The following is a 54,455-nucleotide window of genomic DNA, read 5'->3' as shown; positions in this document are numbered from 1 at the left end:
TCCACCTCGATGACGCGCGCGGGCAGGGGGGAGCCGAAGCCGTCGATGTGCAGCGTCGCGCGCGCTCCGGCTACGGCGTCGTTCCACCCCTCAAGCGCGGCGCCGCCGACGGACAGGTTGCGCAGGCGGCCGGAGCGGTCGCCCGACGGGGTTTCGATCCGCACGCGCAGGTCGGCCTCATAACGGGGCTGCCGGCGGCGGTCCACCTCGGTCATGGAGGTGCGGACGACCCGGATCAGGACGCTGCGCAGGTCGTCGATGCCCTGCGAGACCTCGTCGGCGACGACGCGCACCTCGTCCGCGCGGTTGCCGGTGGCGCCGGCCTCGCGCGAGACCTCGGCGATGCGGCTCGACACCTCCTGCGCGGCCGACGCCGTGTCGTTGACGTTGCGGCTGATTTCCTGCGTGGCGGCGGCCTGTTCCTCCATCGCGGCGGCGATGGCGGCGGCGACGTGGTCCACCTCGGTGATGCTGCCGGTGATGGTGCCGACGGCGGAGACCGCGCTGTCCGTGACCGCCTGGATGTCGGCGATCTGCTGGGCGATCTCCTCGGTGGCCTTGGCGGTCTGGTTCGCGAGGTTCTTCACCTCCGACGCGACGACCGCGAAGCCCTTGCCGGCCTCGCCCGCACGGGCCGCTTCGATGGTGGCGTTCAGCGCCAGCAGGTTGGTCTGGCTGGCGATGTTCTGGATCAGCAGGGCCACGTCGCCGATGCGGGTGACCGCGTTCGACAGGGATTCGATGGTGGCGCGCGCCTCCCCGCCGCTGTCCACGGCGCGGCGCGTGATCGCGCTGGCTTGGGCGACCTGGGTGCCGATCTCGCGGATGGAGGAGGCCAGCTCGTCGGTCGCCGAGGCGACGGTCTGGGCGTTGCGGAGCGCCTGCTCCGCGGCGGCGGCCACGGACTGGCTGTTCAGGCCGACCGCCCCGGCGGACTGGGCCATCGCCCCGGCGTTCGTCTCCATGCGCTGGGTGCGTTCGGCGACCCGGTCGACGGCGTTGCGGGTCTCGCGCTCGACGGTCGCGGCCATGCTCTCCAGGGCGGCGCGCTTGGCGGCTTCGGCCTGCTCGCGCTGGCGCTCCTGGTCGGCGTGCATCGTCTGGTTCTCAAGGCCATTGGCCTTGAAGACCTCCACCGCGCGGGCCATCTCGCCGATCTCGTCCCGGCTGGCGGCACGCGGCACGGACAGGGCGTAGTCGCCGCCGGACATGCGCTTCATGACGGCGGTCAGGTCCCCGATGGGCCGCACCACGCGCCCGATCACCACGACGATTCCGATCAACACCATGCCGGCCCCGATGGCGAGCAGCAGCCAGGAGGTCAGCCGCGCGGCTTCGTAGTCTTTCCGCGCCTCGGCATAGCTTTCGCCCGCCACGCGGACCTGCAGGTCGATCAGGCTGCCGATGCGGTCGGTGACGGGGTCGATGGTCTGGTACAGCTCCTTGCGGACGAAGGCGTCGAGGCCGGCGGCGTCCTTGGCGCGCAGGATGCGGGTCAGCCGGTCCACCGCCTCGTCCGCCTTGGTCATCAGGGGCTTGATCTGCTCGACCAGCTTGACTTCCTCATCCACGAGGAAGGTGGCGAGATAAGCCTTCCAGCGCGCGCGGATGTCGCCCCTGGCTTTCTCCACCGACGTCAGGCTCTCGTCCCACGAGAAATTGCCGTTGCGGGCCTTGTGGGAGGCATCGACGATGTAGACGGCGTAGGCGTCGGAAATGACCTTCAGGTCGCGCAACGGAACGACGCGATCCTCATAGACGGACCGCAGGCCGGCGTCCGCGTTGTGCAGCGCCCGCAGGCCGATCAGGTCGCTGAGCGCGAGAAGACCACCGAGAAGTGCGAGGACGGACAGAAGAACAGCCTTGATCGTGATCCGCATCGAAGAAATCCCCTTCCGCGCGACGGGGTGGCCGTCGCTCAACCGGCACACAGTCGGCGGGGAGGATAATTCGAATGCGCTCGAAAATCCCTAAAAAATGTAAGTTTTGTGACAGGGCTTGCCGCATGTCCTTCGGGCGGCCGGCGACAGGGTCGCGTGCCGGCCGCCCGTGCCTCTCAGTGGACCTTCACCTCGTTGCCGCGGTCCTTGCGGTAGACGTGCACGTGATAGGCCGCCATCGGGTTGCTCTCGACATAGTCGATCAGGCGGCGTTCCAAGTCCGGCGTGGCGTTGCGGATCAGCATCTGCCAGGCGGGCTCCATGGTCGCGCGCCGGGTCTCGTCGTGCGGCAGCATGATGAAGCCGGCCCACTCCGGGCGAAAGTCGGCCAGATAGCTTTCCGCGTAGTGCCGCATCATGGCCGCGTCGTTGACGCTCACGGTTTCCATATTTTCGAAGCAGACACGAAGCTGCATGTCCCGTCTCCCTCGCGCAGGCGATGTCCTTTGCAACGGATATGAGCGTGAAGGAGGAGCGTCGCCACTATCCGATGGATATGGGACCCAGCCAAAGGGCATGAAGAAACCCCCTTTCCCGCGCGAGGGAAAGGGGGCTCCAAGTCATTGGCGGATAGGAGAGGGACCCGGCCACCGGGCCTTTCGCGGCGATGCACCGCGTCCGGCATAGTCTGGAACAGACCCGGCGGCTGTCCTCAACCGAACTTATAACTGATGCCGTATCCGCCGCGCGGGTAGTCCCACAGAATATTTTCCTTGTCCTGGCAGATGACGCGGCAGGTGCCGCATTCCAGGCAGCCGTCGGTGACCAGCGTGACCGAGCCCGCGTCGTTCTTCGAATAGCAGGCGGCCGGGCAGCAGAAGGTGCAGGCCTGCGATTGGCAGGTCTTGCACTCCGCCTCGCTCCGGATCTGGATGTGCGGGCGGCCGTCGTCGACGATGTAGCGGTTCTGGTACAGCTTCTCTTCGATCTTGACGATGATGCTCATCGCACGGCCCTCACCAGCTTGATTGCGTCGCCGACCAGCCCGAGAACCGAGCGCTTCTTGACGAAGGACTTCATGATCTCCTTTTCCTTCGTCCGCTTGTCGACGCTGTCCACGGTGAACCAGTTGTGGGCGGCGGCGGTCAGCGTGTCGGGATAGGCGCCGAAGAACTGCTTGTTCTCGTGCATGATGCCCGGCAGGTTCCGGTACTTCTTCAGGTCCTTCATGACGAAGCTCTCATCAAGCTTCGACTTGTAGGCGGCGAGGTTGGCGGCGCTGTAGTCCTTGCCGGCCTGCTTCAGCTCGATCACCGTCTCCGCCGCCATGCGGCCGGACGCCATGGCGAGGTTGGAGCCCTCGCGGTGGGCGGCGTTGTTGAAATGGGCGGCGTCGCCGACCACCATCCAGCCGTCGCCGTAGAGCTGCGGAACCGCCTTGTAGCCGCCTTCCGGGATCATGTGGGCGGCGTATTCCTTCATCTCCGCGCCCTCGATCAGGGGCTTGATGACGGGGTGGTTCTTCAGATCCTCCAGCATCTTGTACGGCGGGCAGGAGCCGTGCTTGAAGTCCGAGATCAGGCAGCCGATGCCGATGGTCAGCGATTCCTTGTTCGTGTACAGGAACGCCGTGCCGACCATGCCCTTGGTCACCTTGCCCATGATCTCGATGACCACGCCCTCGTCGCCCTTCAGGCCGAAGCGCTGCTGGATCAGCTCGGGATCGATGAACAGGATTTCCTTGACGGCCAGCGCCACGTTCTCCGGCGCCAGTTCCTGCTGGTAGCCGGCGCGCTTGGCCAGCAGCGCGTTCACGCCGTCGGCCATGATGACCACGTCGGCGTGGATCTCCCCGCCCTCGCGGTCGGTGCGCACGCCGATCACCTTGCCCGACGCGTCGCGGATCAGCTCCGTCACCGTGGTCTCGCAGATCTGCAGGCCGCCGGCCTCGCGGATCTTCTCGGAGAACCACTTGTCGATGTTGGCGCGGATGATTGTGTAGCGGTTCGGCGTCTCGGTGTTGAAGGCGTCCGACCGGTAGTTGGTGCCGATGTAGTTGTCGTCGCCCAGCAGCCAGATGCGCTGTTCGATGATGTGGCGCTCGGTCGGGCAGTCCTCCCGGAAGTCCGGGATGATCTTCTCCAGCTCGTGGGCGTACATGATGCCGCCCTGGACGTTCTTGGCGCCGGGATACTCGCCGCGCTCGATCTGCAGCACGTTGAGGCCCTGCTTGGCCAGCGTGTAGGTCGCCGCGTTGCCGGACGGGCCGGCACCGATGACGATGGCGTCGAACTTTTCGACCATGGTCTTTGGGCTCCTTATCGTCCGGAAATCAGCCGGCCAGCCGGTTGACCGACAGGCGCTTGCCGAAGGCGTCGGTCAGGGCGGGCAGGATGGTCAGCGCGTCGCCGACCAGCCCCAGATGGGCGAAGTCGAAGATCGGCGCGTTGGCGTCGGTGTTGATCGCCAGGATCAGGTCGGACTTCTCCATGCCGACGCGATGCTGGATCGCGCCGGAGATGCCGGCGGCGATGTACAGCTTCGGGCGCACGGTCTTGCCGGTCTGCCCGACCTGCCGGTCGTTCGTGGTCCAGCCGGCCTGCACCAGCGGGCGCGTCACGCCCACCTCGGCGCCCAGCACCTTGGCGAGGTCGAAGGCCAGCTTCAGGTTTTCCGGCTTGCCCAGGCCCTTGCCCGCCGCGACGATGATGTCGGCGTAGGCGAGCTGCGCCTCGTTCTGCTCGCGGTCGGCGATGAAGCTCAGCACCTTGGTGATGACGTCGTCCTCGCGCAGGCTCGGGAACACCTCCACCACGCGGCCGGTGCGGCTGTCGTCGCGATCCGGCATGGACATGACGCGCGGGCGCACGGTCGCCATCTGCGGACGGTAGGCCAGCGTCTGGATGGTGCAGAGCAGCGTGCCGCCGAAGGTCGGGCGCGTGGCCGCCAGCGAGCGGTTGTCCATGTAGATGTCGAGTTCGGTGCAGTCGGCGGTCAGGCCGGTCGCCAGGGTGGTGGCGATGGCGCCCGCCAGGTCGCGGCCCAGCGTGGTGGCGCCCAGCAGCACGATCTCCGGCTTGTAGGTGTTGACCACGTCGGTCATCACCCGGCAGTACGGGTCGGTGCGGTAGTCGGCCAGCGCGGGGTCGGCAACCTTGTAGACCACGTCGGCGCCGTAGGTGAAGGCGTCGGCGCAGATCGCGTTCAGCGCGGGGCTGTCGGCGCCCAGCACCACGGCGCCGACCTCGACGCCCAGCTTGTCGGCGAGCTTGCGGGCTTCGCCCACCAGCTCCCACGACACGGAATGGACCGCACCGCGCTCCTGCTCCACGATCACCCAGATGCCCTTGTATTCCTTCAGGTGCTCGGGGAGCTGGAACTTGCGTCCCTGCGGCTTGCTTGGTTCGCTCATCGACGGATACTCCGGCGTGTGTTCAGGGGACGGCGCGTCACAGCCCGGCGGCAGCGCGGGCGAGCAGCTCGTCGGCGAGTTTCGGCTGGGCGCCGAAGATGGCGTCCACGGCGGCGGCGGCCTGCGCCTGCGCGCTGGTGTCGCCCGCCCCGTCCGGAAGAGTGATCATCTGGGCCTTTTCGGCGCGCGGCTTCGGCACGAAGACCTTCGACACCACGGTGGGCGAGCCCTTCAGCCCGACCTTCGTCTCGTCGGCGCCGGTGGTGTCCTTGCTCCAGGTCTTCAGGCCGTAGCGGGCGGCCCGGAACATGTCGTCCATCTTGCCGAAGCGGATGGAGTTCGTGCCCTCCAGCATCGTGATCATGCAGGGCAGTTTGGTCTTCAGCACCTGCACGCCGCCTTCCGCGCGGCGGTGCACGACGATTTCCTTCGCCGCCTCGTCGATCGCCTCGATCTTCGCGATGTAGGTCAGCTGCTGGAAGCCCAGCCGCGTCGCGATGCCGGGGCCGACCTGGGCGGTGTCGCCGTCGACCGTCTGCTTGCCGCAGAAGACCAGATCGACCGGCTGCTCCTCCGACAGTTTCCTGATCGCGGAGGTCAGCGCGTAGGACGTCGCCAGCGTGTCCGAACCCGCGAACTTGCGGTCGGTCAGCAGGACCGCGTCGTCGGCGCCCAGCGACAGCGCCTTGCGCAGGGACGTTTCGGCCATCGGCGGCCCCATGGTCAGGACGGTGACGCGCGCGCCGGTCCGGTCCTTGATCCGCAGCGCCTCCTCCAGCGAGAAGAGGTCGAAGGGGTTGATGATGGCCGGGACGCCCTGACGCATGATCGTGTTCGTCACGGGGTGGATGCGAATCTGGGCGCTGTCGGGCACCTGCTTGATACAGACAACGATGTGCATCCCGGTCTCCTAGCTGTCCGCCGCTCGTCCACCGGAGCGGCGATGGTCTTACCAGCAAGCCCCGTGCCAGCTTTGTGCAAGTGCGGTAGAGTATTGATATTGCGTGATATTTGGCGCGATGTGCGGCTTGTCGCAAAGACGACAAACGAATCCGATGTCGGCTTCGTTACAGCGGGGGCATCGCCCGCCATTGCCCAAAAAAGAAACCGCCGCCCGGAGGAACGGGCGGCGGTTCAATGTGGTGGCAGGTTTAAATCCCCTCTCCCGCCGGAGGCGGGCGAGGGGATTTGAGGCAACCTTCTGGTCAGGGCACCGGCAACAAGGCCTCCAGCGGGACGAAGCGGTCGGCCATCTTGCGCGCTTCCTCCTTGTGGACCTTGAAGGTCTTCTCGGCGATGGCGTTGGACACCACGAAGTCGTGATAGGCGCGTTCCAGGTGCGCGCGGTAGCGGGCGGCCATGCCCTCGTCGTCCAGGGACTCAAGGCCGGTGTCGGCGGCCAGATAGTCGTGAAAGCGTTGCAGGATGTGCAGGCGGTTCACGTTGACCACGCGCTGTTCGTAGGTGACGCCGAGGAAGCGCAGGAAGTCCTCCGCGGTCTCCAGATCCTCCAGATCGTCCTTGAAGCTCATGGCGGGGGTCCTTTCCCTTCAGATGACGTAATGATCGGCGAGGCTGTCGGCGGTCCCGCCGCAGCCTTCCTGGTCGCACTGGTTGCCGCAGGCGGCGCAGGCCACGCCGTCCAGGGCGATGTCGCTGAGCGGTGTGAGGCGCGCGGCCTCGGCAGCCGTGTGGGCCTCCAGCCGGGCCTCGATCCGGTTGATGTGGTCGATCAGGCAGGCGATCGCCTTGCCGACCGGGTCCGGCATCAGGTGGTGATCCAGGTCGATGCCGTGGGCGGCCAGATGGCGCTGAGTGTCGGGGCGGACGACGCGGCCGGGGATGCCGACCACCGTCATGCCGTCCGGCACGTCCTTGGTGACGACCGAGTTGGCGCCGACGCGTCCATTCTCGCCCACGGTGATCGGCCCGAGGATCTTGGCGCCGGAGCCCACCAGCACGCCGTCCTTCAGCGTCGGGTGGCGCTTGCCCTTGTTCCAGGAGGTGCCGCCCAGCGTCACCCCGTGGTAGAGCGTCACGTCGTTGCCGATCTCCGCCGTCTCGCCGATCACGACGCCGGCGCCGTGGTCGATGAAGAAGCGGCGGCCGATGGTCGCGCCGGGATGGATGTCGATGTTGGTGAAGGCGCGCGCCAGATAGGACAGGAACCGCGCCGGCCAGCGCAGGCCCCGCTTCCAGGCGGCGTTCGCCAGGCGATGGACGGCCAGCGCGTGGATGCCGGGGTAGCAGGTCAGCACGTCCAGCACGTTGCGCGCCGCCGGGTCACGGTCGAACACGCAGGCCACATCCTCGCGCAGCAAGCTCCAAAGGCCGGGATCTTTCATAGCGAGATCCGCCAAGGGAATATCCGGTTCGGTGTCGATGGCGGCCATGGCTGCATCCTCCGGTGGCTCTAGCGTCGGGCCGCGGCGTCGCGGTGGAAGGCGCGCAACTCGTCCGGCGTGGGCGCCCGTTTGGCGCGGGTGGCGAGCGCGCGGACCAGCGGCAGGACCGCCTGGGCCGTCGCGTCGTCGCAGGCCAGCCCGAGCTGCCCGCAGGCCATCTTCACCGCGGCCGTGCCGGAATGCTTGCCCAGCACGATGCGGTGCTCGCGCCCCACCTCGGCCGGGTCGAAATTCTGGTAGGTGGCGCGGTCGCGCAGCAGGCCGTCCACATGGATGCCGGCCTCGTGCGTGAAGACCGCGTCGCCGACGATGGACTTGTTGACCGCCACCGGCCGGTTCGACGCACGCTCCACAAGGTCCGAAATCGGACCGAGCATCCGCGTGTCCACGCCGGTGTCGAGCCCGTAGAGCACCTTCAGCGACACCACCACCTCCTCAAGCGGGGCGTTGCCGGCGCGCTCGCCCAGGCCGTTGACGGTGGTGTTGACGTGGGTCGCCCCGCCCAGCACGGCGGCCAGCGAGTTGGCGTTGGCAAGCCCCAGGTCGTCGTGGGAATGGATCTCGATCTCCAGGTCGGTGGCCCGGCGCAGCCTTTCGATGCAGGCGCGCGTCTGGAAGGGATCGAGCACGCCCAGCGTGTCGGCGAAGCGGAAGCGGCGGGCACCGGCGTCTTGCGCGACCGTCGCAGCGGCGATCAGGAAGTCCATGTCGGCGCGCGACGAGTCCTCGCCCCCCAGGCTGACCTCCAGCCCATGGTCGCGCGCCTGCTTGACCTTGCGCTCGATCTCGGCGAGCGCCCAGGCGCGGCTGCGCTTCAGCTTCTTGGTGATGTGGATGTCGGAGACGGGCATCGACAGGTTGACGAAGCCGACGTTGCAGCTCAGCGCCGCTTTCAGGTCGGTGTCGTGCATGCGGCACCAGACCATCAGCCGGGCCTTCAGCCCCAGCGAGGCGACGGCGCGGATGCCTTCGCGCTCCTCCTCGCCCATGGCCGGGATGCCGACTTCCAGTTCCGGAACGCCGGCCTGGTCGAGGGCGCGGGCGATGGCGATCTTCTCGTCGAGCGTGAAGGCCACGCCGGCCGTCTGTTCCCCGTCGCGCAGCGTCGTGTCGTTGATGATGGCGGAACCGCTTCGCAGCATGGTCGTGCCCTCGGTGCAAGAGCGTCGCGATGGTGCCCCCTCCCTAACCCTCCCCCGCTGGCGCAGGGGAGGGGACTGCCGCCGCTCTGCCCCTTCCACCGCAAAGCGGGGGAGGGATGGGGAGGGGTCCGGGAGGTGTGTCGCAGACCGGGCCGGGGAACCTCGTCCCGGCGGGTGTCGTCGGGCGGGTTGCCGGGGCGAAGGCCCGGCCCGGCCTGCGATCTCGGTGTTAGGAATAGACCTCGTTACGAATAGACCGGTGCGAACTGCTTCTTGCCGCCCTCCTGCGCCCAGTAGGGCGACAGGGAGCGCAGCTTGGCGATGATGCCGGGGACCACCGCGATCACACGGTCGATCTCGTCCTCGGTCGTGTCGCGCGACAGGGAGAAGCGCGTGGCGCCGTGCGCGGCGGTGTAGGGCACGCCCATGGCGCGCATCACATGGCTCGGCTCCAGCGATCCCGAGGTGCAGGCCGAACCGGAGGACGCGGCGATGCCGGCCTCGTTCAGCAGCAGCAGGATGGCCTCGCCCTCAATGTATTCGAAGGCGATGTTGCAGGTGTTGGGCAGCCGGTTGTCCGGGTTGCCGGTAACGAAGCAGGCGGGAACGGCGGCCAGGATTGCCTTTTCCAGCTTGTCGCGCAGCGCCTTCACCCGGGTGTTCTCGTCGTTCATGTGGAACAGCGCGAGCTGCGCCGCCGCCCCCAGACCGACGATGCCCGGCGCGTTCTCCGTGCCGGCCCGGCGCGAGCGCTCCTGGTGGCCGCCGCGCAGCATCGGGCGGAAGCGAAGGCCGCGCTTCACGTAGAGCGCGCCGATGCCCTTGGGCGCGTGCAGCTTGTGGCCGGACAGCGACAGCATGTCGATGGCGCTGTCGGCGAGCTTCATCGGAATCTTGCCGACCGCCTGCACCGCGTCGGTGTGGAACACCGCACCCACGGCCTTGGCAAGCTTCGCCAGCTCCTCGATCGGGAAGATCGTCCCCGTCTCGTTGTTGGCCCACATGATGGAGACGATGGCGACGTCCTCGGTCAGTGCCGCTTTGTAGGCGTCGAGGTCCAGGTTGCCCTTGCCGTCCACGCCGATGCGGTGGACGGTGTAGCCGCGCTTCTTCTCCAGATAGTCGCACAGCGCCAGGACGGCGGGGTGTTCGACCACGCTGGTGACGATGCTGCGCTTTTTCGGGTAGGCCTCCAGCGCCGACAGGATCGCGGTGTTGTCGCTTTCCGTGCCGCCGGAGGTGAAGACGATCTCGCTGTCGTGGCCAGCGCCCAGCAGGGCCTGGACCTGCTTGCGCGCCCATTCGATCTTGCCGCCGACTGCCGCGCCGAAGGCGTGCATGGAGGAGGGGTTGCCGAACTGCTCCGTGAAGAGCGGCAGCATCTCCTTCAGGATTTCCGGATCGACGCGCGTCGTGGCGTTGTTGTCGAGGTAGATGCCTTGTTGGGAAATGGGCTGCGTCATGGCGTTACGCTCCCGCCGGCATGAGGGAGGCGGGCTTGACGCGGACGAACTCGCCCAGCGCCTCGACCAGCTTGGCCTGCACGCCCATCATGGTGCCGGCCGACTGCGAGCATCCGGAGCAGGCGCCGGTCAGGCGGACGTAGATGTCCTTGCCGTCGATGTCCACCAGCTCCACGTCGCCGCCGTCGCGCTGGATCTGCGGGCGCAGTTCCTCAATGGCGACCATGATCTTCTGCATGCGCTGCACGTTGGTGAGCTTCGGCGCGGCAACCGGGGCTTCGGCCTTCGGTTGCAGCGGCTTGATCGCGTCGAGGCCGACGGTGCCCGGCGGGTGCGCCTTGGGGGCAGCCAGCGCGCCGGTTTTGGCGAGCACCGCCTCCAGCACCTCCTCGATCTTCTCGTGGCAGGTCTGGCAGGAGCCGCCGGCCTTGGTGTAGTGGGTGACCTCTTCCAGCGTGGTCAGGTTGTTCACGGTCACCGCGCGCTCGATCATCGCCGCGTCGATGCCGAAGCACTTGCAGACCAGCTCGCCTTCCTCGTGGTCGTCGACCCACTCCTCGCCCTTGTAGTTGGCGATTGCGGCGCGCAGAGCCTCGGCGCCCATGACCGAGCAGTGCATCTTCTCCGGCGGCAGGCCGCCCAGATACTCCGCGATGTCGCGGTTGGTGACGACGAGCGCCTCGTCCACCGTCTTGCCGATGATCATCTCCGTCAGCGCCGACGAGGACGCGATGGCCGAGCCGCAGCCGAAGGTCTGGAACTTCGCCTCTTCGATGATCTGCGTGTCCGGGTTGACCTTCATCATCAGCTTCAGGGCGTCGCCGCAGGTGATCGACCCGACCTCGCCCACGGCGTTCGCCTCATCCAGCGCGCCGGCGTTCTTCGGGTTGAAGAAGTGTTCCTTGACCTTGTCGGTGTAGTTCCACATGACGCCTTGCCTTTCCCGCGTGACCGGGTGGGGGAGAGTGTTCGCTTCAAAGCGGATTTCGATCCGCTTAGGACCGCGACGGCGGGCCCGGACGCCCATGCGTCCGAAGCCCGGCCGGCGCGTGAGGCCGTTTGAATCTAAAGCGAACGGAAGTTCGCTTTAGTGCGTGGTGCCGCAGCCGGACGGGGACGCGGAGGCGCAGCTTCCGCCCGGTCCGGCCGAGAAGGACTTGCCGCAGCCGCAGGTGCTGGCCGCGTTCGGGTTGTCGAACTTGAATCCGGAGCCTTCGACCCCCTCGACGAAATCGACCACGACGCCGGTCAGGAAGGGCTGGCTGCTGGCATCCACGAAAATCTTCACGGCGCCGAATTCCAGAACCGCATCGTCCTCGCCGGCCTCGGCTTCCAGGCCCATCTGGTACTTCATCCCGGCGCAGCCGCCGTCGGCCACCGCGATGCGCAGTCCCGCGGCCGCGCCGCCGGACTTCGCCAGAACACGCTCCAGGGTGTTCACCGCCGCATCCGTCAGGGTCACCATGTCTGCCCCTCCAAAAGCTCCGTCGGACGTGCCGACCGATCCTGGCTGGGAAAAATGCAAACGGCGGGCCAACTCGTAAGGCGTTGAAAAAGAACGATTGTCAGGGATCGAGTGCTGGCGCGTTCCCGACAATTGTCGGTTCGACACCTTGTCAGGTTTGCGACACCTGCGACGAAAGGACGCATAAATAAAGTAGGGGCTTTCGTGAAAGCGGGTGGAGTCCCATACAAAAGTCGTCGGTCGGGCGGACTGTGGCGAACAACAACGGAAGGGGGCGGCGATGGACCGGCCGATCGAGTTGCGGGTTTCCGACGGGCGCATGGCCTTTGGCGACGTGCCGGAGCACATCGACGAGCGGCTGAGGGCGGCGGTGCAGTCCCGCGCCGAGCCGGCGGCCTGCGAGGCGCTGCTGTGGGAAGCGCACCGGATGGGGCCGCGCGTGCTGCCGGTCTTCTACGCGCTCTACAAATTCTACTTCAACCGCAAGCGGCTGGCGGATGCGGAGCGCGTGGCGCTGATCGGCCTGGAGGCCGCCGCGCAGGAGGGCGGCTTCCCCGCCGACTGGCACCGCATGCAGCCCGACAGCACCGACTGGACGAGGGAAGGGCCGCAGCGCTTCGCCCTGTTCACCCTGAAGGCGTTGGCCTTCATCAACCTGCGCCGTGAACGGCTGGCGGAGGCGCGGGCCATTCTCGCCAAGCTGGGGGAGATCGACCCGCTGGACCAGGTCGGCTACGGCGTGATCGCGTCGCTGGCGCGGGGCGTGATGGAGGAGTGAATGGGCGGACGGAGCGCATCCCGCACAGGCATGCGCCCCGTCCGGACCATACGTGGCCGAGGAGACGGTCAGGCGGCCCGGATGCTGGAAAGGAAGCGCTCAACTTCCCGACGCAAGTTGTCGGACTGTTGGGACAGTTCCTGCGCCGCGTTCAGCACTTGGCTCGCCGCGGTCCCGGTCTGCCCGGCGGCCTGGGTGACCTGGATGATGTTCGACGAGACCTCCTCGGTCCCGCGCGCCGCTTCCTGAACGTTGCGTGCGATCTCGCTGGTGGCCGCGGTCTGCTCTTCCACGGAACTGGCGATGCTGGTCGCGACTTCGTTGATCAGCCCGATGGTGCGGCCGATGCCCTGGATGGCGTCCACCGCGTTTCCGGTGACCTGCTGCATGGCCGCGACCTGGGCGGAAATGTCCTCCGTCGCTTTCGCGGTCTGGTTCGCGAGGCTTTTCACTTCCGACGCGACCACGGCGAACCCCTTGCCGGCTTCTCCGGCGCGTGCCGCTTCGATCGTGGCGTTCAGGGCGAGGAGGTTGGTCTGGCTCGCGATGTTGTTGATCAGGCTGACGACCTCGCCGATCCGCTGCGCCGCGTCGGCGAGGCTGCTGACCGTTCCGTTGGTCTCTTCGGCTTCGTGCACGGCCTGTCCGGCGATGGTGCTCGACTTCGTGACCTGGGAGGAAATGTCGCGCAGCGTCGACGACATTTCTTCCGTCGCCGAGGCGACCGTCTGGACGTTGGCCGAGGTCTGTTCCGCCGCAACCGCCACGGCGCCGGACTGCCGGCTCGACTGATCGGCGATTGCCGCCATGTCCTGGGCGGTGCTGTTGAGAAGGTCGGCGGCCGTCTTCACCGTGTTCAGGGTATGGACGACGTTCGATTCGAACCCCTGGACGAGGCTGTTGATGGACGCGGCCCGGCGTTCCTTGGCCGCCTGTTCATTGGCCTGCTCTCCGGCGAGGCGGTCGGCTTCGATGGCGTTGCGCTTGAACACCTCCACCGTCTGGGCCATGGCGCCGATTTCGTCCTTGCGGTCCAACCCGACGACGGACGTGGTCCGGTCGCCGCTGGCCAGCTTGGTCATGACCGTCGTGATCTCCTTGATGGGGGCGGCGATCCCGCGGGTCAGCAGCCAGCACATGGCCGCGGCGATGAGGCCGGCCGCCATCGCTCCGAAACCCGTCACGGTGAAGGTCGTGGAAAAGGCCGCGTTCTGCTGCTCCGACCTTGCGGCCAGGAGGTCTGATTCGACCTTGGAAATCTCCGCGACCTTGGCGCGCAGGGCGTCCATCGATTGCTTCCCGGCAGCACCGGCTTCCATGGCGCGTGCTTGCTCCTGGGTCGCGGGCTTCCCCATGAGCGCGATTTCCTTGCCCGCGATGTCGTTCATCCACGTCTTGGCGATGCGATCCAGGTCGGCCAGACGAGTTTGCTGGGCGGCGTTGTCCGAGGTCAGGTCCTTGACGTGGGAAAGCGCCTTCTCATAGGCGCTCTGCCCGGCTCGGAAGGGAGCCAGGAACTTTTCATCTCCGGCCAGCAGATACCCGCGCACCCCCGTTTCCTGGTCCACCATGGATGCCATCAAGGCGTCCATGGTCTTCAGCACCTCATAGGTGTGGATCGTCCATCCGTTGCTTTTTTGGATGAAGGACACTTGCCACCATGTCACCGCGCTGACGCCTGCCGTCACGGCGATCACAAAGGCGAAGGCCGCAAGCAGCTTCTTGAGGATGCTCAAGTTGTAAAAAAAGTTCACCAGCGCAACTCCTGAAGACAGGTTGTTGCGCTATGCTATGCGCATGAATGTTAAACATTGCTTTCTGGTGATGGGCCGAGCGCTCCCGCCAAGCCGTGAAAGCGTCCCGTCGCTGTGATACGGTTGGAAAATGATGGCTTCCATCATTTTCCAACCGTAAAGCCCGGCAGATCAATGCGTTAGCATTGATCGAAAGGGTCATGCCGGCGGCGCCTTCAGGTGCCGACGGTATGACATCGTGGATCGTGCGCCTTCGTGGCGGACGATCACTCCGCCGCGCCGAAACACACCGCTTCGGCGCCGCAGTCGCGGCACAAGGGGGCGCCGCAGGGGATCAGGCCGTCCCGCGCGCAGAGATACCGGTAGAAGAAGGTCTTCCAGTGGGTGCCCGTCGGGTTCAGAGCGGCCAGCGGTTCGAAGTGGCGTTCCATCAGCGCGGCGAGGTGCCGGGGGCCGGCGAGGCCCAGGTCCTGCCACAGGGCGCCGTCGTCCAGCGCCGCCCGCGCGATGATCGCGGCCAGCCACTCCTCTTCCTCCACGCCCAGCGAACGGTGGGTGAGCAGGAGGGCGGCGATATCAGTGGCCTCGCTGCGCAGCAGCGCCGGCAGGGGCGCGGGGGATAAATCCGGGACCGGCATGCCGGTGTCGAGCGTGCCGGGAAAATACTTGTCGAGAAGGCGCGTCAGCGTGACGTCGGGAAGGCCGAGCGCGCCCGGTGCCACCGTCCAGCGACGGGCCAGGATGCAGGCGAACAGATGCGCGTCGAAGACGTTGCAGCGGCCTTGCCGGTCAGCCAGCCAGCGGTACAGAACGACGGTTTCGCCCGCCCCCGGCGGGGCGGCGTGCAGGATGCCCATGGCGTCCTCCGGGGGCGGATGCGAAGGATCAAGCCGCTTGCGGCAGGTTGGTGATGCAGCTCTTGGAGCAGACCTTGGCGCAGCTCTCGCAGCCGACGCAGTTGCCGCCGTTCTTGATGCTCATGACCTTCTTCTCGGCCTCGTCGTCGAAGGCGTCCACGATGTCGCCGTCTTCGGTGATGCCGATCAGCTCCAGCACGTCGCGGCCACACACCTTGAAGCAGCGGCCGCAGCCGATGCACTGCTTCTGGTCGATGTTTTCCACGAACTTCGGCGTCCAGGCGGCGCCGCCGCGGGTGGTGCCGGTCACGAACTCAGCCATAGGTCACTCCTCGGTGATGACTTTTGTTGGAAATAAACGGGGGATGTTCAGGCGGACGCCTTCTCCAGCGCCTTCAACGCGGCGCGTTTTTCCGTCAGCGTCTTGTAGGCGTCGTAAGTCTCCTGCGCGACCTGCAGGATGTTCTGCCAATTCTGGGGCAGCTCCTCGGACAGGTCGTGCAGGTCCATCTTCTTCTGGGTGGCGCGAGCGTTGAGCTTCTTGATCTCGTCCTTCAGCGCCTCGATGTCGCTCATGTCGGGAACCTCAAAGATCGGCGACTTCGGGATATTTCCGGATCAGCGCGACCGCCTCCTCGACGATCTTGGCGCCGTCGGCGGCCAGCTTCTCCAGCGAGGGGAAGCCGAAGCGGTGCACGTCGCGCAGGTGCTTCGACACCACGACCAGGCGGCCTGTGGTCAGCACCATGCGGCCGAAGCCCTCGTGGCTCATCTTCATGATGGGGGAGGCGATGTGGCCGGTCAGCTTCTCCACCGTGATGCCCACGGCCTTGTAGAAAAGCTCCAGCCGCCACAGCGTGTCGGGGTCCGGGTCGCCCATGATCGGGATGGCGGCGCGGGCCTCCTTGTCCAGGATGAAGGGGGCGAGGATCTGCTCGTCGGTCTTGCCTTCCCAGGCGCCGTAGCTGTCCTCCGCGCGGAACAGCATGACCAGGGTCTTCAGATAGGTTTGGGCGAGATCGCCATCGGCCGTTTTCTCTGCGGGGGCGACGGTGCTGTCGGCCATGGTCTCAATCCTCCTCGTCGAACGCGAACTCTTGTGGCTGGCCGGCGTTCAGCGCCTTGCGCAGCCAGGGCGGCGGGTTGCCGTTGATGGTCTCGACCAGCCGGTCGAGCAGGGCGGTGATGCTGTCGGTGGCCTCCACCTTCACGGGGTGGATCTTCTTCGCCACGACGCGGGCGGCGGCCGAGGCGCCGATGGCCGACAGGTAGACGATGGCGACGTCCGCCAGTGCATCCAGCTTCGGGACCAGCTTGTCCTCGTTGCCGTCCTCGAACATCGAGCCGCCGAACTGACAGGTCTCGACCATCGTGTAGCCGGCCTTGTCGACCTCATAGATCACGATGTTCTTGGCCCAGCCGAAATGCGCGTCGACGTGCTGCATGTCCTGGGTGCAGAAAGCGACCTTCATGGATCCTCCTCTGGGCGGTTTGTCGCCCACCAAACTCAGCCGGCGCTGCATCCGCATGACCCGCCCCCGCACTGGTGGCCGTGATCCCCGCAAGGGCCTTCGCCGTGGACCTCGCCGTGATGGTCGTGATCCATTTCGCGGGACAGGAACAGGTTGCCGATGTCGAACAGCAGGTCGCGGGTGCCGCGGTAGCCGACGTTGACCTTCAGCCCGGCGCCCAGACGGTCGAACATCGGCAGGCCCATCCGGTGCAGCGGCACGCCGATGCGCGCTGCCCCCATGCGGCCGTGCGAATTCGACACGATCAGGTCCGCGTCGCGGGCCAGCGTTTCCACGTCGGAATGGTCGCCGACCATCACGGTCGCGGCTTTCAGCTTTTCCAGGACCGCCGTCTGCGTGGGCGATACCGCGGCGATCACCTCAGCGCCCATGTCGCCGAGGAAGCTGGTGACCGCGTAGAGCAGGTCCGGCTCCAGCGCCACGGCGATGCGCTTGCGGCTGAAGAAGAAGTGCCCGTCGAGCATCGCGTCCACCAGCGTCTCGCGCTGGCGGCGCAGCTTCGCCGGCACCGGGCGGCCCGACAGCTCCGACAGCGTGCGGACGAGGCGGTCCGACGCTTCCAGACCGGTCAGCCGGTCGAAGAAGAGGGTGCGGACGTCGGTCTTCAGCTCCAGCGCCGCGGCGGCGACGCGCATGTGCTCGCCAATGCAGAGCGTCGCCTCCGACGCGCCCATGGCGGCGATCTGCTCCACCGTCACGCCGCCGATGGAGGTGGCGGTGAAGTCGCTTGGCTGGCGGCCCGACATCGACAGCGACAGGTCGGGCAGGAAGATCGGCGTCAGGCCGAAGGACACCATCAGGTCGCGCAGTTCCTCCACGTCGCCGGGCGACAGGTGGCAGCCCGCCAGGACATTGATCTGGCCCTTCACCGTCTCGGCGGAGGGCTGGACGACCTCCTCCACGATGCCGGTCACCGCGGCGGCGAAGCCGTCCTCGAACCCGCCGGAGAAGTCGGGCGTGCTGGCGAAGACCAGCTTCAGGTCGGCGAGCGCCGGGTTGCGTTGGCGGAACAGTGAATACTGGCCCTGCATGTCCTCGCCCTTGGTCTCGGTGACGCCGGTGGTGGCGACGCCGATCAGGGCGGGCGCGTTGCGCTCGTGAATGGTGCGGATCGCCTGTTCCAGGTTCTCGTAGCCGCCGAGGATGGTGGACACCTGATCCATGGCGGTGGTCTGGAGCGGGATCGCCTCGCGGAAGTGGCGGACCAGCAGGACGAGCCCGAAGGCCGTGCAGCCCTGCGACCCGTGGAACAGCGGCAGGCAGCGGTCCACGCCGAGGAAGGCGAGCGCGGCGCCCAGCGGCTGGCTCATCTTCAGCGGGTTGGTGGCGGCCGCCTTGGCGGAGTGGGGGAAGCGCTGGATGTTGCCCATGAGCGTTACGCCTCCCCCGCCTTGTTTTCCCAGGGAGCGGGCAGGCGCACCTGCCGCCAGATCGGGTTGGACAGCGTCTTGTCGATTTCCTCACACAGGTTGACGATGCCGTCGTAGCCCGCGTAGGCGGTGTGCCGTTCCTGGTTCAGGTCGAGCCACGGAACCTTGGCCTTCAGCGCGATGAACTGCGACCGGCCGCCGGACATCATGATGTCGGCCTCGCTGTCGCGCAGCATCCTGTAGATGTCCCGGGGCTTCAGGTCGTCCCACTGGTGGAACTCCTCGCCCTTCATCTTCTTGATGCGCTCCTTGTCCTCCTTGGTGGACTTCTTGGTGGAGGTGCCGACGATGGTCAGCCCGGCGCCTTCCAGTGCGCTGACCATCGACCAGCTCTTCACGCCGCCGGTGAACAGGAGGACGCGCTTGCCCTCGAAGCGCGGCTTGTAGGGCTCCAGGCGCCGCCACACGCGGCTTTCCTCGCGTGCGATGACGCCCTCGGCCCGGTCGATGATGGACTTGTCGGCGCCGCGCTCCACCAGCATGCGGGTCATGGTGCGCAGTGTGTCCGACATGTCCGACACGCCGTAGAAGGAGCCCTCGAAATAGGGGATGCCCCAGCGTTCCTGCATCTTGCGGCCGACGTTCACCAGCGCCTGCGAGCAGACCACCATGGTCAGCCGCGCGCGGTGCGCCTGCGCCACTTCGTTGTAGCGGCCGTCGCCGGAGATGCAGGAGAGCAGGCGGATGCCGATCTCCTCCAGCAGCGGCTTCACCAGCCACAGCTCGCCGGCGAGGTTGTATTCGCCGACGATGCAGATGTCGGTCGGGGTCGTGACCTCCGGCTCCACCGTGCCGATGACGTGGTCGAGCAGGGTCTCGCCGGCCAGCTTGTTGCCCAGGTTCTTCGACCCGACGAAGCCCGGCGCCATCACCGGGATCACCGGCTTGCCCAGCTTCTTCGTCGCGTATTTGCAGACCGCCTCGATGTCGTCGCCGATCATGGCGGGGACGCAGGTCTGGTAGACGAAGACGGCCGGCGGATCGTACTGCTGGACGATTTCCTTGATCGCCTTGTAGAGCTTCTTGTCGCCGCCGTGGATGATGTCGAGTTCCGACAGGTCGGTGGTGAAGCCCGTGCGGTAGAGCTGCGAGCCCGACGAGCGCGTGCCCCGGTTGTCCCACGAGTTGCCCAGGCAGGCGATCGGCCCATGCACGAGGTGGGCGGCGTCGGCGATCGGCTGCAACGCGATCATCGCGCCGTCATAGGCGCAGCCGCCGGCCGCGGCCCCCGGCTTCAGGGCCTTGCCGCAGCCCTTCTTCCGTTCCTTCTCCGACTTGGCTTGGTTGGTGGCACAACCCGGCTCGTTGAAGACGTCCTGGAGCTTTTCCTGGAGCATGTCCTTCTCCCGCCAAACGCCGACATCGGCATGCGTGGAAAGGCATATGCAGGGCGCGTGCCACCGGCTATGTGGCTGATTTTGCTTGATTGTCGCTTTGGGGCGGGCTGTGCGATAGCTGACAATGGCGCTGCATTGTCGGGTGTCGGACATGATACCCATTATTCCCTCTTCCAACTCCGCTGAGAGAGAGAAAGGGGATCGCCGGAAAGACAAGAGGATGGGGCGCATAGGCGCTAACTTAGCGGTTCGGAGCGGCCTGCCACGGACAGCTACCCTACCATCCCGTCATCCCCGCGAAGGCGGGGATCCAGCCAAATCAAGTGCTTAAACGCGAAATTTTCTGGATCCCCGCCTTCGCGGGGATGACGAAGGAAGAGGGACGGAAACCGAACTTAGTTACACATCCGCTAAAATTAGCGCCTGTGAGGATGGGGCGGGTATCCTAAAAACGCTGGTGCTTTGCGTTACGCTGAAAAATGTTCGTCAACGGCTCTTTGCAGTTCCTGCCATTGCTGGTTGTCTGATAAAGCTTTTTTGAGAATTTCGCGTAGTATGATCGTGTCTGATGATTCGACATTATCCCAATCAATGCTGTCGTATTTATGCTCATCCATGTCTGGATCTGTGGTTGCTTCAACTTCCTTAACCCACCATCGCACGATTTTGACGTAAACACCGAGAGCAAAAATCACATCAAATAAGGTAATTGGCGTTTTTCCGTCGTCTGCGACGATCCGGAATAGTTCGTGACCAATCTCATTTCTGATAGTGTAGAGGCGCTCAATTTCATGAAACTCATCGCTATCAATTGCATTTAGGCTATGAAACCAATGCATAGCAGCGCGAAATACCTCGTTTCCATGCTGTCCCGGCTGTCCGCGACCGTTTTCTTTTATTATTTTTTTGAATTCCGCGCCCCGTTTGTATTTTAGTTCGCCGCCAACGAAATCGATGTTATCCGAAAAATAGCCGTCAACTTGGTCAATTACGTATTTCTTGAATCGTTCAAATATGGTCAGGAGTAGGCCGGCGAAGACTAACTGTTCACGAATCTCCTTGCCGTCTCCGTTAAAGATTGAGTTTAGCCTCCTGAACTGATGTTCCTTTTCGCTCATTGATGCTCTCAAGGGATGCTCATGTCGGTGCGTTGAGGAAACTATGTTGTGCGCGGCTGTTTCGCTAGCATTTTTGGCGACGATAAGTCGTGGATTTCTCGCTACTGCTGGCGTGGTTGCGCTCAAATCCCTTCTCTGGCGGGGCACTCTCACGCCTGGGGCGAGAGAGTGTATTGGAACTGGAAGACAAAAAACCGGAGACCGCCTTGCGGCGGCCTCCGGCTTTCCGGGGAAGCGGTCGGGATGGGGGGATGGAAGCCCCGTCCCGACCGGGGAGAACCCAACCAGGATCAGCGGATCAGGTCGAACGAGTAGTCCGTCTGGCCGACGATGTTGGTGTTGGCGTCCATGTCCTCGAAGATCCGGTCCAGGATGCGCACCAGCACGTTCAGAGCGCCCTGGTAGCCCCAGGTCGGGTAACGGTGGTGGTGGTGGCGGTCGAAGATCGGGTAAGTCAGGCGGATGAGCGGGGTCTTGGTGTCACGCTCCAGATACTTGCCGTAGCTGTTGCCGATGATGTAGTCGACCTTGTCGGTGAACAGCAGCGACCGCAGGTGCCAGAGGTCCTTGCCGCCGTAGGCCTTGCCGGACTTGCCGAACGGCGAGGTTTCGAGCGTCTTCTGGACCTGCTTCTCCCACTTCTTCGAGCCGGAGGTGGACAGGATGTGCACCGGCTCGGCACCCAGCTCCAGCAGGAACTTGGTCATGCCCAGGCAGAAGTCCGGGTCGCCGTACACGGCGAAGCGCTTGCCGTGCAGGTGGGTGTGGCTGTCGCCGATGGCGTCGACCAGACGGCCGCGCTCCAGCTTCAGCTCGGCCGGGACCGGCTTGCCCGTCAGCTCCGACAGCTTCAGGAGGAACTCGTCGGTCGCCCCGACGCCCATCGGGTAGTTGAACTTGGCGACCTGCTGGCCCTTCTCCTTGATGAACTGCAGGGACTGCGGGGTGCAGTATTCCTGCATGGAGATGGTGGCCTTGGCGTGGACGGCCTCCTTCGTGGCCTCCAGCGTCGTGCCGCCGTCGTACATGCGGTACTCGCCGTCCATCGGGGTGTCGAAGTTGTCCGACACGTCCGACAGGATGGTGAGGTCGAGGCCGAACAGGCCGGCGATGCGCTTCAGCTCACGGTTGTTGCCGACCGCGAAACCGTCGAAGCCCGGGATCAGGTTGATCTTCTCGTTCTTCGGGGTGTCGTAGTTCTCCGACGTGCCCCAGAAGTGGGTCAGAACACCCTTGATCATGTTGTCGTAGCCGACGATGTGGCTGCCGACGAAGGCCGGGGTGTGCGCGAAGGGGACCGGGAAGTCCGCCGGGACGCTTTCCTTGTTCTTCGCGTTCTGGATGAAGCCCTGCAGGTCGTCGCCGATGACTTCGGCCATGCAGGTCGTCAGAACGGCGATCATCTTCGGCTTGTACAGCGCGTAGGCGTTCTGCAGGCCGTCGATCATGTTGTTCAGGCCGCCGAACACGGCCGCGTCTTCCGTCATCGACGAGGAAACCGCGGAGTTCGGCTCCTTGAAGTGGCGGGTCAGGTGCGTGCGGTAGTAGGCGACGCAGCCCTGCGAACCGTGGACGAAGGGCAGGGTGCCCTCGAAGCCCTGGGCCGCGAACATCGCGCCGATCGGCTGGCAGGCCTTCGTCGGGTTGATGACGACCGCCTCACGGGCGAAGTTCTTTTCCTTGTACTCCTCGGTCTTGGTCCACTCGGAAACGCGAGCGACCTCTTCGTCGGAGTGGCCGTACTCGAACTCGGTCTTCTTACGCTCGAACAGCTCCTTGTACTCGGGCTGACGGAAGAGCGTGAAGTGATCGATGACCTTGTCGGCGCTCTGGGAAACGGGGTGAGACATCTGCAAATACTCCTATTTCTCTGAACCTAGAGGCCGTGATCAGAACGGAGCCTTCATGATGCCCCACACGGGGTTGTTGATCGCGAGGTCCATGTCGCGGGCGAAGATGGCGAAGCCGTCGTAGCCGTGGTACGGACCCGAGTAATCCCAGGAGTGCATCTGGCGGAACGGCAGACCCATCTTCTGGAAGACGTACTTTTCCTTGATGCCCGACGCGACGAGATCCGGACGGATCGCCTCGACGAACTTCTCCAGTTCGAACGCGGTGACGTCGTCGTAGATCAGCGTGCCTTCCTTCACATAGTGCGGGGTGCGCTGATAGTCGTCGTTGTGGGCGAATTCGTAACCCGTGCCGACGATCTCCATGCCCAGGTCATGGTAGGCGTCGACCACGTGGCGCGGACGCAGGCCGCCGACGTAGATCATGACCTTCTTGCCTTCAAGCCGCGGCTTGTACTTGGCAATGACGGCGTCGACCATCGGCTGGTACTTGGCGATGACCTTCTCCGCGTTCTCCTTGATTTTGTCGTCGAAGAGAGCGGCGATCTTGCGCAGGGACTCGGCGATCTGAGACGGGCCGAAGAAGTTGTACTCCATCCACGGAATACCGAACTTCTCTTCCATGTGACGCGCGATGTAGTTCATCGAGCGGTAGCAGTGGATGAGGTTCACCTTTGCCTTCGGCGTGTTCTCCAGCTCGGCCAGCGTGCCGTCGCCCGACCACTGGGCGATCACGCGCAGACCGATTTCCTCAAGCAGGATGCGGCTGGCCCAGGCGTCGCCACCGATGTTGTAGTCACCGATGATGGTGACGTCATACGGGGTGGAGACGAAGCCTTCCTTCGGCTCGGTCTTCTCGAAGATCCAGTCGCGGATGACGTCGTTGGCGATGTGGTGGCCCAGCGACTGGGACACGCCGCGGAAGCCTTCGCAGCGGACCGGAACGACCGGCTTGCCGATTTCCGCCGACTTGGCGCGGGCAACCGCCTCGATGTCGTCGCCGATCAGGCCGATCGGGCATTCCGACTGGATCGAGATGCCGTTCACGAGCGGGAACAGCTCGTTGATCTCTTCGATGACCTTGTGCAGCTTCTTGTCGCCGCCGAAGACGATGTCCTTCTCCTGGAAGTCGGAGGTGAAGTGCATCGTGCCCCAGCTGTCGATGCCGGTGTCGCCGACGTAGTAGTTGCGGCGACCGGACCAGGAGTAGTAGCCGCAGCCGACCGGACCGTGGGAGATGTGGATCATGTCCTTGATCGGACCCCACACCACGCCCTTGGAACCGGCGTAGGCGCAACCACGGATGGTCATCACACCCGGGATCGACTTGATGTTCGACTTGACGCCGCAATCCTTGGCCTCGGCCTCCAGCACGTTCAGGTGCTTGGCGCGGCGCTTGCGCGACTTGTCGGGATAAGCTTCGAGGACGCTGTCGACGATGCCCTTGACGTCGACGCCTTCGTTCACGGACAGGCTCATGGTGCCAGTCTCCTGCATGCACTTATTGTCCGCGCCACTTCAGCGCGGTACCGAGCCCCCTCTCTCCCACTCCGGCGTGTTCGGCCGGAGTGGGCTGGGGAGGGGGCCAGTTCAGACCTTTGCCCCAGGCGAGCCGGGTATCAGGCCTTCGCGGCTTCCTTGGCCGCCAGCTCGGCGAGCTGCTGCTCTTCCGTCTTCATGATGCCGAAGTCCATCAGCATCTCTTCCAGCTCTTCCATGGTGATCGGGGTCGGGATGGTGCCCTTGCCCTTGTTCGCGTGCACCTTGTTGGCGAGCGCGCGGTACTCCTGGGCCTGCTGGCTGTCCGGCGCGTACTCGATCACCGTCATGCGGCGCAGCTCGGCGTGCTGCACGATGTTGTCGCGCGGCACGAAGTGGATGAGCTGCGAACCCAGGCGCTTGGCCAGAGCCTCGGCCAGGTCCAGCTCCTTGTCGGTCTGACGCTCGTTGCAGATCAGGCCGCCCAGGCGCACGCCGCCGCTGTGGGCGTACTTCAGAATGCCCTTGGCGATGTTGTTGGCGGCGTAGAGCGCCATCATCTCACCGGACATGACGATGTAGATTTCCTGGGCCTTGTTCTCGCGGATCGGCATCGCGAAGCCGCCGCACACCACGTCGCCCAGCACGTCGTAGGAGACGTAGTCGACGTCGTCGTAGGCGCCGTTCTCTTCCAGGAAGTTGATCGAGGTGATGACGCCGCGGCCGGCGCAGCCAACCCCCGGCTCCGGACCGCCGGACTCGACGCACTTGATGCCCTTGTAGCCGATCTTCAGAACGTCCTCGAGCTCCAGATCCTCGACCGAACCGGCCTCGGCGGCCAGGTGCAGCACGGTGTCCTGCGCCTTGGCGTGCAGGATGAGGCGGGTCGAGTCAGCCTTCGGGTCGCAGCCGACGATCAGGATCTTCTGATCCAGCTCGACCAGCGCGGCCAGGGTGTTCTGGGAGGTCGTGGACTTGCCGATACCGCCCTTACCGTAGAACGCAATCTGGCGCAAAGACATGGGAGGATTCTCCTTGGCTTGGGTCTACAGGGTGTCCGTAATCTCGTGGCGGCCAGCCCGAGGCCGCTTCGACCCCTTCTCTGCATCCCCCGTGCCAATTCGCGGTAAAATGCTAAGCAATTGAAAACGAACGGGAAATTTTAATCAGGACGTTTGCGGTACGCATTGTCGGGCCTGTGACATACCCGACAAAGCCCGACATTTTGTCGGGTCTCTCGCAAAGGAAAGAGGGAGGGCGTAGGAGGCTATCGTCTCTGTCGTAGCCTTTGTCGTAGGTTGGGTTGAGCGTCAGCGAAACCCAACATCTCCGCGATGCAACGGGTGTTGTGTTTCGCGTGCGCTCAACCCAACCAACCAACAACAGTTGCTACGCGGCCTCGCCAAGGGCGTCGCGGGCGACGACGAGGCGCATGGCCAGTTCCTCCAGGCCGTCGTCCTGGCCCATGTCGTAGAGGAGCTGCGCCAGCGACTGGCCGCGGGCGAGCAGGCGCCGGGCCTTGGCGTGGTCGGCCGGGCGGCCGAGCAGCGTTTCGACCAGGCGTTCCCCGGCCAGTCGGGCCAACGCGCCGGTGCGCTCGACCAGACGGCGTTCGAGCGTGTCGAGGATGGGTGGGCGGCCGGCGTGGTCCAGGTCGGTGCAGAACTGGTGCAGGGCGTCGAGCTGGCGCAGCAGCGCCTCGAACAGCAGGTCGTCCAGTTCTCCGCCGTTGGCGGCCTTTCCGACAAGGTCGAACAGGATGTCGGAAAGCCGCCACGCGGCCGACAGGTAGTCGTTCAACGCCTTGCGGTCGGCCGGCTCCACGAAGGGGCTGGACTCTTCCCGGCACTCTTCCTGGTCGTCGAGGTTGCGCAGCACGACGACCACCAGCCCATCCACCGAGTCCAGCGTGGCGAGGCTGGCGTGCAGGGTCTTGAGGCCGCGGTCGGTGACGAAGCCTTCAATGGCGGCGGTCGCCTGACGCAGCGCGAAGCGGGCGAGGCGGCGCGATTGGTAGATGACGTCCTGCAAGGCGGTGGTGGCGCCCAGCGTCTCCAGGATCAGCCGGCGCACCTCGAAGCGCAGCAGGGCGCGGGCCAGCGCGTCGATGACGCCGGGGCCGGGCGGCTCCGTGCTGCGGGTGAAGCGGTCGGCGTCGTCGCGCCCGTCGGCCTCCACCGCCGCGACCACGGCCAGCACCGTGCCGCGCCCGGCGCCGCGCAGCAGCGTGACCAGAGAGCGCATCGCCTCCGCCACGTCCACGGCGCTCGGCAGGCCTTCCTCGGGCGAGGTCCTGCCGTGCACGAGCCGGTCGATCAGGTGGTCGCTCAGGCGGGGCAGCAGCACGTCGAGGATGATCGGGGCGGTGGGGCGCAACAGCGCCTCCAGCATGCGGCCCGGCGACTGGCCGATCATCGCGGCCAGCGGGTTGACCGGCTTCAGCACCAGGCGCGGGCGGTGCGGCTCCAGCAGGGCCAGCACCTCGTCGGCGCGCATCGGAGTGATGGTGCCGCGCAGCAGGCGGGCGAGCGTCACCGCGTCGCGGGCCTCCCGCACGCCGCGCAAGGCGGGCGGTGCGGCGGGCGGGCCGGGGCGATGGGCGGCGCGGTCCGGTAATGCGGTGGCTGGAAGTGCCCGCGGCGGCGGTGCCGCGCGGTTGCGCGCCTCCTTGCCCTGCCGCTTCATCAGCCACATAGCCGGCCTCGTCTTGGCGTGGTTGCCTTTTGTCGCCTTGACTATGGTGCTTTGTGACAGTCCGTTCAAACGGATATTTTTTAGGTATTTGAAGTGCGGTGATAGTTATTGAAAATCGTCTTCGAAGTGTTTCGGAATTCGAAACATGGTCCGGTGTGGATGAGGCGCGGGCATGGCAACGCCGACGCTTGGCGGATCGCCCCGTTTCGGAGTATCCATGAAAAAAGTAAGGGCTTGAGGGCGGCATGGCGGACGGTTCGGCAGGCGGCGGCATCAGGGACGCGAACGGGCGGACGGTCGATCCGGACTCCCCGCTCGCGCTGCGGGCGCACCGCACCAACCTGCTGAACGTGCCGGCCGAGGTGCTGTGCACGGAGGGCTTCAACGACGAGCCGCGCCGCCTGCGCATCGGCGCCACCCGCAAGGAACACGCGGTCCTGTTCGAGGCGCTGGACGAAAGCCCGAACAGCCTGATCGCCGCGGACGTCTTCCAGCACTATATGGCCTTCACCTTCGGCCTGAACCCGGACTTCTCCGGAGCCGAGGGCGCGGACGGCAAGCGGCGCTACCGCGCCAGCTACCTGCGCCTGCTGAAGGGCTGGATGTTCGACAGCAACAATTCGGAAGGGGCCGTGCTGAAGGGCTGGGTGGAAAGCCGCTTCGGCCTGCTGCCGACCTATCACAAGGAACCGATCCTGCGCTTCTCGTCGGAGGCGTGGCAGATCTATGGGGAGGAGAAGGTCTCCACCCGCTTCCACAACAACAACATCCACCTGCAGCTCGACCTGATGTACGAGTATTGCCAGTGGTGGATGCGCCGCGGCTGGCCGGACGCGCCGATGCCCTCGCGGGCCAGCCACATCCGGCTGTACCGCGGCGTGAACAATTTCGAGGAACACCACATCGTCGCGCGCCCGGACAAGCGCACGGCGGTGCTGCGCCTCAACAATCTCTGCTCCTTTTCCATCGAGCGCGACATCGCCGGCCAGTTCGGCGACTACATCCTGGAAACCTGGGTGCCGCTCACCAAGGTCGTGTTCTTCCGCGACATTTTGCCTCGCTATCCTTTCAAGGGCGAGGGAGAGTATTTGGTGGTCGGCGGGGATTACAGGGTGGGGGTGTCGCTTCTTTGACAACCCATCGCGGGACACATCCGGCCCATGACCCAACATCACATCCGCTCGCGCGCGCTGGGGGCCTATCTCGGGCTTGCCTGCGGCGACGCGCTGGGCGCCACGGTCGAGTTTCTGACAAAGGGTGAAATCGCCCACCAGTATGGCGTGCACAAGCACATCAAGGGCGGCGGCTGGCTGAAGCTGCCGGCCGGGCAGGTGACCGACGACACGGAGATGTCGATCCACCTCGGCCGCGCCATCCTCTCCGGCCCGGAGTGGGACGCCAAGCGCGCGGCGGAGGAATTCGCGGTCTGGCTGAAGGGCGTTCCGGTCGATGTCGGGGACACGACACGGCGCGGCATCCGCCGCTTCATCATGCACGGCACCCTGTCGGAACCGGAGTGCGAGTATCACGGCGGCAACGGCGCGGCGATGCGCAACCTGCCGGTGGCGCTGGCGACGCTGGGCGACGACGAGGCCTTCCGCACCTGGACGCTGGATCAGGCGCACATCACCCATTGCAACGCCCTGTCCGACGCGGCCACCCTGTCGCTGGGCTTCATGGTGCGGCGGCTGGTGATGGGCGGCACCGTGCGGGACGTGCGCGACGAGATCAACGCACTGATCGCCCAACACCGTCAGTTCAAGTTCCAGCCCTACCGCGGGCTGTCCACCGCCTTCATCGTCGATACGATGCAGACGGTGATGCACTATTACTTCCAGACCGATTCCATCGAATCCTGCGTGGTCGAGACGGTGAACCAGGGCGGCGACGCCGACACCACCGGCGCCATCGCCGGCATGCTGGCCGGCGCCACCTATGGGGTGGAGAACATCCCGCCGCGCTGGCTGCGCAAGCTGGACCGCGAGGTCTATGACGAGATCTGCGCCCAGGTGGACGGGCTGCTCGCCCGTGCCCCGGCGCTCCGCAAAGGGTGATTCCCCATGGCTGAGGTGATTTTCTTCGAAAAGCCCGGCTGCGCCGGCAACGCGCGCCAGAAAAAGCTGCTGGCCGACGCCGGCCACACCGTCCGCGCCCGCGACCTTTTGTCCGAGCCCTGGACGCCGGACAGCTTGCGCCCCTTCTTCGGCGACCGCCCGGTGGCCGAGTGGTTCAACCGCGCCGCCCCCGCCATCAAGACCGGCGAGATCGACCCGGACGCGCAGGACGAGGCTTCGGCGCTCGCCCTGATGCTGAAGACCCCGCTGCTGATCCGGCGCCCGCTGATGCAGGTGGGCGACCGCCGCGACTGCGGCTTCGAGGCGGAGCGGGTGGACGCCTGGATCGGTCTTGGTGCATCGGCTCCGGAGGGGAAGCTGGAAGGCTGCGTCCGTCCGGACATGCCGCCGTGCCCGCCCCCTTCCAATTCGGTGGGCGCAAAGGGGTGACGGAACCCCTCCGCCTGTCGTAGGTTTGTCGCCACTTGTGAGGAACCTGACAGGGGCGATCCCATGTGCGAACTCCTGGGCATGAGCGCCAACGTGCCCACGGACATCTGCTTCAGCTTTCGCGGGCTGATGCGCCGTGGCGGGCAGACCGGCCCGCACCGCGACGGTTGGGGAATCGCCTTCTACGAGGGCAAGGGCTGCCGCGCCTTCCACGACCCGGCGCCGAGCTGCGAGTCGGAGATCGCGCGGCTGGTCAGCAGCTATTCCATCAAGTCCTGCGTGGTGATCTCGCACATCCGCCGCGCCAACCGGGGCAAGGTGGCGCTGGAGAACACGCACCCCTTCACGCGCGAACTGTGGGGCCGCGTGTGGACCTTCGCCCACAATGGCCAGCTGAAGGGCATCAAGGACCGCACGCTGACCTTTTACGAACCGGTCGGCTCCACCGACAGCGAGCATGCCTTCTGCTGGCTGCTTGACCAGATCCGCATGCAGTATCCGGAGCCGCCGAAGAACCCGGCCGCGCTGATGAGGCTGGTGCGCGACCTCGCCACCGACCTCGGCAAGCTCGGCGTGTTCAACATGCTGCTCAGCGACGGGCGCTATCTGTGGTGCCACTGCGCGACCAAGCTGGCGTGGCTGACGCGTAAGGCCCCCTTTGGCCCGGCGACCCTGATCGACGAGGACATGAGCATCGATTTCGCCAAGGAGACGACGCCGAAGGACATCGTCACCGTGGTTGCCACCGTCCCGCTCACGCGGGACGAGAACTGGACCATCATGAAGAGCGGCGAGATGGTTGTGTTCCGGGGCGGAATGCCGGTCCGCTGACCGCAAACTGTTTCGGTGGGAGCAACAGTCCTTGCCGGACTTGGCTCTCAATCGATTGGCGTAGCGGGACTATGTTCGTGGTCGAGACACGATGAAGCGATGTTGCCGCCGCACTGGCGGCTCCGCTTCAACCGAAAGGGACCGACCATGAAGCTTCTGCACATCGATTCCAGCCCGCTGGGCGACGCCTCCGTTTCCCGCAAGCTGACCGCCTCCATCGTCGAGGCTTACCGGAAGGCCGATCCGGGCGTCGAGGTCGTCCGCCGCGACCTGACCGTGGCGCCGCCGGACCACCTGACCGGCGAACTGATGCAGGTGGTGAAGTTCCGCAATCTGGAGGGCCTGACCGCCCGCCAGACGGAGGAGCTGGCGCTGACCGACGCGCTGGTTGACGAGTTCCTGGCCGCCGACGTCGTGGTGATCGGCGCGCCGATGTACAATTTCTCCGTCCCGACCCAGCTCAAGGCCTGGATCGACCGCATCGCCCAGGCGGGCCGCACCTTCCGCTACACCGAGAACGGGCCGGTCGGTCTGGCCGGCGGCAAGACGGTCATCATCGCCTCCTCGCGCGGCGGCGTCTATTCGACCAGCGAAGCGATGAGCGCGCTGGACCACCAGGAATCCTTCCTGCGCACGGTGCTGGGCTTCATGGGCGTCACCGACGTGACGGTGATCCGCGCCGAGGGCGTCGGCATGGGGCCGGAGGCGCGCGACAAGGCGCTGGACGCCGCGCAGCGCGCCATCGACGCGCTGCCCCTGCCGGTCGCGGCCTGAGTTGGTGAGGAGGGGTGGTGGGCGTCAGCCCACCGCCTCGCTGATCAACCGCACCGCCTCGCCCAGCGGCAGGTCGAGGCGGGTGATGTTGTGCAGTTCCAGGAAGCGGGCCTCGTTCTTGGACAGCTCGCCCTCGATCACGGCCCAGTGCTTGTCCGAAGACCGCTTGGCGATCTGCCGGCCGAAGGTGCGCTGGATTTCCTGATCGAAGCGGCAGCCGAGATACAGGAAGTGCTTGTCCTTGCGGCGTTCCTGCACGACGGCGGGGATCGGCGTCTGGATGTCGATTTCCGTCAGGATCTCGACAAAGTCGCTGTCGGAGATCAGGTAGTTGCCGGCCGGCGTGGCGCTGCCCGACGGCTTGTACAGGATCGTCTCCCAGCCGGCGGCGGCGTCGGCCGACACCTCCGCCCCGCCGGGGGCGTAGTATTTCACCCATTCGCCGGCGCCCTGCGGGTGCGACAGGCCCTGGATCTGGCCCCAGCTCCGGTCCGCCCTGGCGGTCAGCAGGGTTTCCAGCGCGTTGTCGTACCAGACGTCCACGATCATCGGCGGGGCGGGCAGGGTGGTCAGCCACGCATGGACCGGCGTGGCCGGCGCCTCCCGACGGAAGATCTCGTTCAGGATGCCGTCCAGCGTCTTGCGGTGGCGGCGCGATTCGATGAACTGCGCCACGGCGGTCAGCTGGCTGCGGATGCGGCCAGGGGCCGCGACCTTGGCGTTCAGGCGCTGGGTCAGCTCGGCCGAGTTGCGCGGGATGGGGCACTCCGCCTCCGGCAGAAGCGCGAACGCCCCCGGCCCGAGGTAGGGCACCACGTTGCGCGCCTTCAGCGCGGCGGCGATCTCGGCGATGATGGTGCCCGCGTCCGGTTGGACGGACGCGGTGTCGATGACAGAGGTGTCGGTCTCGATGACGGTGGCGTCGGTCATGCTAACCCCATTCGGATGGCTGCGGCCCCCTCCCTAACCCTCCCCCGCTCTCGCGGGAGAGGGAACTCCGCCGCTCCGCGCATCCTCCCCCCTCTCCCGCGCAGCGGGGGAGGGAGGGACCCGCGCGTCAGCGTGGGAGGGAGGGGGCAAAATGGCTCACAAATAAATCGCCGCTCCGGCTCCCGTGTTGACGGTGGCGTCCTTGAGCGTGTCGACGATGAACTGGACCTGATCCTCGGTCACCTTGTGGTGCAGCGGCAGGGCCAGCACGCGGTCCACCGTCTTCTGGCAGACCGGGCAGTCGGCCCGGCTGGCGCCGCGCTCCTGGTAATATTGCTGGGTGTAGAGCGCCTGTCCGTAATCGGACGCGTCCACGTCGTGCGTGTCCAGATCCTCCAGGATCGCCTTGCGGCCCGACGCGGTGAAGCGGGTGCCCAGGTGCACGGTGTAGACCATGGGGTGCACGTCGGTGGCGCCCGGCCCCTTGTAGGGCGGCTTGATGCCCTCGAAGGAGGCCATAGCCGTCTCGTAGAAGCCAACCACCTTGCGGCGCTTTTCCAAAATCTCCGGCAGGCGCTTCAACTGAACGAGGGCGAGCGCGGCGTTCAGGTTGCTCATGCTTGCCTGGAAGGGGACGGTGCGGGTGATGACCACCGTGTTGCGGTGCTCCACCTCGCGGCGGCGCAGGTAGCGGAGCTGGTGCGCCAGATCCTTGTCGTCGGTGACGATCATCCCGCCCTCGCCGGCCAGCAGGACGCCCGGCTCGGAAAAGTCGAAGATGGCGCAGTCGCCGAAGCCGCCGACCAGCTTGCCCTTGTAGGTGGAGCCGATGGCCTCGGTCGAATCCTCGATCAGGATCAGACCCTTGTCGGTGGCCAGCGCGCGCAGCTCGTCCCAGTGGGCGGGGTGGCCGTTGACGTTGCCGGCCAGGATCGCCTTGGTCTGCGGGGTGACCTTGGCGGCGGCCTTCTCCGGGTTGATGGTGTGCTGCCAGTAGTCGATGTCCACGAAGACCGGCGTCGCCCCGGCCAGCGCGATGGCGTGCTGCACCTGATGCCAGCCGTAGGGGCTGCACAGCACCTCGTCCCCCGGCCCGATGCCGTAGGCCTTCAGCGCCAGCAGCGTGGCGATGGTGCCGCTGGACACGGCGATGGCGTGGGCACGGCCGAGGTAGGACGCGAAGGCGTCCTCGAACGCCTGGGTCATGCGTCCGTCGCTGAGGCCCCCGGAGGTGAGGACGCGGCCCAGCACCTCCACCTCGACGTCCGAGATGTCGGGATCGACCAGCGGGATGTAGTCGCCCAGTTGGGAGTCGTCCTCGATGTCGGTCATTCAGTCGTCCTCGTCCCGTTGGGCGATCACGACGCCGGTCGCGCTGTCCGGCTTGTTCGTGATCAGCCAGCAATGGTTGCTGCCGTCGACCAGATAGAGGTTGAAGCCAGGCTCTTCCCGGTAGGGATCCTCCGCCATCACCGAGGCGTGCGCCCCGGTGACGTTGGACAGGTCCGGGTTCGCCTCCCGCACCGCCCGCACGGCGGCGTCGGTGCCCTTGCCGTCGGCGAAGACGCGGGCGGCGATGGCGGCGATGGCGTCGATCCGTTCCGGGGACAGGGTCATGGCCGTCACTCCGCGCCGCGCTTCTTGGCCTCGACGGTGATGGGCAGGCGGGTGTCCGCCGGCATCTCCGGCAGGTCGAGCGTCCAGCCGTTGGCGACCTTGATCCAGCCGCCCCACAGGCCCGGCTTTTCCATCTCGACGATGGCCTCTTCCAGGTCCTTCTTGGCGACGTAGATCGTGTACTGCTCGCCCGCCTTGCGCACCATCACCTTCATGTCAGTCTCCGATCGTCCGTTCTGTTTGGTTTGTCCGGTTATGCGGCCAGCCTCGCGTAGAGGGCCGGCAGTTCGGTGAGTACCGTTTCCACCTCCGAACCGGTGGTGAAGCGGCTGAGCGAGAAGCGCAGGCTCGCGGCGGCCTCCGCCGGCGTCAGGCCCATGGCCGTCAGCACATGGCTCGGCTCGTTCCCGCCCGACGCGCAGGCCGCCCCCATGGAGACGGCGATGCCCGCGCGGTCGAGGCGCATCAGAAGTTCCTCCGCGTCCACCGGGCGCCCCTGCGGGTCGGCGAAGCGGATGTTCGTGGTGTTGGGCAGGCGCTGGGCGCCGGCCCCGTTGACACGGCTGCCCGGCCAGGCGGCGACGATGCCGCGCTCCAGCCGGTCGCGCAGCATGGCGATCCCGTCGGCCTCCGCCGCGGCGCAGCGGGCGAGCCCGGCCGCCACGCCGAATCCGACGATGGCCGGCACATTCTCCGTCCCGCCGCGCCGGTGCCGTTCCTGGTGCCCGTGGATCAGCGGGGCGAAGGGGGTCCCCCGGCGGATGTAGAGCGCGCCGACGCCCTTCGGCCCGTGCATCTTGTGCGCGGACAGCGTCAGCAGGTCGGCGTTGACCGCGTCCACATTGACGGGCAGTCGGCCGGCGGCCTGCACCGCGTCAGTGTGGAACAGCGCCCCGCGCGCCTGGACGATGTCGGCGGCGGCGGCCACCGGCAGCACCACGCCGGTCTCGTTGTTCGCCCACATGATGGAGACGAGCGCCGTTTCCGCCGTCACCGCCGCGCGCAGTAGGCCGAGGTCGATGCGCCCCGCCTCGTCCACCGGCAGGACGGTGACGCGGTAGCCCTGGCGCTCCAAATCGCGGAGCAGCAGGAGCGTGGAGGGGTGCTCGACCGCCGTCGTCACGACGTGGCGGCGGGTTGGTGAGGTTTCGGACAACGCCCGCAACGTCCCCAGCAGGGCCGTGTGGTTGGCCTCCGTCGCGGTGGCCGTCAACAGGATCTCGGCCGGCTTCGCGCCGATCAGCCCGGCGACCTGCCCGCGCGCCTCGCCGACCGCCTGTTTGGCGGCCATGCCGGCGGCGTGCGGGCTGGACGGGTTGCCGAACTGCTCGAACAGGTGCGGCAGCATGGCTTCCCGCACTTCGGGCGCCAGGGGGGTGGTTGCGTTGTTGTCCAGGTAGATCATCATTCCATCACGATCAGTCCATGACGCCGGGCACGCCGCGTCGCTTTCCATCGGCGGGCATGATCTCCTCTTCGAGGCAGCCCACCACGACGCCGGCCGGGAATTCGACCAGATACACCGGGATTTGCGTCCCCTCGGCGTGACCAATGCGAACGATGATCCCCGGCGTGCCCTTCGGCACCAGCAGGGCGCCGTCCCCGGCGTTCGGGTGGCTGCCGTCGTTGAACAGATCCTCCACGACGACGACGTGCAGGCCCCAGTCGTAGAGCGGCTCGCGCGGCGGGATGAAGCCGGGCTTCTTGGCTTCAAAAGCGGCTTCCGTCATGGCGGTGCTCCTCATTTGGGATCGTTGCAGGTGGCGTCGACGAGTTCGAGTTCCTTGGCGCGCATACCGACGATGATGCGCTTCTCGTAAAAGTCGATGCCGTAGATGTAGTACATTTGCAGGTAGGTCCCGATCGACTTGACGTAGCCGACGTCGCCTGTCCGGATCAGGAAGTCGCCCATCGGTCGGCCGGGGTAGGTGCCGTCGTTGCGCACGTCTTTCAGGGCGCGGACCTTCTGGCCTTCCTCGAAGGCCGGGGGGCCTTCCAGCTCGATGCTGTCGTTCGGGTCACGGGCGCGCTCGCGCATTCGGTGGCTCCTCAGTCGGGAATCAGGTCGCTGGTGGCGAGGCCGGCGCGGCGCTGCTGCGCCACGGCGCGGACGTCGTCCACCGGATCCTGGGTCAGCGGGTCCAGATAGTCGGGGTCGATGCGGCTGGCGATGACGAAGCGGACGCACCAGTCGGGGTCGCGCACCAGGGCGGACAGCTTTTCCGGCGGCAGGCGTTGGGCGACGACCATGCGCACGCGGTTGCTGTCGTCCCAGGCCATGCTCATCAGCCAGTCGAGACCGATGCGCTGCGCCACCTCCAGCCGAACCTCCGGGTCGTCGTCATGCATCATGGCCGGCAGCATGCCTTCGGGCACGCGCTTGGCGACGCGCAGGCGCACGGAATAGTCGGGGTCGCGCATCAGCGGGGCGAGGTCGGCGTCCTCCAGCCGGGTGGCGACGGCGATGCGCACCTCGCGGTCCGGGTCGTCGCGCAGCTTCAGCAGCAGCCGGCGGGGCAGGCGCCGCGCGATCGAGGCGCGCACCGTCTCGTCCGGGTCCTCCATCAGGCGCGGGATCAGGAAGATCGGGGCGTAGCGCGCGGCGTTGGCGCGGACCTCGAAATAGGGATGGTCCAGATGCTCGCCCGCCAAGTCCTCGTTCCACTGGAAGAAGCGCTGGATGCGCTTGGCGTAGCGGTCGTGGACGCAGGCGCGCAGCGGTTCGCAGCGCCCGTCGGTCAGGCGATCCTGGTGCGGACAGTCGCCGCAGTTGATCGGCCGGCCGAGCCAGTCCAGCGCGTTGTCGATGTCGTCGCTCATGCGTCGTCGTCCTCCCGCCCGTGACGGTCGGCGACCTCCAGCAGGCGCGCGGCGCCGAATTTGTCCTTGGGGTCGAGGTCCCTGACCTTGCCGAGGGCTTCCCGACCTTCGGCCATGCGGCCGAGGCGCAGCAGCAGGTAGCCGACCGCGGTCAGGGAAAACAGGAACAGGCGCGGCGCCGGGTCCAGGCCGGTGAAGTCGCCGTGATCCTTTCCCACAACGCGCCAGTCGGCGTGGTTCAGGCCAATGGCCGCCATGGCGTGGCCGAGCATCCGCTCGCCGTAGACCAGCGCCTCGTCCAGGTTCGCCTTGTAGAAATGGAATTTGTAGTGGCCGAGATCGACCAGCCGGTGCCCCGGCGCCAGCGCGGCGGCTTCGGCAAGGTGGCGCTGGGCGACTTCGCCGTCGGCGTAGCTGGCGGCGGCAAGATGCAGGAGCCGCTCCGCCTCGGGCGGCAGGTCGCCGCCGTAGTAACGGCGGTTGAGCCAGCCTTCATCCACCTCGTCCAGCATGGCGGTGCTCCCGCGACGGAAACCCTCTCCCCCGGAGGGGAGAGGGGTAGAAGGCGCAGATCAGGCCGGGACGCAGCAGTCGGCCGGGCAGACCGAGGCGCACTGCGGGCTGGAGAACTGGCCCTTGCACTCGGTGCAGGTGGCCGGGTCGATGGCGTAGGCGCCCTTCTTGAAGCTGATCGCGTTGTTCGGGCACTCGGCCTCGCAGGCGCCGCAGGCGGTGCAGTCGGAAGCCTTGATCTTGTAAGCCATCGTTCTCTCCTCGGATGAAGGGCGGCTGTTGCGGTGGGCCGCCGGTTAAGGTCGTGACGTGCCGTCTCAGGCCCGGCGCGCGGTGAAGGCGCCGGTGCGGATCACCGCATCCTGGCCCGCGCGGGAGTTGACGGCACCTTGGCTCAGTCGCTCGGCATAGTCCTTGAAGTAGGTCAATGCCGACTCTTCGATGTATTCGAAGGCGAAGCGGTCCACCGGCTCGATGCCCGCCGCTTCCAGCTTCTTGGACGGGCAGCCGCCGACCTTGGCGACGAACACCGCCGCGCAGTCGTTGATCGCCGACAGCACGCTGTCCAGCGCGTCTTCGTCGCCGGAGCCGCCTTCGCAATACTGGTCCACGCGGCGGTGGCCGACGAACCGCGCGCCCTTCGGCCCGACCTCGTAGATCTGGAATTCCTTGGCGTGGCCGAAGTGCTCGTTGATGCGCTCGCCGCCCTTGGTGGCGACGGCGATCAGGATCGGCTGCACCTCCGTGCCCACCGTGTCCACCACGTCGGCCTGGGCGGCGGCCTTGGCGGCGTGGCGCCCGGCGCGCTCGGTCTCCACATGCTCGCGGTAAGTGCGGGCGGCCTCGTCGTCGTAGTCGACCTCGCCCATCGCCTTGATCCGGTCGAGCGTGAACTCGGCCCCGCGGTCCTCGCCCAGCAGGCCGACCGCGTCGGCGCGGCACTGGCGGCAGTGGCGCATCAGCTTCACGCCGCCCTCGCACTGGTCCTGCAACGCCTTCAGTTCCTGCGCGGTCGGGCCGCGCTGGCCGGTCAGGCCGAAGTGGGTGCCGTGCGCCGGGTCGGAGATCAGCGGCATGATGTTGTGCAGGAAGGCGCCGCGCGCCTTGACGGCCTTGTTGACCTCCAGCAGGTGCTCGTCGTTGATCCCAGGGATCATGACGGAGTTCACCTTCACCAGAATGCCGCGCGCCGTCAGCATCTCCAGGCCGAGCATCTGGCGCTCGTGCAGGATCTTGGCGGCGTCCAGCCCGGTCCAGCGCTTGTGGTCGTGGAAGATCCACGGGTAGATGTGCTGCCCGACCTCCGGATCGACCATGTTGATGGTGATCGTGACGTGGTCGATGTTGTAGTTCGCGATGGTGTCCACATGGTCCGGCAGGGCAAGGCCGTTGGTGGACAGGCACAGCTTCAGGTCCGGCGCCTTCTTCTGCAGCATCTCGAACGTCTTGAAGGTGTTCTTGCCGCTGGCGGCGAGGCTGTCGCCGGGGCCGGCGATGCCGATGACGGAGAGCTGCGGGATTTCCTTGGCGACCGCGAGGATCTTCTTGAGCGCCTGGTCGGGGGTCAGCTTCTCGGAGACCACGCCCGGACGGCTCTCGTTCGAGCAATCGTACTTGCGGTTGCAGTAATTGCACTGGATGTTGCAGGCCGGCGCCACGGCGACGTGCATGCGGGCGAAGTAATGGTGCGCCTCTTCGGAGTAGCAGGGGTGGTTCTTGACCTTCTCCCACACCTCCGGCGACAGGTCGGCCGGTCCGTCGGACGATCCGCAGGACGAGGATGCGCAGCCGGACGCGGCCGGCGCCGACACCGGCGCTTCAGCGGAGGCCTTCAGCTCACCCAGGCCCAGGATGCTGTCGAGCGAAATCACGTTGCCCATCGTCCACTCCTTCCCTGCCGCGCCGTTGGCGCTGTGGCCTGCCGCGCCATCGGCGCATCGGTCCCCCTGGCAATAGCAAGTTCGGGGCCAGTTTCGGGAATGATGGAAAATCAGTGGCTTGCGGCGTTTTGTCGGCTCTGTGGCCTGTGTCGGCATTGCGACAAACGGGGCGGGGTGTCGGGGAACCGACAAGCCGCCGTCCACTCGTGCCGCAGAGGCGCGACAGCGACGATCGGTGGATAATATTTCCCGTTGTCACACGACAGCATGCGGTCGGTGCCATCTTTTGCGGGTGTGACGTTTCCGTGATTGTCAAAATCAGAGTGCTTGGTCATGGTGCGGCAACTCTGTCTTGCAGGCCGCAGGTGTGCTTATGCCCGAGGCGTTTCTTCGCTGGTTTCCGCTCGTTTGTATGGTCTATTTCCAGGTTGCGACGATCTTGCGGCTGTGGTGGCTGCGCAAGCACACGGGCGTGAACGCGATGGAGTTCGAGCCGGGCGACAACGCGCACACCTTTCTCGGCCTCTACTTCAAGGGCGTGGTGGCCTTCACGTCCGTCTATGTCCTGGCGCGGGCGGTCTGGTGGCCCGGCCTGGATCTGGAACTGGGCTACATTCCCGGCATGGCGGCGTTGGGCGCGGCGGGGGGCGGCCTGCTGCACTGGCTGGGGTTCGCGGGCATGATCGTCGCCGCGGTGGCTATGACGGTCGGGCACCACACCATGGGGCGGTCCTGGCGCATCGGCGTGGACCTCGGCCGCAAGACCGACCTGGTCACCTCCGGCCCGTTCCGCATCTCCCGCAACCCGATCTTCGGCGGTGTGGCCGGCTACGCCATCGGGCTGTTCATCCTGGCTCCGACCGCCGTGTCGCTGGCCATCATGGTGTCCTACCTGCTGAGCATCAACGTGGCGGTGCGGCTGGAGGAGGAGCATCTCGCCAACCTCCACGGCGACGTCTACCGGCAATACCGCCAGCGCGTCCGCCGCTGGATCTGAGGCACGGTGGTCTCCGGCGACTCCTGTAAACCTCAGGCCAGTTCGCCGCGGAAGGCGACGACGTGGTCCTGGTCGGCGTTCAGCGGTTCGGCGCCGAAGCCGATCAGGCCGCTGCCGACCAGCTTGGTGGAATCGCGGCGCAGCACCACGGGCACCGATTCACCTGTGCGGATGAAGGTGCCGTTGGTCGAGTGGTCCGCCAGGATGAAGCTTTCGCGGCTGAAGTCGATCACCGCGTGCTGGCGCGAGGTCTGGCGCGACAGGATGCGCAGGCCGCTGCTCTCTTCCCGTCCGACCGTCACGCGCGGCAGAAGGCGGCTCATCGCCACGACCGTGCCCCGGTAGGTCAGGTTCAGGGTCAACATCCCGTGCTCTTCCTGCCGGTTCGACACGGTCAGGCCGATGGTGGTGCTCTCCACCGCGTCCTCCGCCTCCTCCGTGGAGCGGATCTGGTGGACGCGGATGGGCAGGGACTTGCCTTTCACCGATACGCTGTTCAGCAGCCGGCACTTGCGGTGGAGCGCCGGCGTCAGCCGCTGCACCAGATCGTCGGTCGCCAGGATCTCGCCGGGGCGGGCGATGGCTTCCACGCGGGCGGCGACGTTGCAGGCATCCCCGTACAGATCCTCCTTGCCCTGGACGACCGGCCCGAAATGGATGCCGGCGCGCAGGCGCAGCCGGTAGGCGTCCTGCTGTTCCATCATGGTCAGGGCGGAGCGGGCGGAGTCGTCCGCCGTCGGAAAGGCGGCGAGCAGCCCGTCGCCCAGGCTCTTGATCACCGTGCCGCCGTTGGCCTCGATGATCAGGCGCAGGTGCGCCAGCACCTTCTGCGCCAGCGCGGCGGCGTGCAGGTTGCCGACGCGCTCGTACAGCTGGGTGCTGTCGGCGATGTCCACAAACAGAAGCGCGAGGGATCGTTCCATCTCGTGCAAAAGCCGGTCCTGCCTGTCCAGCGGGTTGCGTCCTTCCGGTCCCGCGTCGCGCGGGCCGGCCCCGGCGAGTCATAGCACAACCGGCTAGGTCTGTCCCAGCATCGCGGCTCGCCGGCTCGAACCCCTCAATCCAAAATCAGAACCGTTTGATCTCGATGTTGTATTTGCGCAGCGCGTAGCTGACCTGGCGGGTGGTCATCCCCAGCAGGCGGGCGGCCTTGGCCTGCACCCAGCCGGTGCGTTCCATGGCCCACAACAGCCGGTCGCGCAGGCTGCCGGACTCCGGCTCGTCCAACGGAACCTCCGGGGCGGGTGCGGGCGTGCTCCCGGCGGGCTTGGCCGCGGGGGCGGCGCCCGCCGGCTCCGGCGGGGGCAGCGGGATGAGCGGCACCGGGGCCGCGGGCTGGGCGGCGCCGCACACCGGCGAGGGGCCGGAGGCGCAGCCCGACGCGCAGGCCGGCCAGCCGGACCCGCCACCCGCCGGTTCCGGCATCGGCATGGCGGGCTGGAGGGGGGAGGGGGCCTTGGCGGCGGCCGGCTGCGGAGCCGCCGGGGCGGCCGGGCGCGACGGATTGTTCGTCGGGGCGCCCATGGACGGGGCGAGCCCGCCGACCGACGACCCCAAGGTGCGGTACTGGAACAGGATCGAGGAGTTGCAGAGATTCTGGCTGCAGGACAGGGCGTCGGGGCGGATGACGCCGTCGCGGCACTGGGTCGCCGCGCGCTCGATGCAGTTCTCCAGCTCGCGCACGTTGCCGGGCCATGTGCAGCGGTTCAGAACCTCCAGCGCCTCGTTGTCGATGGTCAGGTTCATGCCGTTGTCCTTGCCGAACTTCGCGACGAAGTGGCGGGCCAGCGGGCCGATGTCCTGGCGCCGCTCGCGCAGGGGCGGCAGGTGGATGGTGACGACGTTGATGCGGAAATAGAGGTCGGCGCGGAACTTGCCGTGGCCGACCGCCTCCTCCAGGTTCAGGTTGGTGGCGCAGATCAGGCGGACGTCGGTCTTGATGGTCTTGGACCCGCCGACCCGCTCGAACTCCTGCTCCTGCAGCACGCGCAGCAGCTTCGCCTGGAAGTTGGGGGAGATGTCGCCGATCTCGTCCAGGAACAGGGTGCCGCCGGACGCCAGCTCGAACCGGCCCTTGTGGTCCTTCTGGGCGCCGGTGAAGGCGCCCTTCTCGTGGCCGAACAGTTCCGATTCCAGAAGTGATTCGGGCAGGGCCGCGCAGTTCACGCGGATGAAGGGCGCCTCCTTGCGGGGCGACATGTTGTGGATGGCGCGCGCGATCAGCTCCTTGCCGGTGCCACTTTCGCCGCGGATCAGCACGGTGGACTTGAAGGGCGCGACCCGGTGCACCTGGGCCATCACCTCCAGCATGTTGGGGCTGGTGCAGACCACGTCGTTGATCGGGGCGGCGATCGGGCGCAGTTCCTTCTGCATGCGGAAGGTTTCCCGCATCATGAAGCGGCGTTCCTCCGCCACGGTGCGGTGCAGGCGCACAGTCTGGCCGATCAGGTTGGCGACCATGGTCAGGAAGCGCACGTCGCTGCCGAAATGGCCCTTCGGTCCCTCGTCCGAGATGCGGTCGATGGTCAGGACGCCGATCACCGCGCCCGCCGCCTTGATCGGCACGCCGACCAGCGAGGCCACCTGCTCGTCCAGATCGTCGCGCCCGCCGGTGCGGTTCAGGAACAGCGGCTCTTCGGCCAGATTGGGCACGACCGCGGGCATGCCGGTCTTCAGGATGCGGCCGGTGATGCCCTCGCCGTCGCGGAATTCGATCTGGGAGACGGCGTCGTTGGACAGACCGTTGGCGGCGACCAGCCGCAGCACGTTGTCCTCGCCCACCAGATAGACGCGGCCCCGGTGCATCTGAAGCTGGTAGGCCAGCGCCCGCAGCACCTCGCGCAGGGTCTGCTGCAGGTCGAGGGAGGAACCGAGAATCTTGCTGACCTCATAGATCGTCAGCAGTTCCAGGTTCGACGTGGACTGGCGCATGGCACCCGGCATGATCGACACCCCCAGCTCATCCGGAATCCGGAACGTCCCGCGATGCCTCGCGCGTCGTCCATAAGGTTCCGGCACGGCGCCTCGAACCTTTCCTCCCGGGTGGGGTGCGCGCTCCTTGGGCCGGCGCTTTTGACCACCGCATTGTCCGCTCGGCGGACTGTCTAAAGTGTCTGAGACATTGGGTCGAAAGGCAAGCCCTTTTGCATAGGAATTGTTGCGACGCACAATGACCTTCGTCCGTGGCAAGCTGTCGCAAGCGCCCGGGAAGCGCCCGACTCCGCTGGACGTTTCGGGCTAACTATGATAATAACCGACCAGTCAGTTATTTGCCGGTGCGTGAGCCCGCCATGCCGGACGAGGACGCCTCACCCCCACGCTGGCGCCGCCGGAAGGACGCCCGCCCGCAGGAAATCGTCGACGCCGCGCTGGACGTGTTCGGCGAACGCGGCTTCGCCGCCGCAAGGCTGGACGACGTGGCCGCCCGCGCCGGGGTCAGCAAGGGCACGCTCTATCTCTACTTCCCGAACAAGGAAGAGCTGTTCAAGGCGGTGGTCCGCGCCGCCATCCTACCGAACCTGGAACTGGCGGAGCGCCGGCTGGCGGAGGCGCGGGGAGCGAGCTTTCCCATCCTGGAAGCGCTGCTGACCATCATGGCCGAGCGCATCCTGCGCACCAAGGCCGGGGCGATCCCCAAGCTGATCATCGCGGAGGCCGGCAACTTCCCCGACCTCGCCCGCTTCTATTACGACGAGGTGATTCGGCGCGCCTTCGCGCTGGTGTCGGCGGTGCTGGCGCGCGGCGTGGAGAGCGGCGAGTTCCGGCCCGTCGACATCGACGCCACCGTCCGCCTCGTCGTCGCGCCCATGCTGATGAGCGCGCTCTGGCGCTCCACCTTCGAAGCGCTGGAAGGCCGCCCGCTCGACCTGCCGGGGCTGTTGCGCGCCCACCTCGACCATCTGCGCCGCGCGCTGGCCCCGGAGCCGCGGGCGGAGGGAGGCCCCGCGCCATGAGCTGGATGTCGGACACGCTGGCCGCCCTGGCGGTCGCGCTGGGGCTCGGCGGATCGAACGCGGTGCCGCTCGCCCACGGCTATGCGGAGGGGGAGTATCTGCGCATCGCCGCCCCGGCCTCCGGCACGCTGGACACGCTGGCGGTCACGCGCGGCGGGCGCGTGGCGGCGGGCGCGCCGCTGTTCGCGCTGGACCTGACCTCCGCGCGGGCAGAGCGCGACCGGCTGGCCGCCGCCCTGTCCCAGGCGCGGGCGCAGCTCGCCGACTTGCGCAAGGGCAAGCGCCCGGACGAGCTGGCGGTCGTCGCCGCGCAGAAGGCGCAGGCCGAGGCGGCGCTGCGCTATTCCGCCATCGATCTGGAACGGCAGCAGACGCTGGTGGCGCGCAAGGTCAGCTCCGACGACCGGCTCGACACCGCCCGCGCCGCCTACGACCGCGACCGCGCGCGTCTGGCGGAGCTGAACGCGCAGCTTGCCGTGTCGAACCTTGCGGCCCGGCCCGACCAGCTCCGCGCCGCTGAGGAGGCGGTCGCCCAGGCCGAGGCGGCGCTGGCCCAGGCGGAAAAGCGGCTGGCCGAGCTGGCGCCTCTGGCCCCGGCCGACGCCCTGGTGGAGGACACGCTGTTCAACCCCGGCGAATGGGTCCCGGCGGGCTCTCCCGTGGTGTCGCTGCTGCCCTTCGGAAACGGCAAGCTGGTGGTCTTCGTGCCGGAGCCGCTGATGAACCGCGTCAAGCCGGGGGACGCCGTGCGCGTGCGCTGCGACGGCTGCCCGCCCGGCCTGACCGCGCGCGTCACCTACGTCTCCCCGCGCGCGGAATACACCCCGCCGGTCATCTACAGCGTCGGCAGCCGCGAAAAGCTGGTCTTCCGCATGGAGGCGAAGCCGGAGGGCGGAGCCGCGCTGAATCCCGGCCTGCCGGTGGATGTGGAGTTGCCGCGGTGACTCCGGAACCCGCCATCGACGTCCACAACCTTGTGAAGCGGTTCGGCGCCAAAACGGTCGTGGATGACTTTTCGATCCGGGTCGGGACGGGGCAGATCTTCGGCTTCCTCGGGCCGAACGGGTCGGGGAAGACGACGACCATCCGCATGCTCTGCGGGCTGCTGACGCCCGACGCGGGGGAGGGCACTTGCCTTGGCCTGAACATCCGAACCCAGAGTGCGGCGATCAAGCGGCAGGTCGGCTACATGACCCAGAGGTTCAGCTTCTGGGAGGATCTGAGCATCGCCGAAAACCTGGACTTCGTCGCCCGCATGTACGGTCTGCCCGACCGCAAGCATCGGGTTGCGGCGGCGCTCGACCGGCTGGGCCTCGCCAACCGGCGGGCGCAGTTGGCGGGGCAGCTCTCCGGGGGGTGGAAGCAGCGTCTGGCGCTGGCCGCCTGCATCCTGCACGAGCCGAAGCTGCTGCTGCTGGACGAACCGACGGCCGGCGTGGACCCCAAGGCCCGGCGGGAGTTCTGGGACGAAATCCACCACCTTGCCCAAGACGGCCTGACCGTTCTGGTCAGCACCCATTACATGGACGAGGCGGAGCGCTGCCACGAGATCGCCTATCTCGCCTACGGCAGGCTGATGACGCAGGGGACGGTGGACGCGGTGATCGCGCGGTCCGGCCTCGTCACGCGGGAGGTCGCGGCGACTTCGGGGAATGGCGGGGAACTCGGCCGGGTCGCGGCGGAGCTGAAGGAAAAACCGGGGGTGGAGATGGTGGCGGCCTTCGGCGCCCGGCTGCACGTCAGCGGCACCGACGCGGCGGCCCTGGATCGGGCGCTGGCACCCTTGGTGTCGTCAGCGGCGTCGTCAGCGGGCCTGCGCGTGGAGGCGACCAAGCCGTCGCTGGAGGATGTATTCATCCACCTGATGGGCCGCAGCACGGACAACTTCCAATGAGCGTCCGCCATGACACGGCGAAGGCGGGAAAGCCCGCCGGGAGGAGGCGGCCCCCAGCCCCGGATCGGGGTGGAGGCCGCGTCGCATCACTCGGTGACGGCGGTGGTGACGCCGGTGCTCTTGTTCCAGCGCAGCGTCAGCTTGGAGATCTGGCAGAGGTTCAGGTTCTCCCAAACCGCCGTCTCGCCGTCGTCGTAGGCGACCTTCATGTCCCAATTGCAGGTCTTCTCGCCCTTGGCGAAGGCCAGCTCGAAGGACTCGCCGTCGTTCAGGATGTCGCGGCCCAGGACGTCTTCGTCCCAGCTGTTGCTGTGGGACTCGCTGACATAGATGTGCTTCAGCGCGTAGCCGGTCTTGTTGAGGATGGTGAAGTCCTGCTGGCCGGCCTGGGCCGCACCATGGACGAGGAACAGGGCGGCGGCGGCAACCGAAACCTTGGCAAGAATGGCCTTCACGGATTTTCTCCTAACGAAAGAGGTATGCTGTTGGGAGGGTGTCGGCGATACGCTGGCTCTGTCAACGCATTTGCACAAATTAACCAAACATTTCAGCAGCCCTTTGTTTCCAGTTTTAAATATTGCACCCGAAGATTGGGTTGGAGGATGCAATGGCCTATTTCTCATTGACACGTTTCGTTGCAGTCATGGTCAAAGAATTCATCCAGATGCGCCGCGACCGGCTGACCTTCGCCATGATGGTGGGGGTGCCGATCCTGCAATTGATCCTGTTCGGCTTCGCCATCAATTCCGACCCCAAGCATTTGCCCACCGCCGTTCTGACCGCCGACGACAGCGCCTTTTCGCGCACGCTGGTCGCGGCCATGGCCAACTCCGGCTATTTCGACGTGACCCGCGCCGCGTCGGGCGAGGATGACCTGAACCGCATGCTGGCGGAGGGGGAGGTGCAGTTCGCCGTCACCATCCCCGTGGGCTTCGCCCGCGACCTGCAGCGCGGCGCCCGGCCCGTTCTGCTGGTGGAGGCCGACGCGACCGACCCGGCGGCGACCAGCAACGCCATCGCTGCGCTGATGACGATCGCGCGCCAGGCGCTCGACCCCGATCTGACCGGGCCGCTGCGCGGCCTGCGCGCCACGCCCGATCCCATCGAGCTGCGCATCCACCGCCGCTACAACCCGGAGGGCATCACCCAGTACAACGTCGTCCCCGGCCTGATGGGGGTGGTGCTGACCATGACCATGGTGATGATGACCGCGCTGGCCGTCACGCGCGAGCGGGAGCGGGGCACCATGGAAAACCTGCTGGCCATGCCGGTCCGCCCGTTCGAGGTGATGCTGGGCAAGATCGTGCCCTTCATCCTGGTCGGCTACGTGCAGGTGATCATCATCGTTCTGGCGGCGCGGGCGCTGTTCGGGGTGCCCATCGTGGGCAGTCTGACGCTGTTGTCCACGGTGCTGATCCTGTTCATCGCCGCCAACCTCGCGGTGGGCTTCACCTTTTCCACGGTGGCGAAGAACCAGCTTCAGGCCATGCAGATGTCCTTCTTCTTCTTCCTGCCGTCGATGCTGCTGTCGGGCTTCATGTTCCCGTTCCGCGGCATGCCCGGCTGGGCGCAGGCGGTTGGGGAAGTGCTGCCGCTGACCCATTTCCTGCGCATCGTCCGCGGCATCCTGCTGAAGGGCAACGGCCCGGCCGAGATCGCGGGGGAGGTGGCGTCCCTGCTGGTCTTCCTCGCCGTCGTCACCGTCCTCGCGCTCAAACGCTACCGGCAGACACTCGACTAGAGCTTGGCAGTGGTAATACAAATGGGCTGTGACACCAGCGTGAGCCTCACTTTTCGTTAATAATCCTTCGCTTTAATCTTCGCCATTGGCTGCGGTTGGGGGTTTCGATGCGGCGCTTGGCGGTGGGAATGCTGGTCGCGGGCTTGGTCGCGTCAACCCTGGCGGGAAGCGCGGAGGCCAAGCCGCACAAGAAGAAGCACACGCCGCCCGCGCCCAACTCCATCGCCTGGAGTCAGGTGAGCGGCCCGTCCTCCGGCCCGGCGCAGTCCATCGGCGGGTACGCCGCCGGCTGCATCGCCGGCGCGCAGCCCCTGGCGGGCGAAGGGGCCGGCTATCAGGTCATCCGGATGTCGCGCCAGCGTTACTACGGCCATCCGGATCTCGTCGATTACCTGAAGGACTTCGGGCGCAAGGTCGCCGCGGCGGGGCTGGGCAGCGCGCTGGTCGGCGACATGGGACAGGCGCGCGGCGGCCCGATGAGCTTCGGCCACGCCAGCCACCAGATCGGGCTGGACGCCGACATCTGGCTGCGGCTCGACTTGGCACCCATGGGGCGCAACGCGCGCGAAGGCCTGACCGAAATCAAATACGTCGATTACGACCGCATGCGCGTCACCGCCGACTGGTCGGACCGGCAGGCGAACCTGATCCGCATCGCCGCCAGCGACCCGCGCGTGGCGCGCATCTTCGTCAACCCGGCCATCAAGCTCGCCATGTGCCGGCACAACTGGCCGAATCGCGACTTTCTGCGCAAGCTGCGCCCCTGGCACGGCCACGACGGGCACATGCACATCCGCCTGAGCTGCCCGGCCAACAGCCCGCAGTGCGAGGAACAGCGCGACATCCCCGACGGCGACGGCTGCGGCGATGAACTGGAAAGCTGGCTCGAATCGGCCTCCCCGGCGGTGGAGACGCACAACGGAAAGCCCCAGCCGCGCTATGTCAACATGCCGCCGGCCTGCCAAAGCGTCCTGCGCGCAAACGGAACGCGCGTTGCCTCCGTGGACAGCAACCAACAAGAGAAGGCGGTGCGGTGACGTGTCGCCCTGTTTTGCACTTGCATGCTATTAAGGCCTGATTAACCTAAGGGATGGACGCTTTCGCGTGACGGGCGAACTGTTTTTGCAGCCGCCACCGAAAGATTGTTTCGTTCAGCCTCCGGGGCAGGCACGATGGCGATGACCGAGAAGCACGACGACAACGCGGGTGCGCCCCGTCTCAACCTCAAAACCCGCCTCCACGCGTGGTGGGAGGGCTACGACCTGTCCGGCCTGAAGGCGAAGAAGGGCGAGGAGGAACACCCCCAGCCCGCCGCCCAGCCGCAGGCCTCGGTGCCGGACCACGGGCCGGGCGTCAACCGCTGGGGCAAGCCGCTGTGGACCGCCACGCGAATCGAGGTGGCGGAGAAGCTGTGGGGCGAGGGCTTCAACACGCCGGGCGGGCACGACCACATCCCCTATCTGGTGAAGCCGCTGGGCCTGAATCCGGCCATGAGCGTGCTCGACCTCTCCGCCGGGCTCGGCGGGACCAGCCGCACCATGGCGGCCAAATACGGCTGCTGGGTCACCGGGCTGGAGGCGTCGGAAATCCTCGCCAAGGAGGGCATGGTCCGCTCCTTCAAGGAGGGGCTGGAGAAGAAGGCGGCGATCGAGACCTACGACCCGGAAAACTTCAGCTATCACAAGCGCGTGGACGCCATCGTCTACAAAGAGGGCATGTTCTCCGTCCGCAACAAGGACAGCATGTTCGACGGGATGGAGTTGGCGCTGAAGCCGCGCGGCCATCTGCTGATGACCGATTACGTCGTCGATCCGTCCGTGGCCGGCGCCCGCGCCATCCAGCTCTGGTGCGACCGGGAACCGATGCAGCCGCACCTCTGGTCGAAGGAGTCCATGGCCGCCGCTTTCGCCCAGCGGAACCTGGACCTGCGCATCGCGGAGGACATCACCGACACCCACCGCCACCTGATCGTCTCGGCCATCCAGGGGCTGGTGGAGCATCTGGAGCGCCACCACCTGGACCACGGCACCAAGCTGGCCGTCATGGACGAGGTGGAGATGTGGGTGCGCCGCGTCGCCGCCATCGAAGCCGGCATGAAGGTCTACCGTTTCTATGCCCTGAAGCCGGCGGAATAAGGGGGAAGAAACGCACCGGTTCATCACAACCTCGACGGTGACAGGGGCGGTTGACAGGGTGGGTGCGCCGCACTATGGTGCGCGCCTTCGATCGAGCCGCCGACCGACCAGGATGAAGAACTATGAAGATCGTTAACTCGCTCAAGTCGATGAAGACGCGCCACAAGGCCTGCCGCGTGATCCGCCGCAAGGGCCGCGTCTACGTCATCAACAAGCAGAACCCGCGCTTCAAGGCCCGCCAGGGCTGAGAAGGGGCAAGCGGCCGGGCATCGCCTCGGCCGCCGGACCACCTGGGTTTCTCGCAAGAGCCGCGCCTTCGGGCGCGGCTCTTGCGTTTTGGCGATTCAGACCAACTTGTCTCCTTCCCGCCGGCGGTGCTACCACTGGCAATGGAACGCCTCCGGAACCAACCGGGGCGAACAATCGGGGGAGGAGGCCGGCCATGAAGATGCCCGTGCCCGACGCCGGCGTCATCGGGCGCCGCCGCGAGATCGTCAGCGCGCTCCGCGCCATCGTGCCCGGCGAGGGCGTGATCGTCGACGAAAGCGAACTGCGCGCCTATGAATGCGACGGGCTGACCGCCTATCGCCAGCTTCCCATGGTCGTCGTGCTGCCCAGCACGACCGAGCAGGTGAGCCAGGTGCTCAAGACCTGCAAGGAGATGGGCGTCAAGGTCGTGCCGCGCGGGGCCGGAACCTCGCTGTCCGGCGGAGCCTTGCCGCTGGCCGACGGCGTGCTGCTCGGCATGGGCAAGTTCAACCGCATCCTCGACATCGACTTCGCGAATCGCTGCGTGGTGACCCAGCCGGGGGTGACGAACCTCGGCATCTCCAACGCGGTGGCTCATGAGGGCTTCTATTACGCGCCCGACCCCAGCAGCCAGATCGCCTGCACCATCGGCGGCAACATCGCGGAGAATTCCGGCGGCGTGCACTGCCTGAAATACGGGCTGACCACCAACAACGTGCTGGGCGTGGAGATGGTGCTGATGGACGGCACCATCCTCCGGCTGGGCGGCAAGCATCTGGACGCCGGCGGCTACGACCTGATGGGCGTCATCACCGGATCCGAAGGGCTGCTGGGCGTGGTGACGGAGGTCACCGTGCGCATTCTGAAGAAGCCGGCCACCGCGCGCGCCGTGCTGATTGGCTTCCCGACCAGCGAGCAGGGCGGCGACTGCGTGGCCGCCATCATCGCGGCCGGCATCATCCCCGGCGGCATGGAGATGATGGACAAGCCGGCCATCCACGCGGCGGAGGACTTCGTCCACGCCGGCTACCCGCTGGATGTGGAAGCCCTGCTGATCGTCGAACTCGACGGCCCGGCGGCGGAGGTGGACCACCTGATCGAGCGGGTGGAGGCGATCGCCAAGGACAAGGGCGCCTGCTACTCCCGCATTTCCACGTCGGAGGAGGTGCGGCTGTCCTTCTGGGCCGGGCGCAAGGCCGCCTTCCCGGCGGTGGGCCGAATCAGCCCCGACTATTACTGCATGGACGGCACGATCCCGCGCAAGGCGCTGCCGCTGGTGCTCCATCGCATGAACGAGATGTCGGAAAAGCACGGGCTGCGCGTCGCCAACGTCTTCCACGCGGGCGACGGCAACCTGCACCCGCTGATCCTCTACGACGCCAACAAGCCCGGCGAGCTGGAAAAGGCGGAGGAATTCGGCAACGACATCCTGCGCCTGTGCGTCGAGGTCGGCGGCGTGCTGACCGGCGAGCATGGCGTGGGCGTGGAAAAGCGCGACCTGATGAACGACCAGTTCGCGCCGGTGGACCTGGAGCAGCAGCAGCGCATCAAATGCGCCTTCGACCCCGAGGGTCTGCTGAACCCCGGCAAGGTCTTCCCGACGCTGCATCGCTGCGCCGAGCTTGGCCGCCTGCACGTCCACAAAGGGGAACTGCGCTTCCCCGACATTCCCCGTTTCTGAGGGGCGCATTCACATGACCGTCACCACCTTCAAGCCCGAGACGGCCGCCCAGGCCGCCGAAGCCGTGCGCTGGGCGCTGTCGGAAGGGGAGCCGCTGGACGTCACCGGCACCGGCTCCAAGCGCGGGCTCGGACGCCCGATGCAGACCGCCTACACGCTGGACCTGTCCGGCCTCAACGGCGTCGTGGCGTACGAGCCGGAAGAACTCGTTCTGACCGCCAAGGCCGGCACGCCGATGGCCGTCATCCTGCCCATGCTGGCCGAACGGCGCCAGCAGCTGGCCTTCGAGCCGCAGGATTTGGGGCCTCTGTTCGGCCAGCCGGCGGGGCAGGGGACGCTCGGCGGCGTGCTCGCCTGCGGGCTGGCCGGCCCGCGCCGCATCAGCGCCGGCTCGGCGCGGGACCACGCGCTGGGCATGGAGGGCGTCAACGGCCGCGGCGAGGTCTACAAGGGCGGCGGCAAGGTCGTGAAGAACGTCACCGGCTACGACGTGCCCAAGCTGATGGCCGGCTCCTTCGGCACGCTGACCGCGCTGACCGAGGTGACCGTGAAGGTGCTGCCCGCGCCCGAGGACACGCGCACGCTGGTCCTGACCGGCCGTGACGACGCGGCGGCGGTCGAGGCCCTGACCCGCGCGATGCAGAGCCCCTATGAGGTGTCGGGCGCCGCGCATCTGCCGGCGACCGTGGCGGCGCGGTCGGGCGTGCGCAACGTGGCCGGGGCGGGTGCCCCGGTGACGCTCGTCCGGCTGGAGGGCTTCGGTCCGTCCGTCGCGGCGCGCGTCGCCGCACTGAAGGAGGAACTGGGCGCGGACGGGGTGCTGGAGCGGGAGGACTCGCTGGCGGTTTGGCGGGAGGTTCGGGATGTGTCGTACTTCTGCCCCCTCCCTAACCCTCCCCCGCTTCGCGGTGGAGGGGACTTTGGCGATGTGGCGGCAGCTCCCTCTCCCGCGCCAGCGGGGGAGGGTTGGGGAGGGGGCAATGGCGCTTCCCACATCTGGAAGCTCTCCGTCCCACCCTCCGACGGCCCGCGCGTGGCCGCAGCCATCCGCGAAGCCCTCGACGCCGATCTCTTTTTCGACTGGGGCGGCGGCTTGATCTGGGTGGCGGCGCTGCCCAATTCCGACGCCGCGCGGTCGATTCGCGGCGCGCTGAACGGCTCCGGCCACGCCACGCTGGTGCGGGCGCCGGAGGACGTGCGCGCCTCGGCCGACGTGTTCCACCCGCTTGCCGCACCGCTGATGGCGCTCAGCCGTCGCGTGAAGGAAAGCTTCGATCCCCGCGGCATTCTCAGCCCAGGCCGCATGTACGCGGGGGTGTGAGGGAACCCATGCAGACGAATTTCAGCCTCGCCCAGCTCGCGGATGCCGATTACCGGGATTCCGAGTCCATCCTGCGCAAGTGCGTGCATTGCGGCTTCTGCACGGCGACCTGCCCGACCTATGTCCTGCTCGGCGACGAGCTGGACAGCCCGCGCGGCCGCATTTACCAGATCAAGGACATGCTGGAGAAGGGGGGGCCGCCCACCGACCAGCAGGTCAAGCACGTCGACCGCTGCCTGTCCTGCCTGTCCTGCATGACCACCTGCCCGTCGGGCGTGCATTACATGCACCTCGTCGATCACGCCCGCGCCCACATCGAGACGACCCACGCCCGCCACCCGGCCGACCGGGCGATCCGGAACCTGCTGGCCCACCTGCTGCCGAACCCGAAGCTGTTCCGGCTGGCGCTGCTCGGCGCCTGGGTTGGCAAGCCCTTCGGCGGGGTGCTGCCGGGGCGGCTGCAAGCGTTGCTGAAGCTGGCGCCGAAGTCCGTGCCGGGGCCGAGCTACAGCGACCGGCCCGGCGTCCACCCGGCGGAAGGCGCGCGCAAGAAGCGCGTCGCGCTGCTGATCGGCTGCGCGCAGCAGGTGCTGGCGCCGCAGATCAACGAGGCGACCATCCGCCTGCTGAACCGGCATGGGGTCGAGGTGGTGGTGGCGAAGGGGGCGGACTGCTGCGGCGCGCTGACCCACCACATGGGTCGGCAGGACCTCGGCCACGCCTCCGCCAAGAAGACCATCGACGCCTGGATCGGCGAAATGGATGGGGCCAATGGGGATAATGGGGGCCTGGACGCCATCATCATCAACGCGTCCGGCTGCGGCACGGCGGTGAAGGACTACGGCCATGTCTTCCGCGAGGACCGCGACTATGCGGAGAAGGCCAAGCGCGTGGCCGCCATCACCCGCGACGTGACGGAGTTCCTGACGGAGATCGGTTTGACCGAGCCGGTGGTGGAGACCGGGCAGGCCATCGCCTACCACTCCGCCTGCTCCATGCAGCACGGGCAGCGCATCAAGGACCCGCCGCGCAACCTGCTGCGCGCCGCCGGCTTCCAAATCCGGGAGATCCCGGAGGGGCATATCTGCTGCGGCTCGGCCGGCACTTACAACATGCTCCAGCCGGAAATCGCGGTGCAGCTGCGCGACCGCAAGGTCCGCAACATCGAGAGCACCGGGGCCGACGCAGTCTCCGCCGGCAATCTCGGCTGCATCACGCAGATCGGCACCGGCACCGACCTGCCCATCGTCCACACGGTGGAGCTTCTGGACTGGGCGACCGGCGGCCCGATGCCCGACGCGCTGAAGGGCAACCCGGCCTTCCCGCAGAGGCCGCGGGCGCCCGCCGGGACCATGCGGGCGGCGGAGTAGGCCGCCCTTCCGCTTGGCCTTTCCCCACCGCACGGCTACGCTGGCGGTGACGGAACGACGGGGCGCGATGTGAGCATTGAGGCCGGGGAGTATGGGATCGGGCGCCGGTTGTCGGCCTGGGCAGTGCACGCCTTCACGGCGAGCGGTGTGGTTCTGGGGCTGCTGGCCCTCCTCGCCGCCGTCGGCGGGGACGCCAAGGCGTGCCTGGGCTGGCTGGGGCTCGCGCTGGTCGTGGACGGGGTGGACGGCACGCTGGCCCGCCGCGCTTCAGTGAAGGAGGTGCTGCCGGGCATCGACGGCTCGGTGCTGGACCTCGTCATCGACTATCTGACCTACGTGGTCGTGCCGGCGGTGTTCCTGCACCGCTTCGCCCTGCTGCCCGACGGGCTGGGCGTGGCGCTGGCCGCGTGGGTCATGATGACCTCGCTCTACTGCTTCTCCAACACGGGCATGAAGAGCGGCGACAACTACTTCGTCGGCTTCCCGGCGATCTGGAACGTCGTCGCGCTCTATCTGTGGCTGCTGGGGCTGAACCCCTGGATCAACGCCGCCGTGGTGGTGGTGCTGGGACTGCTGACCTTCACGACGGTGAAGTTCCTGCACCCTTTCCGCGTCCGCCGCTGGATGCGCCTGAACCTGCTGATGAGCG

57 protein-coding genes (2 of these 57 cut by a window edge) are annotated in these 54,455 nt (G+C 66.8%); 18 read left to right on the top strand and 39 right to left on the bottom strand.

Translation table 11 applies throughout. The features are described from left to right. From ACSVC7_RS18595 to ACSVC7_RS18540, 12 genes are all read right to left on the bottom strand, one after another. Positions 1-1,880, bottom strand: partial view of a methyl-accepting chemotaxis protein gene (locus ACSVC7_RS18595; RefSeq protein ID WP_448205714.1) — the 5' portion only. The gene continues 112 nt to the left of window position 1, outside the view; 1,880 of the gene's 1,992 nt are visible here — the first part of the coding sequence; the start codon lies at positions 1,878-1,880; its stop codon lies beyond the left edge, outside the window. Between the two features lie 176 nt (positions 1,881-2,056). Then, entirely contained in the window at positions 2,057-2,356 is a 300-nt protein-coding gene (locus ACSVC7_RS18590; protein WP_448205715.1) for a hypothetical protein, read from the bottom strand. Positions 2,357-2,592: 236 nt separating this feature from the next. Beyond that, positions 2,593-2,886, bottom strand: coding sequence for a ferredoxin family protein (locus tag ACSVC7_RS18585; protein ID WP_448205716.1), 294 nt, complete (start codon positions 2,884-2,886; stop codon positions 2,593-2,595). Next, positions 2,883-4,184, bottom strand: a complete 1,302-nt coding sequence (locus ACSVC7_RS18580; RefSeq protein WP_448205717.1) for an FAD-dependent monooxygenase — start codon at positions 4,182-4,184, stop codon at positions 2,883-2,885. The genes ACSVC7_RS18585 and ACSVC7_RS18580 overlap by 4 nt, the downstream gene beginning before the upstream one ends. A 28-nt stretch (positions 4,185-4,212) precedes the next feature. Further along, complete coding sequence (locus ACSVC7_RS18575) at positions 4,213-5,292, bottom strand: electron transfer flavoprotein subunit alpha/FixB family protein (RefSeq protein ID WP_448205718.1); 1,080 nt, start codon at positions 5,290-5,292, stop codon at positions 4,213-4,215. A gap of 37 nt (positions 5,293-5,329) precedes the next feature. Continuing rightward, on the bottom strand, positions 5,330-6,193 hold the full coding sequence (locus ACSVC7_RS18570; RefSeq protein ID WP_448205719.1) for an electron transfer flavoprotein subunit beta/FixA family protein: 864 nt from the start codon (positions 6,191-6,193) through the stop codon (positions 5,330-5,332). A gap of 304 nt (positions 6,194-6,497) precedes the next feature. Beyond that, positions 6,498-6,824 carry a nitrogenase-stabilizing/protective protein NifW gene (nifW, locus tag ACSVC7_RS18565; RefSeq protein ID WP_448205720.1) on the bottom strand — a complete coding sequence of 109 codons (327 nt, stop codon included), beginning with the start codon at positions 6,822-6,824 and terminating at the stop codon, positions 6,498-6,500. 18 nt (positions 6,825-6,842) lie between these two features. Beyond that, positions 6,843-7,685, bottom strand: coding sequence for a serine O-acetyltransferase (gene cysE, locus ACSVC7_RS18560; RefSeq protein ID WP_448205721.1), 843 nt, complete (start codon positions 7,683-7,685; stop codon positions 6,843-6,845). Positions 7,686-7,705: 20 nt separating this feature from the next. Then, the gene (gene nifV, locus ACSVC7_RS18555) at positions 7,706-8,839 is read right to left on the bottom strand and encodes a homocitrate synthase (protein WP_448205722.1); all 1,134 of its coding nucleotides are present in this window, start codon (positions 8,837-8,839) and stop codon (positions 7,706-7,708) included. Between the two features lie 245 nt (positions 8,840-9,084). Continuing rightward, entirely contained in the window at positions 9,085-10,302 is a 1,218-nt protein-coding gene (nifS, locus tag ACSVC7_RS18550; RefSeq protein ID WP_448205723.1) for a cysteine desulfurase NifS, read from the bottom strand. Between the two features lie 4 nt (positions 10,303-10,306). Next, entirely contained in the window at positions 10,307-11,230 is a 924-nt protein-coding gene (gene nifU / locus ACSVC7_RS18545) for a Fe-S cluster assembly protein NifU (protein WP_448205724.1), read from the bottom strand. Between the two features lie 159 nt (positions 11,231-11,389). Beyond that, the gene (locus tag ACSVC7_RS18540; protein WP_448205725.1) at positions 11,390-11,767 is read right to left on the bottom strand and encodes a HesB/IscA family protein; all 378 of its coding nucleotides are present in this window, start codon (positions 11,765-11,767) and stop codon (positions 11,390-11,392) included. Positions 11,768-12,047: 280 nt separating this feature from the next. Between ACSVC7_RS18540 and ACSVC7_RS18535 the strand changes: the two genes are divergently transcribed. Next, entirely contained in the window at positions 12,048-12,545 is a 498-nt protein-coding gene (locus ACSVC7_RS18535) for a hypothetical protein (RefSeq protein WP_448205726.1), read from the top strand. 68 nt (positions 12,546-12,613) lie between these two features. On the opposite strand, the gene ACSVC7_RS18530 is transcribed toward ACSVC7_RS18535, so the two are convergent. From ACSVC7_RS18530 to ACSVC7_RS18470, 13 genes are all read right to left on the bottom strand, one after another. Continuing rightward, positions 12,614-14,299 (bottom strand): methyl-accepting chemotaxis protein, encoded by a 1,686-nt coding sequence (locus ACSVC7_RS18530; RefSeq protein ID WP_448205727.1) that lies wholly within the window; start codon positions 14,297-14,299, stop codon positions 12,614-12,616. 266 nt (positions 14,300-14,565) lie between these two features. After that, a complete protein-coding gene (locus tag ACSVC7_RS18525) occupies positions 14,566-15,156 on the bottom strand; it encodes a nitrogen fixation protein NifQ (protein WP_448205728.1) in 591 nt (196 codons plus the stop codon). A 28-nt stretch (positions 15,157-15,184) separates the two neighbouring features. After that, complete coding sequence (gene fdxB / locus ACSVC7_RS18520; protein ID WP_448205729.1) at positions 15,185-15,478, bottom strand: ferredoxin III, nif-specific; 294 nt, start codon at positions 15,476-15,478, stop codon at positions 15,185-15,187. Positions 15,479-15,525: 47 nt separating this feature from the next. Continuing rightward, the gene (locus ACSVC7_RS18515) at positions 15,526-15,732 is read right to left on the bottom strand and encodes a CCE_0567 family metalloprotein (protein ID WP_448205730.1); all 207 of its coding nucleotides are present in this window, start codon (positions 15,730-15,732) and stop codon (positions 15,526-15,528) included. A gap of 10 nt (positions 15,733-15,742) precedes the next feature. Next, positions 15,743-16,222: a NifX-associated nitrogen fixation protein gene (locus ACSVC7_RS18510; RefSeq protein ID WP_448205731.1), complete on the bottom strand. Its 480-nt coding sequence runs from the start codon at positions 16,220-16,222 to the stop codon at positions 15,743-15,745. Positions 16,223-16,226: 4 nt separating this feature from the next. Continuing rightward, positions 16,227-16,628: a nitrogen fixation protein NifX gene (gene nifX / locus ACSVC7_RS18505; protein ID WP_448205732.1), complete on the bottom strand. Its 402-nt coding sequence runs from the start codon at positions 16,626-16,628 to the stop codon at positions 16,227-16,229. Between the two features lie 35 nt (positions 16,629-16,663). Further along, positions 16,664-18,058 carry a nitrogenase iron-molybdenum cofactor biosynthesis protein NifN gene (gene nifN, locus ACSVC7_RS18500; RefSeq protein WP_448205733.1) on the bottom strand — a complete coding sequence of 465 codons (1,395 nt, stop codon included), beginning with the start codon at positions 18,056-18,058 and terminating at the stop codon, positions 16,664-16,666. Between the two features lie 5 nt (positions 18,059-18,063). Next, a complete protein-coding gene (gene nifE / locus ACSVC7_RS18495; protein ID WP_448205734.1) occupies positions 18,064-19,455 on the bottom strand; it encodes a nitrogenase iron-molybdenum cofactor biosynthesis protein NifE in 1,392 nt (463 codons plus the stop codon). A 467-nt stretch (positions 19,456-19,922) separates the two neighbouring features. After that, positions 19,923-20,573, bottom strand: coding sequence for a hypothetical protein (locus ACSVC7_RS18490; RefSeq protein WP_448205735.1), 651 nt, complete (start codon positions 20,571-20,573; stop codon positions 19,923-19,925). Between the two features lie 290 nt (positions 20,574-20,863). Further along, the gene (nifK, locus tag ACSVC7_RS18485; RefSeq protein ID WP_448205736.1) at positions 20,864-22,423 is read right to left on the bottom strand and encodes a nitrogenase molybdenum-iron protein subunit beta; all 1,560 of its coding nucleotides are present in this window, start codon (positions 22,421-22,423) and stop codon (positions 20,864-20,866) included. A 39-nt stretch (positions 22,424-22,462) separates the two neighbouring features. Then, a complete protein-coding gene (gene nifD / locus ACSVC7_RS18480) occupies positions 22,463-23,902 on the bottom strand; it encodes a nitrogenase molybdenum-iron protein alpha chain (RefSeq protein WP_448205737.1) in 1,440 nt (479 codons plus the stop codon). A gap of 140 nt (positions 23,903-24,042) precedes the next feature. Then, complete coding sequence (gene nifH / locus ACSVC7_RS18475) at positions 24,043-24,924, bottom strand: nitrogenase iron protein (protein ID WP_448205738.1); 882 nt, start codon at positions 24,922-24,924, stop codon at positions 24,043-24,045. Between the two features lie 367 nt (positions 24,925-25,291). Further along, positions 25,292-26,596 carry a hypothetical protein gene (locus tag ACSVC7_RS18470; protein ID WP_448205739.1) on the bottom strand — a complete coding sequence of 435 codons (1,305 nt, stop codon included), beginning with the start codon at positions 26,594-26,596 and terminating at the stop codon, positions 25,292-25,294. Positions 26,597-26,841: 245 nt separating this feature from the next. Here ACSVC7_RS18470 and ACSVC7_RS18465 point away from each other — a divergent pair, with 245 nt between their 5' ends. From ACSVC7_RS18465 to ACSVC7_RS18445, 5 genes are all read left to right on the top strand, one after another. Then, a complete protein-coding gene (locus ACSVC7_RS18465) occupies positions 26,842-27,729 on the top strand; it encodes an NAD(+)--dinitrogen-reductase ADP-D-ribosyltransferase (protein ID WP_448205740.1) in 888 nt (295 codons plus the stop codon). Between the two features lie 27 nt (positions 27,730-27,756). Next, on the top strand, positions 27,757-28,650 hold the full coding sequence (gene draG / locus ACSVC7_RS18460; protein ID WP_448205741.1) for an ADP-ribosyl-[dinitrogen reductase] hydrolase: 894 nt from the start codon (positions 27,757-27,759) through the stop codon (positions 28,648-28,650). 6 nt (positions 28,651-28,656) lie between these two features. Then, entirely contained in the window at positions 28,657-29,100 is a 444-nt protein-coding gene (locus tag ACSVC7_RS18455) for an ArsC/Spx/MgsR family protein (protein WP_448205742.1), read from the top strand. 63 nt (positions 29,101-29,163) lie between these two features. Then, positions 29,164-29,931, top strand: a complete 768-nt coding sequence (locus ACSVC7_RS18450) for a class II glutamine amidotransferase (RefSeq protein WP_448205743.1) — start codon at positions 29,164-29,166, stop codon at positions 29,929-29,931. 147 nt (positions 29,932-30,078) lie between these two features. Continuing rightward, positions 30,079-30,705 carry an FMN-dependent NADH-azoreductase gene (locus ACSVC7_RS18445; RefSeq protein WP_448205744.1) on the top strand — a complete coding sequence of 209 codons (627 nt, stop codon included), beginning with the start codon at positions 30,079-30,081 and terminating at the stop codon, positions 30,703-30,705. Positions 30,706-30,729: 24 nt separating this feature from the next. Here the strand turns inward: ACSVC7_RS18445 and ACSVC7_RS18440 are convergent, their stop codons facing one another. From ACSVC7_RS18440 to nifB, 11 genes are all read right to left on the bottom strand, one after another. Then, a complete protein-coding gene (locus ACSVC7_RS18440; protein WP_448205745.1) occupies positions 30,730-31,635 on the bottom strand; it encodes an SIR2 family protein in 906 nt (301 codons plus the stop codon). Between the two features lie 156 nt (positions 31,636-31,791). After that, entirely contained in the window at positions 31,792-32,967 is a 1,176-nt protein-coding gene (locus ACSVC7_RS18435; RefSeq protein ID WP_448205746.1) for a DegT/DnrJ/EryC1/StrS family aminotransferase, read from the bottom strand. Next, complete coding sequence (locus tag ACSVC7_RS18430) at positions 32,968-33,252, bottom strand: DUF6129 family protein (protein WP_448205747.1); 285 nt, start codon at positions 33,250-33,252, stop codon at positions 32,968-32,970. It abuts the gene before it with no gap. Positions 33,253-33,257: 5 nt separating this feature from the next. Further along, a complete protein-coding gene (gene nifT, locus ACSVC7_RS18425) occupies positions 33,258-33,467 on the bottom strand; it encodes a putative nitrogen fixation protein NifT (protein ID WP_448205748.1) in 210 nt (69 codons plus the stop codon). Positions 33,468-33,505: 38 nt separating this feature from the next. Next, positions 33,506-34,660: a cysteine desulfurase family protein gene (locus ACSVC7_RS18420; RefSeq protein ID WP_448205749.1), complete on the bottom strand. Its 1,155-nt coding sequence runs from the start codon at positions 34,658-34,660 to the stop codon at positions 33,506-33,508. A 10-nt stretch (positions 34,661-34,670) separates the two neighbouring features. Then, entirely contained in the window at positions 34,671-34,982 is a 312-nt protein-coding gene (locus ACSVC7_RS18415) for a nitrogen fixation protein NifZ (protein ID WP_448205750.1), read from the bottom strand. Between the two features lie 11 nt (positions 34,983-34,993). Further along, positions 34,994-35,290: a nitrogen fixation protein NifZ gene (locus tag ACSVC7_RS18410; protein ID WP_448205751.1), complete on the bottom strand. Its 297-nt coding sequence runs from the start codon at positions 35,288-35,290 to the stop codon at positions 34,994-34,996. Between the two features lie 11 nt (positions 35,291-35,301). Further along, positions 35,302-36,072, bottom strand: coding sequence for a 4Fe4S-binding leucine-rich repeat protein (locus tag ACSVC7_RS18405; protein WP_448205752.1), 771 nt, complete (start codon positions 36,070-36,072; stop codon positions 35,302-35,304). Continuing rightward, a complete protein-coding gene (locus ACSVC7_RS18400; protein ID WP_448205753.1) occupies positions 36,069-36,584 on the bottom strand; it encodes a hypothetical protein in 516 nt (171 codons plus the stop codon). The genes ACSVC7_RS18405 and ACSVC7_RS18400 overlap by 4 nt, the downstream gene beginning before the upstream one ends. A 60-nt stretch (positions 36,585-36,644) precedes the next feature. Then, entirely contained in the window at positions 36,645-36,836 is a 192-nt protein-coding gene (locus tag ACSVC7_RS18395; RefSeq protein WP_209768180.1) for a 4Fe-4S dicluster domain-containing protein, read from the bottom strand. Positions 36,837-36,902: 66 nt separating this feature from the next. Continuing rightward, complete coding sequence (gene nifB / locus ACSVC7_RS18390) at positions 36,903-38,465, bottom strand: nitrogenase cofactor biosynthesis protein NifB (RefSeq protein WP_448205754.1); 1,563 nt, start codon at positions 38,463-38,465, stop codon at positions 36,903-36,905. A gap of 373 nt (positions 38,466-38,838) precedes the next feature. Here nifB and ACSVC7_RS18385 point away from each other — a divergent pair, with 373 nt between their 5' ends. Continuing rightward, the gene (locus ACSVC7_RS18385) at positions 38,839-39,462 is read left to right on the top strand and encodes a methyltransferase family protein (RefSeq protein WP_448205755.1); all 624 of its coding nucleotides are present in this window, start codon (positions 38,839-38,841) and stop codon (positions 39,460-39,462) included. Between the two features lie 32 nt (positions 39,463-39,494). On the opposite strand, the gene ACSVC7_RS18380 is transcribed toward ACSVC7_RS18385, so the two are convergent. Beyond that, positions 39,495-40,385 carry an adenylate/guanylate cyclase domain-containing protein gene (locus ACSVC7_RS18380; RefSeq protein ID WP_448205756.1) on the bottom strand — a complete coding sequence of 297 codons (891 nt, stop codon included), beginning with the start codon at positions 40,383-40,385 and terminating at the stop codon, positions 39,495-39,497. 145 nt (positions 40,386-40,530) lie between these two features. Continuing rightward, complete coding sequence (nifA, locus tag ACSVC7_RS18375) at positions 40,531-42,405, bottom strand: nif-specific transcriptional activator NifA (RefSeq protein ID WP_448205757.1); 1,875 nt, start codon at positions 42,403-42,405, stop codon at positions 40,531-40,533. 347 nt (positions 42,406-42,752) lie between these two features. Here nifA and ACSVC7_RS18370 point away from each other — a divergent pair, with 347 nt between their 5' ends. From ACSVC7_RS18370 to ACSVC7_RS18360, 3 genes are read left to right on the top strand one after another with little or no spacing between them, the layout of a single operon-like run. After that, positions 42,753-43,415 carry a TetR family transcriptional regulator gene (locus tag ACSVC7_RS18370; protein WP_448205758.1) on the top strand — a complete coding sequence of 221 codons (663 nt, stop codon included), beginning with the start codon at positions 42,753-42,755 and terminating at the stop codon, positions 43,413-43,415. Continuing rightward, positions 43,412-44,359 carry an HlyD family secretion protein gene (locus ACSVC7_RS18365; RefSeq protein ID WP_448205759.1) on the top strand — a complete coding sequence of 316 codons (948 nt, stop codon included), beginning with the start codon at positions 43,412-43,414 and terminating at the stop codon, positions 44,357-44,359. The genes ACSVC7_RS18370 and ACSVC7_RS18365 overlap by 4 nt, the downstream gene beginning before the upstream one ends. Beyond that, positions 44,356-45,309, top strand: a complete 954-nt coding sequence (locus ACSVC7_RS18360) for an ABC transporter ATP-binding protein (protein WP_448205760.1) — start codon at positions 44,356-44,358, stop codon at positions 45,307-45,309. Before ACSVC7_RS18365 ends, ACSVC7_RS18360 begins: the two co-directional genes overlap by 4 nt. Before the next feature lie 86 nt (positions 45,310-45,395). Here ACSVC7_RS18360 and ACSVC7_RS18355 read toward each other — a convergent pair whose 3' ends face one another. Further along, positions 45,396-45,764, bottom strand: coding sequence for a hypothetical protein (locus ACSVC7_RS18355; protein ID WP_448205761.1), 369 nt, complete (start codon positions 45,762-45,764; stop codon positions 45,396-45,398). Between the two features lie 152 nt (positions 45,765-45,916). Here ACSVC7_RS18355 and ACSVC7_RS18350 point away from each other — a divergent pair, with 152 nt between their 5' ends. The 8 genes from ACSVC7_RS18350 to pcsA all read left to right on the top strand — a co-directional run. Further along, positions 45,917-47,050: an ABC transporter permease gene (locus tag ACSVC7_RS18350; RefSeq protein WP_448205762.1), complete on the top strand. Its 1,134-nt coding sequence runs from the start codon at positions 45,917-45,919 to the stop codon at positions 47,048-47,050. 107 nt (positions 47,051-47,157) lie between these two features. Next, positions 47,158-48,087, top strand: a complete 930-nt coding sequence (mepA, locus tag ACSVC7_RS18345) for a penicillin-insensitive murein endopeptidase (RefSeq protein ID WP_448205763.1) — start codon at positions 47,158-47,160, stop codon at positions 48,085-48,087. Positions 48,088-48,228: 141 nt separating this feature from the next. Continuing rightward, the gene (locus ACSVC7_RS18340) at positions 48,229-49,185 is read left to right on the top strand and encodes an SAM-dependent methyltransferase (protein ID WP_448205764.1); all 957 of its coding nucleotides are present in this window, start codon (positions 48,229-48,231) and stop codon (positions 49,183-49,185) included. A 122-nt stretch (positions 49,186-49,307) separates the two neighbouring features. Then, a complete protein-coding gene (gene ykgO, locus ACSVC7_RS18335) occupies positions 49,308-49,433 on the top strand; it encodes a type B 50S ribosomal protein L36 (RefSeq protein ID WP_012973122.1) in 126 nt (41 codons plus the stop codon). A gap of 194 nt (positions 49,434-49,627) precedes the next feature. Further along, a complete protein-coding gene (locus tag ACSVC7_RS18330; protein WP_448205765.1) occupies positions 49,628-51,115 on the top strand; it encodes an FAD-linked oxidase C-terminal domain-containing protein in 1,488 nt (495 codons plus the stop codon). A 13-nt stretch (positions 51,116-51,128) separates the two neighbouring features. Beyond that, the gene (locus ACSVC7_RS18325; protein WP_448205766.1) at positions 51,129-52,436 is read left to right on the top strand and encodes an FAD-binding protein; all 1,308 of its coding nucleotides are present in this window, start codon (positions 51,129-51,131) and stop codon (positions 52,434-52,436) included. Positions 52,437-52,444: 8 nt separating this feature from the next. After that, positions 52,445-53,806 carry a glycolate oxidase subunit GlcF gene (gene glcF, locus ACSVC7_RS18320; protein ID WP_448205767.1) on the top strand — a complete coding sequence of 454 codons (1,362 nt, stop codon included), beginning with the start codon at positions 52,445-52,447 and terminating at the stop codon, positions 53,804-53,806. 69 nt (positions 53,807-53,875) lie between these two features. Further along, on the top strand, positions 53,876-54,455 hold the 5' portion of the coding sequence (gene pcsA, locus ACSVC7_RS18315) for a phosphatidylcholine synthase (protein WP_448205768.1). The gene runs 143 nt beyond the window's last position; the window shows 580 of its 723 coding nt (coding positions 1-580); it begins with the start codon at positions 53,876-53,878; its stop codon lies beyond the right edge, outside the window.

Source organism: Azospirillum mesophilum, assembly GCF_053470405.2.
Note: the sequence above shows the minus strand (reverse complement) of the source record. Positions and strands in the feature narration are given on the sequence as shown.

What these genes read in the sequence shown, in the direction of transcription:
- nifU (WP_448205724.1), bottom strand. Translation starts at nt 11,230, where the DNA reads ATGTGGAACTACACCGACAAGGTCAAGGAACACTTCTTCAACCCGAAG.
- glcF (WP_448205767.1), top strand. Translation starts at nt 52,445, where the DNA reads ATGCAGACGAATTTCAGCCTCGCCCAGCTCGCGGATGCCGATTACCGG.
- ACSVC7_RS18580 (WP_448205717.1), bottom strand. Translation starts at nt 4,184, where the DNA reads ATGGTCGAAAAGTTCGACGCCATCGTCATCGGTGCCGGCCCGTCCGGC.
- ACSVC7_RS18585 (WP_448205716.1), bottom strand. Translation starts at nt 2,886, where the DNA reads ATGAGCATCATCGTCAAGATCGAAGAGAAGCTGTACCAGAACCGCTAC.
- ACSVC7_RS18440 (WP_448205745.1), bottom strand. Translation starts at nt 31,635, where the DNA reads ATGACCGACGCCACCGTCATCGAGACCGACACCTCTGTCATCGACACC.
- ACSVC7_RS18325 (WP_448205766.1), top strand. Translation starts at nt 51,129, where the DNA reads ATGACCGTCACCACCTTCAAGCCCGAGACGGCCGCCCAGGCCGCCGAA.
- nifA (WP_448205757.1), bottom strand. Translation starts at nt 42,405, where the DNA reads ATGCCGGGTGCCATGCGCCAGTCCACGTCGAACCTGGAACTGCTGACG.
- ACSVC7_RS18435 (WP_448205746.1), bottom strand. Translation starts at nt 32,967, where the DNA reads ATGACCGACATCGAGGACGACTCCCAACTGGGCGACTACATCCCGCTG.
- ACSVC7_RS18415 (WP_448205750.1), bottom strand. Translation starts at nt 34,982, where the DNA reads ATGACGGAAGCCGCTTTTGAAGCCAAGAAGCCCGGCTTCATCCCGCCG.
- ACSVC7_RS18510 (WP_448205731.1), bottom strand. Translation starts at nt 16,222, where the DNA reads ATGGCCGACAGCACCGTCGCCCCCGCAGAGAAAACGGCCGATGGCGAT.
- nifX (WP_448205732.1), bottom strand. Translation starts at nt 16,628, where the DNA reads ATGAAGGTCGCTTTCTGCACCCAGGACATGCAGCACGTCGACGCGCAT.
- ACSVC7_RS18470 (WP_448205739.1), bottom strand. Translation starts at nt 26,596, where the DNA reads ATGTGGCTGATGAAGCGGCAGGGCAAGGAGGCGCGCAACCGCGCGGCA.
- nifN (WP_448205733.1), bottom strand. Translation starts at nt 18,058, where the DNA reads ATGGGCAACATCCAGCGCTTCCCCCACTCCGCCAAGGCGGCCGCCACC.
- nifW (WP_448205720.1), bottom strand. Translation starts at nt 6,824, where the DNA reads ATGAGCTTCAAGGACGATCTGGAGGATCTGGAGACCGCGGAGGACTTC.
- nifD (WP_448205737.1), bottom strand. Translation starts at nt 23,902, where the DNA reads ATGAGCCTGTCCGTGAACGAAGGCGTCGACGTCAAGGGCATCGTCGAC.
- ACSVC7_RS18395 (WP_209768180.1), bottom strand. Translation starts at nt 36,836, where the DNA reads ATGGCTTACAAGATCAAGGCTTCCGACTGCACCGCCTGCGGCGCCTGC.
- ACSVC7_RS18590 (WP_448205715.1), bottom strand. Translation starts at nt 2,356, where the DNA reads ATGCAGCTTCGTGTCTGCTTCGAAAATATGGAAACCGTGAGCGTCAAC.
- ACSVC7_RS18465 (WP_448205740.1), top strand. Translation starts at nt 26,842, where the DNA reads ATGGCGGACGGTTCGGCAGGCGGCGGCATCAGGGACGCGAACGGGCGG.
- ACSVC7_RS18515 (WP_448205730.1), bottom strand. Translation starts at nt 15,732, where the DNA reads ATGAGCGACATCGAGGCGCTGAAGGACGAGATCAAGAAGCTCAACGCT.
- ACSVC7_RS18540 (WP_448205725.1), bottom strand. Translation starts at nt 11,767, where the DNA reads ATGGTGACCCTGACGGATGCGGCGGTGAACACCCTGGAGCGTGTTCTG.
- ACSVC7_RS18330 (WP_448205765.1), top strand. Translation starts at nt 49,628, where the DNA reads ATGAAGATGCCCGTGCCCGACGCCGGCGTCATCGGGCGCCGCCGCGAG.
- cysE (WP_448205721.1), bottom strand. Translation starts at nt 7,685, where the DNA reads ATGGCCGCCATCGACACCGAACCGGATATTCCCTTGGCGGATCTCGCT.
- ACSVC7_RS18365 (WP_448205759.1), top strand. Translation starts at nt 43,412, where the DNA reads ATGAGCTGGATGTCGGACACGCTGGCCGCCCTGGCGGTCGCGCTGGGG.
- ACSVC7_RS18380 (WP_448205756.1), bottom strand. Translation starts at nt 40,385, where the DNA reads ATGGAACGATCCCTCGCGCTTCTGTTTGTGGACATCGCCGACAGCACC.
- nifH (WP_448205738.1), bottom strand. Translation starts at nt 24,924, where the DNA reads ATGTCTTTGCGCCAGATTGCGTTCTACGGTAAGGGCGGTATCGGCAAG.
- ACSVC7_RS18575 (WP_448205718.1), bottom strand. Translation starts at nt 5,292, where the DNA reads ATGAGCGAACCAAGCAAGCCGCAGGGACGCAAGTTCCAGCTCCCCGAG.
- ACSVC7_RS18450 (WP_448205743.1), top strand. Translation starts at nt 29,164, where the DNA reads ATGTGCGAACTCCTGGGCATGAGCGCCAACGTGCCCACGGACATCTGC.
- ACSVC7_RS18340 (WP_448205764.1), top strand. Translation starts at nt 48,229, where the DNA reads ATGACCGAGAAGCACGACGACAACGCGGGTGCGCCCCGTCTCAACCTC.
- ACSVC7_RS18350 (WP_448205762.1), top strand. Translation starts at nt 45,917, where the DNA reads ATGGCCTATTTCTCATTGACACGTTTCGTTGCAGTCATGGTCAAAGAA.
- nifE (WP_448205734.1), bottom strand. Translation starts at nt 19,455, where the DNA reads ATGCTCCAGGAAAAGCTCCAGGACGTCTTCAACGAGCCGGGTTGTGCC.
- ACSVC7_RS18370 (WP_448205758.1), top strand. Translation starts at nt 42,753, where the DNA reads ATGCCGGACGAGGACGCCTCACCCCCACGCTGGCGCCGCCGGAAGGAC.
- ACSVC7_RS18455 (WP_448205742.1), top strand. Translation starts at nt 28,657, where the DNA reads ATGGCTGAGGTGATTTTCTTCGAAAAGCCCGGCTGCGCCGGCAACGCG.
- ACSVC7_RS18445 (WP_448205744.1), top strand. Translation starts at nt 30,079, where the DNA reads ATGAAGCTTCTGCACATCGATTCCAGCCCGCTGGGCGACGCCTCCGTT.
- fdxB (WP_448205729.1), bottom strand. Translation starts at nt 15,478, where the DNA reads ATGGCTGAGTTCGTGACCGGCACCACCCGCGGCGGCGCCGCCTGGACG.
- ACSVC7_RS18400 (WP_448205753.1), bottom strand. Translation starts at nt 36,584, where the DNA reads ATGCTGGACGAGGTGGATGAAGGCTGGCTCAACCGCCGTTACTACGGC.
- nifV (WP_448205722.1), bottom strand. Translation starts at nt 8,839, where the DNA reads ATGCTGCGAAGCGGTTCCGCCATCATCAACGACACGACGCTGCGCGAC.
- ACSVC7_RS18490 (WP_448205735.1), bottom strand. Translation starts at nt 20,573, where the DNA reads ATGAGCGAAAAGGAACATCAGTTCAGGAGGCTAAACTCAATCTTTAAC.
- ACSVC7_RS18385 (WP_448205755.1), top strand. Translation starts at nt 38,839, where the DNA reads ATGCCCGAGGCGTTTCTTCGCTGGTTTCCGCTCGTTTGTATGGTCTAT.
- draG (WP_448205741.1), top strand. Translation starts at nt 27,757, where the DNA reads ATGACCCAACATCACATCCGCTCGCGCGCGCTGGGGGCCTATCTCGGG.
- nifB (WP_448205754.1), bottom strand. Translation starts at nt 38,465, where the DNA reads ATGGGCAACGTGATTTCGCTCGACAGCATCCTGGGCCTGGGTGAGCTG.
- nifK (WP_448205736.1), bottom strand. Translation starts at nt 22,423, where the DNA reads ATGTCTCACCCCGTTTCCCAGAGCGCCGACAAGGTCATCGATCACTTC.
- ACSVC7_RS18430 (WP_448205747.1), bottom strand. Translation starts at nt 33,252, where the DNA reads ATGACCCTGTCCCCGGAACGGATCGACGCCATCGCCGCCATCGCCGCC.
- ykgO (WP_012973122.1), top strand. Translation starts at nt 49,308, where the DNA reads ATGAAGATCGTTAACTCGCTCAAGTCGATGAAGACGCGCCACAAGGCC.
- nifT (WP_448205748.1), bottom strand. Translation starts at nt 33,467, where the DNA reads ATGAAGGTGATGGTGCGCAAGGCGGGCGAGCAGTACACGATCTACGTC.
- ACSVC7_RS18535 (WP_448205726.1), top strand. Translation starts at nt 12,048, where the DNA reads ATGGACCGGCCGATCGAGTTGCGGGTTTCCGACGGGCGCATGGCCTTT.
- mepA (WP_448205763.1), top strand. Translation starts at nt 47,158, where the DNA reads ATGCGGCGCTTGGCGGTGGGAATGCTGGTCGCGGGCTTGGTCGCGTCA.
- ACSVC7_RS18405 (WP_448205752.1), bottom strand. Translation starts at nt 36,072, where the DNA reads ATGAGCGACGACATCGACAACGCGCTGGACTGGCTCGGCCGGCCGATC.
- ACSVC7_RS18570 (WP_448205719.1), bottom strand. Translation starts at nt 6,193, where the DNA reads ATGCACATCGTTGTCTGTATCAAGCAGGTGCCCGACAGCGCCCAGATT.
- ACSVC7_RS18410 (WP_448205751.1), bottom strand. Translation starts at nt 35,290, where the DNA reads ATGCGCGAGCGCGCCCGTGACCCGAACGACAGCATCGAGCTGGAAGGC.
- ACSVC7_RS18525 (WP_448205728.1), bottom strand. Translation starts at nt 15,156, where the DNA reads ATGGGCATCCTGCACGCCGCCCCGCCGGGGGCGGGCGAAACCGTCGTT.
- nifS (WP_448205723.1), bottom strand. Translation starts at nt 10,302, where the DNA reads ATGACGCAGCCCATTTCCCAACAAGGCATCTACCTCGACAACAACGCC.
- ACSVC7_RS18420 (WP_448205749.1), bottom strand. Translation starts at nt 34,660, where the DNA reads ATGATGATCTACCTGGACAACAACGCAACCACCCCCCTGGCGCCCGAA.